General features: G+C 67.7%; 49 protein-coding genes and 8 pseudogenes (2 of these 57 only partly in view). 29 read left to right on the top strand and 28 right to left on the bottom strand.

Annotated features, from left to right (window positions below; genetic code table 11):
- The 9 genes from pabB to NRF20_RS01920 form a co-directional block, all read left to right on the top strand.
- A protein-coding gene (gene pabB / locus NRF20_RS01960) for an aminodeoxychorismate synthase component I (RefSeq protein ID WP_413751848.1) crosses the window boundary here: on the top strand, positions 1-419 show its 3' portion. The gene continues 1615 nt to the left of window position 1, outside the view; only the last 419 of its 2034 coding nucleotides appear in the window; the start codon falls outside the window, past its left edge; the stop codon is at positions 417-419.
- A 45-nt stretch (positions 420-464) separates the two neighbouring features.
- Positions 465-1784, top strand: a complete 1320-nt coding sequence (gene rfbH / locus NRF20_RS01955; RefSeq protein ID WP_413751847.1) for a lipopolysaccharide biosynthesis protein RfbH — start codon at positions 465-467, stop codon at positions 1782-1784.
- A 42-nt stretch (positions 1785-1826) separates the two neighbouring features.
- On the top strand, positions 1827-3506 hold the full coding sequence (locus tag NRF20_RS01950) for an ATP-binding cassette domain-containing protein (protein ID WP_413751846.1): 1680 nt from the start codon (positions 1827-1829) through the stop codon (positions 3504-3506).
- Between the two features lie 382 nt (positions 3507-3888).
- Positions 3889-4515, top strand: coding sequence for a TetR/AcrR family transcriptional regulator (locus NRF20_RS01945; protein ID WP_413751845.1), 627 nt, complete (start codon positions 3889-3891; stop codon positions 4513-4515).
- 50 nt (positions 4516-4565) lie between these two features.
- Positions 4566-5759, top strand: coding sequence for an MFS transporter (locus NRF20_RS01940; protein WP_413751844.1), 1194 nt, complete (start codon positions 4566-4568; stop codon positions 5757-5759).
- Between the two features lie 29 nt (positions 5760-5788).
- Positions 5789-6688 carry a hypothetical protein gene (locus tag NRF20_RS01935; protein WP_413751843.1) on the top strand — a complete coding sequence of 300 codons (900 nt, stop codon included), beginning with the start codon at positions 5789-5791 and terminating at the stop codon, positions 6686-6688.
- A gap of 138 nt (positions 6689-6826) precedes the next feature.
- Positions 6827-8209, top strand: coding sequence for a serine hydroxymethyltransferase (gene glyA, locus NRF20_RS01930; RefSeq protein WP_413751842.1), 1383 nt, complete (start codon positions 6827-6829; stop codon positions 8207-8209).
- Between the two features lie 203 nt (positions 8210-8412).
- On the top strand, positions 8413-10647 hold the full coding sequence (locus NRF20_RS01925; RefSeq protein WP_413751841.1) for a non-ribosomal peptide synthetase: 2235 nt from the start codon (positions 8413-8415) through the stop codon (positions 10645-10647).
- A 66-nt stretch (positions 10648-10713) separates the two neighbouring features.
- Complete coding sequence (locus NRF20_RS01920; RefSeq protein WP_413754509.1) at positions 10714-11892, top strand: IS701 family transposase; 1179 nt, start codon at positions 10714-10716, stop codon at positions 11890-11892.
- Positions 11893-12053: 161 nt separating this feature from the next.
- Here NRF20_RS01920 and NRF20_RS01915 read toward each other — a convergent pair whose 3' ends face one another.
- Positions 12054-13487: an IS701 family transposase gene (locus NRF20_RS01915; protein WP_413751806.1), complete on the bottom strand. Its 1434-nt coding sequence runs from the start codon at positions 13485-13487 to the stop codon at positions 12054-12056.
- Between the two features lie 141 nt (positions 13488-13628).
- On the opposite strand from NRF20_RS01915, the gene NRF20_RS01910 reads away from it, so the two are divergent.
- Positions 13629-13955 (top strand): hypothetical protein, encoded by a 327-nt coding sequence (locus tag NRF20_RS01910; RefSeq protein ID WP_398635336.1) that lies wholly within the window; start codon positions 13629-13631, stop codon positions 13953-13955.
- Positions 13956-14148: 193 nt separating this feature from the next.
- Positions 14149-14268 (top strand): annotated as a pseudogene (locus tag NRF20_RS01905) (IS701 family transposase); the annotation flags it as partial.
- Positions 14269-14511: 243 nt separating this feature from the next.
- Here the strand turns inward: NRF20_RS01905 and NRF20_RS01900 are convergent.
- A complete protein-coding gene (locus NRF20_RS01900) occupies positions 14512-15582 on the bottom strand; it encodes a protein kinase family protein (protein ID WP_413754508.1) in 1071 nt (356 codons plus the stop codon).
- Between the two features lie 525 nt (positions 15583-16107).
- The gene (locus tag NRF20_RS01895; RefSeq protein ID WP_413751840.1) at positions 16108-16650 is read right to left on the bottom strand and encodes a DUF4232 domain-containing protein; all 543 of its coding nucleotides are present in this window, start codon (positions 16648-16650) and stop codon (positions 16108-16110) included.
- A gap of 669 nt (positions 16651-17319) precedes the next feature.
- Here NRF20_RS01895 and NRF20_RS01890 point away from each other — a divergent pair.
- The 5 genes from NRF20_RS01890 (at position 17320) to NRF20_RS01870 (ending at position 22430) form a co-directional block, all read left to right on the top strand.
- A protein-coding gene (locus tag NRF20_RS01890) for an IS3 family transposase (protein ID WP_413751839.1) occupies positions 17320-18572 on the top strand; the annotation gives its coding sequence in 2 pieces (ribosomal slippage) (positions 17320-17602 and positions 17602-18572; 1254 coding nt in all).
- A gap of 397 nt (positions 18573-18969) precedes the next feature.
- A complete protein-coding gene (locus NRF20_RS01885; RefSeq protein WP_398635367.1) occupies positions 18970-19392 on the top strand; it encodes a hypothetical protein in 423 nt (140 codons plus the stop codon).
- A gap of 388 nt (positions 19393-19780) precedes the next feature.
- Positions 19781-20452, top strand: coding sequence for an IS3 family transposase (locus tag NRF20_RS01880; protein ID WP_413754507.1), 672 nt, complete (start codon positions 19781-19783; stop codon positions 20450-20452).
- Positions 20449-21465 (top strand): proline racemase family protein, encoded by a 1017-nt coding sequence (locus NRF20_RS01875; protein WP_413751838.1) that lies wholly within the window; start codon positions 20449-20451, stop codon positions 21463-21465. Before NRF20_RS01880 ends, NRF20_RS01875 begins: the two co-directional genes overlap by 4 nt.
- 494 nt (positions 21466-21959) lie before the next feature.
- On the top strand, positions 21960-22430 hold the full coding sequence (locus NRF20_RS01870; protein ID WP_398635253.1) for a hypothetical protein: 471 nt from the start codon (positions 21960-21962) through the stop codon (positions 22428-22430).
- Positions 22431-22469: 39 nt separating this feature from the next.
- On the opposite strand, the gene NRF20_RS01865 is transcribed toward NRF20_RS01870, so the two are convergent.
- Complete coding sequence (locus NRF20_RS01865; RefSeq protein ID WP_398635254.1) at positions 22470-22655, bottom strand: hypothetical protein; 186 nt, start codon at positions 22653-22655, stop codon at positions 22470-22472.
- 60 nt (positions 22656-22715) lie between these two features.
- Between NRF20_RS01865 and tpg the strand changes: the two genes are divergently transcribed.
- Both tpg and NRF20_RS01855 read left to right on the top strand, forming a co-directional pair.
- On the top strand, positions 22716-23342 hold the full coding sequence (gene tpg, locus NRF20_RS01860; protein WP_398635255.1) for a telomere-protecting terminal protein Tpg: 627 nt from the start codon (positions 22716-22718) through the stop codon (positions 23340-23342).
- A gap of 88 nt (positions 23343-23430) precedes the next feature.
- Positions 23431-26121 carry a SpoIIE family protein phosphatase gene (locus NRF20_RS01855; RefSeq protein WP_398635256.1) on the top strand — a complete coding sequence of 897 codons (2691 nt, stop codon included), beginning with the start codon at positions 23431-23433 and terminating at the stop codon, positions 26119-26121.
- Between the two features lie 176 nt (positions 26122-26297).
- Here the strand turns inward: NRF20_RS01855 and NRF20_RS01850 are convergent.
- Together NRF20_RS01850 and NRF20_RS01845 are read right to left on the bottom strand one after the other, a co-directional pair.
- Positions 26298-26561 (bottom strand): annotated as a pseudogene (locus NRF20_RS01850) (transposase); the annotation flags it as partial.
- 167 nt (positions 26562-26728) lie between these two features.
- Positions 26729-26938: pseudogene (locus NRF20_RS01845) on the bottom strand (transposase); the annotation flags it as partial.
- A 143-nt stretch (positions 26939-27081) separates the two neighbouring features.
- Between NRF20_RS01845 and NRF20_RS01840 the strand changes: the two are divergent.
- From NRF20_RS01840 to NRF20_RS01830, 3 genes are all read left to right on the top strand, one after another.
- Positions 27082-27267, top strand: a complete 186-nt coding sequence (locus tag NRF20_RS01840) for a hypothetical protein (RefSeq protein WP_398635409.1) — start codon at positions 27082-27084, stop codon at positions 27265-27267.
- Between the two features lie 92 nt (positions 27268-27359).
- Entirely contained in the window at positions 27360-27656 is a 297-nt protein-coding gene (locus NRF20_RS01835) for a DUF6247 family protein (protein WP_398635408.1), read from the top strand.
- The gene (locus tag NRF20_RS01830) at positions 27653-27826 is read left to right on the top strand and encodes a hypothetical protein (protein WP_398635407.1); all 174 of its coding nucleotides are present in this window, start codon (positions 27653-27655) and stop codon (positions 27824-27826) included. Before NRF20_RS01835 ends, NRF20_RS01830 begins: the two co-directional genes overlap by 4 nt.
- A 201-nt stretch (positions 27827-28027) precedes the next feature.
- Here the strand turns inward: NRF20_RS01830 and NRF20_RS01825 are convergent, their stop codons facing one another.
- Positions 28028-29302, bottom strand: coding sequence for an IS256 family transposase (locus NRF20_RS01825; protein ID WP_398635399.1), 1275 nt, complete (start codon positions 29300-29302; stop codon positions 28028-28030).
- Between the two features lie 294 nt (positions 29303-29596).
- Between NRF20_RS01825 and NRF20_RS01820 the strand changes: the two genes are divergently transcribed.
- On the top strand, positions 29597-30730 hold the full coding sequence (locus tag NRF20_RS01820) for an IS630 family transposase (RefSeq protein ID WP_413751837.1): 1134 nt from the start codon (positions 29597-29599) through the stop codon (positions 30728-30730).
- Positions 30731-30737: 7 nt separating this feature from the next.
- On the opposite strand, the gene NRF20_RS01815 is transcribed toward NRF20_RS01820, so the two are convergent.
- A complete protein-coding gene (locus NRF20_RS01815) occupies positions 30738-31757 on the bottom strand; it encodes an IS110 family transposase (protein WP_413751836.1) in 1020 nt (339 codons plus the stop codon).
- A gap of 1239 nt (positions 31758-32996) precedes the next feature.
- Between NRF20_RS01815 and NRF20_RS01810 the strand changes: the two genes are divergently transcribed.
- The 3 genes and pseudogenes from NRF20_RS01810 (at position 32997) to NRF20_RS01800 (ending at position 34860) form a co-directional block, all read left to right on the top strand.
- Positions 32997-33302, top strand: a complete 306-nt coding sequence (locus tag NRF20_RS01810) for a Tn3 family transposase (protein ID WP_398635358.1) — start codon at positions 32997-32999, stop codon at positions 33300-33302.
- Positions 33262-33846 carry a GNAT family N-acetyltransferase gene (locus tag NRF20_RS01805; RefSeq protein WP_413751835.1) on the top strand — a complete coding sequence of 195 codons (585 nt, stop codon included), beginning with the start codon at positions 33262-33264 and terminating at the stop codon, positions 33844-33846. The genes NRF20_RS01810 and NRF20_RS01805 overlap by 41 nt, the downstream gene beginning before the upstream one ends.
- A gap of 259 nt (positions 33847-34105) precedes the next feature.
- Positions 34106-34860, top strand: a pseudogene (locus NRF20_RS01800) (IS6 family transposase).
- Positions 34861-34986: 126 nt separating this feature from the next.
- Here the strand turns inward: NRF20_RS01800 and NRF20_RS01795 are convergent.
- Positions 34987-35583, bottom strand: a complete 597-nt coding sequence (locus tag NRF20_RS01795; protein ID WP_413751834.1) for a TetR/AcrR family transcriptional regulator — start codon at positions 35581-35583, stop codon at positions 34987-34989.
- Positions 35584-35704: 121 nt separating this feature from the next.
- Here NRF20_RS01795 and NRF20_RS01790 point away from each other — a divergent pair, with 121 nt between their 5' ends.
- Positions 35705-36967, top strand: coding sequence for an MFS transporter (locus tag NRF20_RS01790; protein WP_398635131.1), 1263 nt, complete (start codon positions 35705-35707; stop codon positions 36965-36967).
- Between the two features lie 432 nt (positions 36968-37399).
- Here NRF20_RS01790 and NRF20_RS01785 read toward each other — a convergent pair whose 3' ends face one another.
- The gene (locus tag NRF20_RS01785) at positions 37400-37939 is read right to left on the bottom strand and encodes an NAD(P)H-dependent oxidoreductase (RefSeq protein ID WP_398635130.1); all 540 of its coding nucleotides are present in this window, start codon (positions 37937-37939) and stop codon (positions 37400-37402) included.
- Between the two features lie 176 nt (positions 37940-38115).
- Positions 38116-38736, bottom strand: a complete 621-nt coding sequence (locus NRF20_RS01780) for an SRPBCC family protein (protein ID WP_413751833.1) — start codon at positions 38734-38736, stop codon at positions 38116-38118.
- Between the two features lie 256 nt (positions 38737-38992).
- On the opposite strand from NRF20_RS01780, the gene NRF20_RS01775 reads away from it, so the two are divergent.
- Entirely contained in the window at positions 38993-39646 is a 654-nt protein-coding gene (locus NRF20_RS01775; RefSeq protein ID WP_413751832.1) for a TetR/AcrR family transcriptional regulator, read from the top strand.
- Positions 39647-40089: 443 nt separating this feature from the next.
- On the opposite strand, the gene NRF20_RS01770 is transcribed toward NRF20_RS01775, so the two are convergent.
- A complete protein-coding gene (locus NRF20_RS01770) occupies positions 40090-40275 on the bottom strand; it encodes an IS3 family transposase (protein WP_398635127.1) in 186 nt (61 codons plus the stop codon).
- Between the two features lie 2 nt (positions 40276-40277).
- On the opposite strand from NRF20_RS01770, the pseudogene NRF20_RS01765 reads away from it, so the two are divergent.
- A pseudogene (locus NRF20_RS01765) lies at positions 40278-40380 on the top strand (IS5/IS1182 family transposase); the annotation flags it as partial.
- 116 nt (positions 40381-40496) lie between these two features.
- On the opposite strand, the gene NRF20_RS01760 reads toward NRF20_RS01765, so the two are convergent.
- The 3 genes from NRF20_RS01760 to NRF20_RS01750 form a co-directional block, all read right to left on the bottom strand.
- Positions 40497-41552: a carbon-nitrogen hydrolase family protein gene (locus tag NRF20_RS01760; protein WP_413751831.1), complete on the bottom strand. Its 1056-nt coding sequence runs from the start codon at positions 41550-41552 to the stop codon at positions 40497-40499.
- A 155-nt stretch (positions 41553-41707) separates the two neighbouring features.
- On the bottom strand, positions 41708-42121 hold the full coding sequence (locus NRF20_RS01755; RefSeq protein ID WP_398635125.1) for a hypothetical protein: 414 nt from the start codon (positions 42119-42121) through the stop codon (positions 41708-41710).
- 208 nt (positions 42122-42329) lie between these two features.
- On the bottom strand, positions 42330-42539 hold the full coding sequence (locus NRF20_RS01750; RefSeq protein WP_398635124.1) for a hypothetical protein: 210 nt from the start codon (positions 42537-42539) through the stop codon (positions 42330-42332).
- 366 nt (positions 42540-42905) lie between these two features.
- Between NRF20_RS01750 and NRF20_RS01745 the strand changes: the two genes are divergently transcribed.
- Complete coding sequence (locus NRF20_RS01745; RefSeq protein WP_398635123.1) at positions 42906-44135, top strand: hypothetical protein; 1230 nt, start codon at positions 42906-42908, stop codon at positions 44133-44135.
- Positions 44136-44913: 778 nt separating this feature from the next.
- Here the strand turns inward: NRF20_RS01745 and NRF20_RS01740 are convergent.
- The 13 genes and pseudogenes from NRF20_RS01740 to NRF20_RS01680 form a co-directional block, all read right to left on the bottom strand.
- Positions 44914-45924 carry a hypothetical protein gene (locus tag NRF20_RS01740; protein ID WP_413751830.1) on the bottom strand — a complete coding sequence of 337 codons (1011 nt, stop codon included), beginning with the start codon at positions 45922-45924 and terminating at the stop codon, positions 44914-44916.
- Positions 45925-46283: 359 nt separating this feature from the next.
- Positions 46284-47788 (bottom strand): annotated as a pseudogene (locus NRF20_RS01735) (IS1182 family transposase).
- Between the two features lie 49 nt (positions 47789-47837).
- Entirely contained in the window at positions 47838-48407 is a 570-nt protein-coding gene (locus tag NRF20_RS01730; RefSeq protein WP_398634188.1) for a GNAT family N-acetyltransferase, read from the bottom strand.
- Positions 48408-48898: 491 nt separating this feature from the next.
- Positions 48899-49909, bottom strand: a complete 1011-nt coding sequence (locus NRF20_RS01725) for a TauD/TfdA family dioxygenase (RefSeq protein WP_398634189.1) — start codon at positions 49907-49909, stop codon at positions 48899-48901.
- 40 nt (positions 49910-49949) lie between these two features.
- Positions 49950-50993: a hypothetical protein gene (locus NRF20_RS01720; protein ID WP_413751829.1), complete on the bottom strand. Its 1044-nt coding sequence runs from the start codon at positions 50991-50993 to the stop codon at positions 49950-49952.
- Between the two features lie 236 nt (positions 50994-51229).
- On the bottom strand, positions 51230-51544 hold the full coding sequence (locus tag NRF20_RS01715; RefSeq protein ID WP_398634191.1) for a hypothetical protein: 315 nt from the start codon (positions 51542-51544) through the stop codon (positions 51230-51232).
- 270 nt (positions 51545-51814) lie between these two features.
- Positions 51815-52426, bottom strand: a pseudogene (locus NRF20_RS01710) (NlpC/P60 family protein).
- Between the two features lie 681 nt (positions 52427-53107).
- Positions 53108-53434, bottom strand: coding sequence for a hypothetical protein (locus tag NRF20_RS01705; RefSeq protein WP_398634192.1), 327 nt, complete (start codon positions 53432-53434; stop codon positions 53108-53110).
- Between the two features lie 43 nt (positions 53435-53477).
- Complete coding sequence (locus NRF20_RS01700; protein ID WP_398634193.1) at positions 53478-54341, bottom strand: DUF3592 domain-containing protein; 864 nt, start codon at positions 54339-54341, stop codon at positions 53478-53480.
- A gap of 24 nt (positions 54342-54365) precedes the next feature.
- On the bottom strand, positions 54366-55448 hold the full coding sequence (locus tag NRF20_RS01695; RefSeq protein WP_398634194.1) for a hypothetical protein: 1083 nt from the start codon (positions 55446-55448) through the stop codon (positions 54366-54368).
- Positions 55449-55467: 19 nt separating this feature from the next.
- Entirely contained in the window at positions 55468-57114 is a 1647-nt protein-coding gene (locus NRF20_RS01690) for a glycoside hydrolase family 13 protein (protein WP_398634195.1), read from the bottom strand.
- 125 nt (positions 57115-57239) lie between these two features.
- A pseudogene (locus NRF20_RS01685) lies at positions 57240-57431 on the bottom strand (carbohydrate ABC transporter permease); the annotation flags it as partial.
- Positions 57428-57671, bottom strand: partial view of a hypothetical protein gene (locus NRF20_RS01680; RefSeq protein ID WP_398634196.1) — the 3' end only. Its footprint extends 2165 nt past the window's final position; 244 of the gene's 2409 nt are visible here — the last part of the coding sequence; its start codon lies off the right edge, out of view; it ends in the stop codon at positions 57428-57430. The pseudogene NRF20_RS01685 and the gene NRF20_RS01680, both read right to left, overlap by 4 nt.

The raw sequence follows: 57671 nt of genomic DNA, 5'->3' as shown, positions 1-57671 counted from the left end.
TCTCCGAGATCGGATCGGTACGTCCTGTGGAGTTGTTCGGCGTGCACACCTTCGCGTCGGTGCACCAGATGGTGAGCACCGTCGAGTCGAAGCTCCGGCAGGATGTCGCGGCGGTCGACTGCATCCGCATGGCCTTTCCGCCCGGCTCGATGACCGGTGCGCCGAAGTTGCGCAGCATGGAGATTCTGGCTGCTCTGGAGGAGGAACCGCGAGGCATCTACGCCGGCGTCCTCGGATGGGTGTCCCTCAACGGGCGCGCCGACTTGAGCGTGGTGATCAGGACCCTCGTCCTCGAGAAGGACTCCGCGTCGTTCGGATTCGGAGGCGCCATCACACTGCTGTCGGACCCGGAGGCGGAGTACGCCGAGACGCTGGTGAAGGCGGCCGCCCCGAAGTCCGCCTTCGGGAGCCTCGATTGACCGAGCGCGTTCGAGACAGCCGCAGGTGACAAATCAGGAGGCAGCGTGTCCGCAGACAGCGACAAAGACCAAATTCTGGAGCTCACCCGCAAGTACGGTGAAACCGGTGCCGCAGAGGAATTCGTTCCCGGCGTCACTCCCATCTGGCCTTCCGGTGCGGCGCTCGACCAGGACGACCGGGTCGCCCTGGTGGCCGCGGCGCTGGACATGCGCATCGCCGCCGGTGTGAGCGCGAGGAAGTTCGAGCGGGGCCTGACGAATCTCTTCGGGCTGCGGAAGGCCCATCTGACGAACTCGGGTTCCTCCGCCAACCTCCTGGCCGTGTCGGCGCTGTGTTCCCGGCAGCTCGGCGACCGCCGGCTACGCCCCGGGGACGAGGTCATCACGGTGGCCGCGGGCTTTCCGACCACAGTGAACCCCATCGTCCAGAACGGTTTGGTCCCTGTGTTCGTCGACGTCGAGCTCGGTACGTACAACACCACGGTCGAGCGGGTGGCGGCGGCCGTTTCCCCTCGCACCCGGGCGATTGCGATGGCCCATACTCTGGGCAACCCCTACCAGGTCGCCGAGATAGCCGCACTTGCCGAGAAGCACGACCTCTTTTTGGTCGAGGACAACTGCGATGCCGTCGGCTCGACGTACCAGGGCCGGCTCACCGGTACTTTCGGCCACTTCGCCACGCTCAGCTTCTACCCCGCCCACCACATCACCACGGGGGAAGGGGGGTGCGTGCTGACCAACGATCTGAAACTGGCGCGGCTTGTGGAGCAGCTGCGCGATTGGGGCCGGGACTGTTGGTGCGAGCCCGGTCAGGACAATACCTGCTTCAAGCGCTTCGATTACCAGCTCGGAACTCTTCCGCACGGCTACGATCACAAATATATATTTTCCGAAATCGGATACAACCTGAAGACGACCGATCTGCAGGCGGCGCTCGGGCTCAGTCAGCTGAGCAAGGTGCCGGAATTCGGCAAGATCCGGCGTCGCAACTGGAATCAGTTGCGAAAGGCGCTGGACAGATTGCCCGGTCTCATGCTGCCCGAGGCGACCCCGGGGAGCGACCCCAGCTGGTTCGGGTTCGTTCTGACCGTGCTGCCGGACGCGCCGTTCACCAGGCAGGAGTTGGTGGCCTTCCTGGAACAGCGGCACATCGGAACACGGCGGCTGTTCGGTGGAAATCTCACCCGCCATCCTGCTTACCTTGAGCGCGACTACAGAATTTCCGGTGAGCTGACCAACACCGACATCATTACCGAGCAAACCTTCTGGGTGGGAGTCTACCCCGGTCTGAGTATCGAGAAGATCGATTATGTGGCGGAGAGCATCATCGAGTTCGTGAAGGGCCGTACGCACGAGGTAGTGTGAAACCGGAGCGCCTCGTATCACGGCTGTGATAAGGTCCCGTCCGTGGGATATATCGATATGAACTCTATTTCTTACGGCCTGCCGGACGGCCGGGTGCTGCTCGATGAGATCTCGTTCCGGGTCGGTGAGGGGGCGAAGGCCGCGCTCATCGGTGCCAACGGATCCGGCAAGACCACGTTGCTGCGGATGATCGCAGGGGACCTGGCACCTCATGGCGGAGCGGTGAACCGGAGCGGAAGCCTCGGCGTCATGCGACAGTTCATCGCCCGCCAGGGTGACCAGGTCCGTGATCTGCTCTTATCGGTGGCGGACCCGCGCATCCGACGCGCCGCGGCGACCGTCGACGCGGCGGAAGCGGCCATGCAGGCGAGCGGGGACACCGCGGCGCAGATGGCGTACGCCAACGCGTTGGCCGAATGGGGCGATGCCGGTGGGTACGACGCCGAGGTGCTGTGGGACGTGTGCACCACGGAGGCCCTCGGCATGCCCTTCGACCGGTGCCAGCGGCGTGCCGTGGACACGCTCTCGGGTGGTGAGCAGAAGCGGCTCGTGCTCGAGGCGTTGCTGCGCGGCCCTGATCAGGTGCTCCTGCTCGACGAGCCGGACAACTTCCTCGACGTTCCGGGCAAGCGGTGGCTCGAGAGCCGCCTGATCGAAACTCAGCAGACCGTCCTGTACATCAGTCACGACCGCGAGCTGCTCGCCCGCACGGCGCAGAGCATCGTCACGGTCGAGCTCGGCGCGGCGGGCAACACCGCCTGGATCCACCCCGGGGGATTCGACACCTACCACCAGGCCAGGGTGGAGCGGTTCGAGCGCTTCGATGAAATGCGCAACCGCTGGGACGAGGAGCGCGCCAAGCTGAAGGCCCTCGTGCAGATGTACAAGCAGAAAGCCTCCTACAACTCGGACATGGCCTCGCGGTACCGTGCCGCCCAGACCCGGCTCGACAGGTTCGAGAAGGCGGGGCCGCCCCCCGCGCAGCCACGCGAGCAGCATCTGTCGATGCGGCTGCGCGGCGGACGTACCGGCAAGCGTGCCGTGGTCTGTGAAAGCCTCGAACTCACCGGCCTGATGAAGCCGTTCGACCTTGAGGTCTGGTTCGAAGACCGGGTTGCGGTGCTCGGGTCCAACGGTTCGGGCAAGTCGCACTTCCTGCGGCTGCTCGCCGCCGGCGGCAGCGTCCCCGAGCCCGAACACGAGCCGGTGGGTGACCTTCCGGTCGAACCGGTGCCGCACGAGGGGGTGGCGCGCCTGGGCGCGAGGGTGCGTCCGGGATGGTTCGCGCAGGTCCACGGACGGCCCGACCTCGCAGGGCGCACGCTGGTGTCCATCCTGCACCGCGGCGACGAGCGCCGGGAGGGGCTGCCGCGCGAGGAGGCTTCGCGGGCGCTGGCCCGATACGAGTTGGCGGGTGCGGCGGAGCAGACCTTCGAATCCCTTTCCGGAGGACAGCAGGCGCGTTTCCAGATCCTCCTCCTCGAACTCGGCGGCACGACACTGCTGTTGCTGGACGAGCCCACCGACAACCTCGACCTCGTTTCTGCCGAGGCGCTGCAACACGCGCTCCGCGGCTTCGAGGGGACCGTGCTCGCGGTCACCCACGACCGTTGGTTCGCCCGGGACTTCGACCGGTTCCTGGTCTTCGGCTCCGACGGCACCGTCTACGAGTCGCCGGAGCCGGTGTGGGACGAGAAGCGCGTGGTGCGGCGTCGTGGGTGACCAACTCACTTGATTTCATATGGAGGTGGACACCTGTCCATCATGTCGCTGGGTGAGGTTTCCTGAGGGTCAGTGGCGCCCGTCCGCTGTTCTGGTGGGGCGCGCGGAGCAGCGGGCGGCAACTCCCGTACAGTGTGCCCTGTAGTTCGGCCGGTAGGCGGCTGGGCGGCCCTGAGGCGACCGCGCAACCGTCCGCGGGTCCGCTCGCTTCCGAAGCGCCGGCGAACTGCCGGTCGAGGTCACGAATCGGGTTCCGGTCCCGGTCGGGCGCAAGCCTTGCGCGCGGTTCTCTTGATCCTGCAGCAGCGACCCTCCGAAGCCGGATCAAAATGGCAACGCACGCGTGGCTCACGTTTTGTCACGCCTGTGATATTGTGCTGAAATGCCAGCTCGGATTGACCTCGAACAGCGCCGCAAGGATGTCATCGAGGCAGCATTTCGCCTCCTGGTCGCCGAAGGCCTCAGCGGGTTGTCGCTGCGGAAGGTCGCCGTTGAATCAGGATTGAACATCGGTTCGGTGCGTCATTACTTTGATGACCACCGCAGCCTTCTCGTGGCGGCCGTGACCAACGTCGGCAATCGCATGGGGGAGAGGCTCACCCGGTATCCGACCGACGCGCTGGCCGGACTCGCGGGCGAATCCGCCGTCGATGCCCTGCAGTCACGTCTGGAGGAACTCCTTCCGGTCGACGAGGAACGCCGCGTCGAGGCGATTGTGCTGACGGAATTCATCATCGCCGCCCGGGTGAATCCGATTTTCCGCCCGGTGACCGAACAGATGGCCGCCGACATGCGGCAGGTCATCACGGATGCCCTGCGCGTTCTTGAGGTGCACGACCCGGCCGAGGAGGCCGAACGTCTCATCGCGGTCCTGGGCGGGCTGGTTCTGGACTCGGTGACGCCCCACGGATCGCTCAGCGTCGAACGCCTTCGGGCGACGCTGCGGGCGCACCTGTGCTCGATCTTGATGGGCGGCCCTGGCGTCGACGCCGCACCGACCGACGACTGACCTGGTATCTGCGCCATCAGGCACGGTCGAAGTACCTGAGGAGATCCGTTGTGCCCGCGTGGCTGTTTGCGCTGCTCGTTGCGGCTTTTGTCCTGTACACCGACGACTATGTGATTGCTGGGGTCCTGCCGGAGATCGCGCGAGATCTGGATGTCAGTGAGGCGCATGCCGGCCAACTGGTGACCGTCTTCTCCCTCACCGTCGCCGTGGCCGCCCCGATCGCCGGATTCGCTCTTGCGCGGGTGTCCCGGCGTCGCCTGTTCACCACCGCGTTTGTGATCTTCGTTGCGGCGAACCTGGTGGCCGCCACGACCAGCAGCTTCGGTCTCCTGATGGCGCTGCGGGTCGTTGCGGCGTTGGCGGCGGCGGCCTCGACTCCCGCGGTGTTCGCCTTCGCTGCCGAGCGCGCCCCGGAAAGCCACATCGGACGGTACGTCGCCGTCGTGGCGCTCGGTGTCACGGGCTCGATCGCGGCGGGAGTTCCGATCGGCACGTGGATCGGGGGCCATTACGGCTGGCGGGCGACCTTCGTCGCCATGGCGGTGGGCGGGGTCGCAGCACTGGCCTTCCTGCTCGTGGCCCTGCCTCGCGAGGGCGACAAGGCGAGCGAAGTGCCGGACATCCGCGAGCAGTTGCGGGCCCTCAGTAATCTGCCGGTGTCGCTCGGACTTCTGGCGAACTGCGTGCTCATGACGGGTTCGATGATGATGCTCACGTACATGGCCCCCTATCTCGCGGCGGTGAGCGAGGCCAGCGTGGATCAGCGAGCGCTCGCGTTCAGCCTGTCGGGGTTCGCCGGCATCGTCTGTATCTGGGCGGGCGGGAAGGCCACCGACCGGTGGGGTCCGGACCGCGCCCTGGTCACCGGAATCGGACTCTTCACCGGAATCATGGTGGTGCTGGGCCTGCTGTGGTTCGTCCGTCCGGTGCCCTTCACCGTCCTCGTCGTGGTGGGCACGATCTGGGGCGGCATGGCCTTCTGGAATTCCCCGGCCATTCAGGCACGACTCTATCTGCTCGCCGGACCGGCCGCCGCCCAGGCCTTGGCATTCAACACGTCGAGCACCTATCTCGGGGTCTCGCTGGGCGGAGCCATCGGCGGCCTGACGCTGGGCAGCTTGGGCGCTGGACTGCTGCCGGCCGTCGCAGCCTTCCTCGGACTGAGCTCACTGGGGCTGCTGGCACTCGCCATCGGTGCCTCGAAGAAGACGGTGAGCAGTGCGGAAGCGGTGGCGGAGAACTGAATCCTGCAAGAGCGAAGGAAGGAGTTGCCATGACGACGTTCATGTTGTTCGGGCCCGCCGATGCTGCGGTGGACTTCCGCGGCTACGAACCGATGCTGCGAAACTCGGAAGTCGCGCAGTCGATTTATCGTGAGTTTGCCGAGGCAATTGAAGTTCCGGTGGACCGCCTCATCGACGGAGAGGTGCCGCACGTCCATCCGGTGCTGGTGCGCTGGATACGGCAAATGACCGCCATGCTCAGCGTGGGGAGGATACTGGAGCACCATCACGGTGCCGTCTCCGTTTACGGCGGTGTCTCCTTGGGGGAACTCGCCGCACTGCATTCGTCCGGAGCGGCCTCGACCGAAATGGTGGTCAGCTTCCTTCGGGAGAGGCATCTGCAAGACACCAAGAGGGACGAGGCAATCGGTTTCGCGTTCGTACCTGCGCCGATCGACTGGCGCTACTACGACCAGCCGGAGCGAATGACCATCTCCTGCGACTTCGGTTCCGTCCTCAACGGAGCCGGCCGCATGATCATGGTGTCCGGTCTGCGGTCGGCGCTGGAATCGGCGCGCAGCGAGGGACCTGCGGACCTACAGGTGGTGGACCGGTCCCTTGCGCATCAGGCGTATCACTCACCGTTCAGGGAGCCCAGTCGTCAGCGGCTGGAAACTCTACTGAAAGAGAATGAGCTCGGTCACCCGAAAGCTCCTGTGGTCACCGCCGTTCCCGGTATGTACACGCTGTCCTCAAGCGCGGAGGCCGCGAAGGCACTCGTCGCGAGTGAAACCCGGTCTCTCGACGTTCCGGGCCTGGTCGAAGCTTTGCAGCAGTTCGCGCCAGACAAGGTGTACGTGATCAGTTCATTCCTGCGCCAATTGGAGATTGATTTCCAAGCGGCGACCGAATACGTTGACGATTCCTGGCTGAAGCAAAATTTCGGCTAGTTCCAGCGGAGTGAACGGATGTGCCCCGCACTGCGGTGATTGCCTAGTAGCCCGCAGTTGCCTCCGCTCGGAACCTCTCTGCGGCCGAGCTGATCCCAGTAATGGATTCCAGCCCTTATCCGGCGCGACCTGCACCGCGTGATCGCATCCAAGGAGTCTCCTGTGCTTGAAGCTGGGCAAATGGCAAATCCTACGACCAAGTCCATTGCCGAGATGGGCTGGAGTGTACTGACGAGAAACGATCCGGGCCTCGGTGCGCTCCTCGATGCCGAGGCGAAGTACCAAACCGCAAGCTTGTCGATGGTGGCCTCCGCCAGTGTGGCCCCGCCATCCGTCCTCTGTGCGAACGGCACAGTCATGTCGAACATCACCGCCGAGGGCTATCCGGGGGCGCGTTACCACCCGGGTGCCGTGCACTTCGACGGGATCGAGAGGCTCGCGGTGGAACGTGCCAAGCGCGTCTTCGGCGCCCGGTACGCGAACGTCCAGCCGCACTCCTGCTCATCGGCAAACCTGGCGGTCATGGCGGCTCTGCTGCCCCGCGGCGGAAGAGTTCTCGCGCTGGATCTCGATTCCGGTGGACATCTGACGCACGGAGCGAGCGCATCGGTCAGCGGGAAGTACTACGACGTGGCCCGCTATGGCGTCGAACCCGACGGAAGTCTCGACTACGACAAGATCCTCGACCGCGCGCTCGAACACCGCCCGAAGGTCGTCATCGCGGGAGCGAGCGCGTTTCCCCGATGGTTGGACTTCGCCCGGTTCAGGGCCATCGCGGATCGTGTCGGCGCCTACCTCCTCGCCGACATCTCCCACATAGCCGGCCTGGTCGCCGCAGGACTGCATCCGAGCCCGATCGACTACGCCCACATCACAACGACCAGTACCTACAAGCAACTTGCAGGTCCCCGAGGAGGCTTGATCCTGCTCGGCAAGGACCACCGTCGGGCCTCGCCGGACGGCCGGACCGAGCTGTGGAAGCTCATGCAGCGCGCGGTGTTCCCCGGGTTCCAGGGAACGCCGGACCCGTCCTCGATAGCGGCCAAGGCGCGCGCCCTGGCCATCGCGTCGAGCGGCGGTTTCCAGGCCACGATGAAACGCGTCGTGGATGACGCGAAGGCGCTGTCGGACGAGCTCGTGACGCTGGGGTACGACGTTCTGACCGGGGGCACCGACAACCACATGGTCCTGGTCGACGTCCGGGCCGCGGGGCTCACCGGGGTCGTGGCCGAACGGGCACTCGAAGAATGCGGAATTATGGTCAACAGAAACAAGATCCCCGGAGACCCGCTTCCGCCTACGGTCGGCGGCGGCCTGCGGTTCGGCACCAATATCCTTGCGCAGCGGGGAATGGGGCCCTTCGAGGTTCGTGAATGCGCAAGGCTCGTGCACGAGGTGCTGTCCGGTATCAAGGTCCAGGATTCCACTCATTATGAGCTGACAGGAACGCTCCGCGAATCGGTGCGTGGCCACGTGAGCACCCTCTGTGCGCGGTTTCCTTTTCAGTTCGAAGCCGAGTAGACGCCCGCCTCGTTCGGAAGGTTGCTCAAGGCATGACTTTCACCGATCACCAGGCTCAGCTGACTTCCACATCCTTTCCCGCGATGCTGGGCCGTCCGGCACAGGGTCAAGGACGAACGGGCAAGCGCCTGGAACGATCCCCCGACGTTGCGTTTCCCACGGCTGGCGGAGAGCTTTCACGCACATCGATTCTGACAGCGGCGATGGCCGCTCTCATCCACCGGTACACCGCCCTCGAGCGGGTCTCCATCGACGTACTCGACGGCCAGGACACCATTTCCTCAGCCGTCACCGACAAGTCCACCACTATCGATCTCGTCGAAGGAATGAGCAGCGCACCGCGATCGGACCTCGAACCCGCTCCCTTCGCCGTCTCGTTCACCAGTGGCTCTGGTGCGGACGCCGATGTCGCACACGAACTGGTCCTCTACGCGGACCTCGCCTCGTCGAGGGTGACGCTCAGTTTCGACGCCACCGGATTCGACGACGCGTACGCCGATCGGGTCGCGGGGCACTACAAGGTCCTGCTGGATCAGATGGTGAGCACTCCGGATGCCCCGGCTGCACGGCTGAACATCCTGACGGCACACGAAACCGACACCATGCTCCGCACCTGGAACGACACGGGCACCCGTCTCACGGAGGACATCTGCCTCCACCAGGCGTTCGAAACCCAGGCCACGAAGGCGCCCGATGCGGTGGCGGCCGTTTTCGGAGCCGAGTCATGGTCGTACGACGACGTGAACCGACGGGCCAACGAACTGGCTCACCGTCTGATCGAGCTCGGAGTCGGACCGGACGTCAGGGTGGGCATCCACCTCGAAAAGACCCCCGGCTTGCTGATGGCGATCCTGGGCGTCCTGAAGGCCGGCGGCGCGTACGTGCCCCTGGATCCGGCATACCCGCGGGACCGTCTCGAAAGGATGGTCCTCGGCACCGGCTGCGAAGTGATGATCACCAGTCGGGGACTCGACCGGATCCTTCTCTCACAGGTGCGGCACTACTTGTCGGTCGACGACCGGGGGAGCCGCCCCGACGCACCTGCGGGGAATCCGGTCACCGCGGTCCGCCCGGACAGCCTCTGCTACGTGATCCACACGTCGGGTTCCACCGGTACGCCCAAGCCGATCGCCCTGCGCCACCGTGGCGTGCTGAACAACCTCGCGGATCTCAACGCGAGATACGGTGTGGGACCCGAAGACGCGGTGCTCGCGCTGTCCTCACCGAGTTTCGACATGTCGGCGTACGAGTTCCTCGGCATCACCATCGCCGGTGGCACAGTCGTCATCCCGGATGCGGAGGCCGGATACCATCCTGCTTCGTGGTGGGAACTGGTCGACCGGCACCACGTCACGGTTTGGAACTCGGCGCCTCCACTGATCGAGCTGTTCCTGGACTTCGCCGAGGTCAGCGGCGGTCCTCGTCCGCTTCCACTAAAGCTCTGCATGACGGGCGGGGACTGGGTGCCGACGACGATGCCGGCACGCTTTCGGAAGGTCGCTCCGGACCTCAGGTTCGTGGCGCTGGGCGGTGCGACGGAAGCCTCCGTCCATTCCACCGCTTACGAGTGGGACGCGTCCGGGGAGTGGAGCGGTGGCCACCTTCCCTACGGCCGGCCGCTCGCCAACCAAAGGACGTTCATCCTCGACGAGCGGATGATGCCGGTGCCGGTCGGTGTGGTCGGAGAGCTCTATCTCGCGGGGGTCGGCCTGGCCCGCGACTACCTGGACCGCCCTCGGGAGACAAGCGAGCGGTTCGTCCAGTGGGCGTGGGGCGACCATGTCTCGGAGCGTCTGTACCGCACCGGTGACATGGCGAGGTTCTGGCCCGACGGACTGATCGAGATCCTCGGGCGGAAGGACTTCCAGGTCAAGGTGAACGGAATCAGGGTGGAACTGGGGGAAATCGAATCCGTCCTTGCCGCGCATCCCGGAGTGAAGCGCGCCGTGGTGGTATCCAGAGAGGCTCCGGACGGTCATGTGACGCTGGTCGGATACGTGACGGCCCAGCGTGGTGGAACGCTGGACTACGCGCCGCTGTTCGACGTGCTGCACGAACGGCTTCCGAAGCACATGGTCCCCTCGTCGATCGAGATCGTTCAGTCGCTGCCCCTGAACAAGAACGGCAAGGTCGACCGGCGCGCGTTGAGCTCACCTGCACAAGCGGGCGGGGGTACCCCGCGCATGCCGCAGGGGAAACCGGAGCGGGCCGGGAACTGGCAGCGTGTGGTGACCGACGCGTGGCGGGAGGTCCTGGGCGTCGACCACCTGGACGGCGACGCCAACTTCTTCGACCACGGCGGGGATTCCATGAAGGCGATCCGAAGCATGGTGCGCATCGACCGACGGTTGCGGATCTCCGACATCTACGAGCATCCGACCGTGACCGCCCTGTCGGATCACCTGGCCGAACGATACGGCGAGCAACCCGACGCCTAGTACTGGAACCGCATGTGGAGTGACGGGTCGTCGTCTTGGTCGTTGGGCTGACTGTGTGATGAATCGCTGACGGTCGCGCAGATCGAGGGCTGGTCTGATGGGATAGCCGGGCTTCATGCCCGGTTTGCGGGACGTTTTGGCCGGTCGGAGCCACGCGAGCGGGCGTTGGACTACCTGTCCACGTTGCTCGCGCCGCTGGAAAGGAAGAATGGGTGGACGCTGGCTGAGCAGGCCGGCCAGCGTCGCCCGGACGGTTTCCGGCGGTTGCTGAACTTCGCCGACTGGGACGAGCAGGCGGTCCGCGACGATGTGCGCGACTTCGTCGTCGAGACGATCGGCAACAAGGACGCGGTACTGATCGGGGATGACACCGGCTTCCTGAAGAAGGGCATCAAGTCGGCCGGGGTCCAGAGGCAGTACTCCGGAACGGCCGGGCGCACGGAGAACTGCCAGATCGGCACGTTCCTGGCCTACGTCTCCGCCGCGGGCCGGGCTTTGATCGACCGCGAGCTGTATATCCCCGTCTCCTGGACGGATGACAGGGAACGGTGCCGGGCGGCCGGGATCGGTGACGAGGTGCCCTTCGCCACGAAGATCGAGCACTTCAAGTGGATGCTGCAACGCGCGATCGACGCACGCGTCCCTTTCGCCTGGGTCACCGCGGATGAGGCATACGGCCAGGTCAAACACATGCGGGCCTGGCTGGAGGAACGACACGTCGCCTACGTCCTGGCCACCAAGGTCAACGACACCGTGTCCACCACCGGCGGCACGGACGCCGAGGTCCGCGACCTGGTCACCGCCGTGCCCCGGCAGGCATGGAAGCGGATCTCTGCTGGTGCGGGCGCGCACGGCCAGCGGTTCTACAACTGGGCCCGGATCGCAATCCGCCCGGTATGGGAGGACGGCTTCGGGCACTGGGTCCTGGCCCGCCGCAGCATCAGCGACCCCACCGAGATCGCCTACTACGTCTGCTACGGCCCCGTCACCTCCCGGCTGAAGGACCTGGTCAGGACCGCTGGCGCACGTTGGCAGGTGGAGGAATGCTTTCAGATCGCCAAGGGCGAATGCGGCCTGGACCACTACCAGGTCCGTCTCTACCGGGCCTGGTACCGGCACATCACCCTGGCAATGGCCGCCCTCGCCTACCTGACCGCCATCCGCGCCGCAGAAGCCGCAAAAGGGGCAGCGGAAACGACGAGCAAGACCTCATACCCCTCAGCGTCCCGGAGATCCGCCGACTGATCGGGCACGTCGTCATCACGCCTCACTGCCAGTCCAACGAGCACCGTCTGCGCTGGTCACACCTCCGACGCCGCAGCCAAGCCCGAGCCCGCCGCTGCCACTACCAACGCCGAGGCCATGACCCCCACATGCGGTTGCAGTACTAGCCCTTCAGTTGTAGTTCAGGGCGAGTTCGAGGTTGCGGCGTCTGCGGTGGTGTTCGTTGGCGATGGCCTGGTGCTGCCGTCTCCAGTGTGACCAGTGCAGGCCGTGCGCAACTCTGCCGTTGCGCGGTGGGGCTGGTGGGTGGACGAGGGTGAGGAGCTTGCGGATCTCGGCCGCGGTGTAGGGGCTGAGTCGCGCGGGACGGGTGGTGTCCTGACGTTCCCCTTTTTCGTTCCGGGTGCTGTTTCGTCTTCGTTGGCGGCGGTCTGCCGCGGGGGTACGGGGGTGTGGGAGTCGTCTGAGGCGTGGGCGGCCTGGACTGCCAGGAAGGCGGCGGCCAGCATGGAGAGTGTGATGTGGCGGTACCAGCCGTGCCAGTGGCGTACTTCGTAGTCGGCCAGTCCGCACTCGTGCTTGGCGAGTTTGATCGCGTCCTCCACCCTCCAGCGCGCGCCGGCGACCTGGGCCAGGTGCTGTGGCGGGGTACCGGCGGGCCCCCAGGCCAGGTAGTAGTCGCGTTTGTCGGGATGCTCCGGACGGCGACGGGCGATCATCCAGCGGCTGGACCAGGGCTGCCCTGGTGCCGCGGCGCCTATGGGTTCCTCCGGGTCGATGACCGGGCGGATCCACCACTGCCACCAGCGGGAGCCGGTCCGGCTGGGGCCTGCCTCGATCAGCTGCCACTCGCTCTCGTCCGCCGCGGCGGCCAGCTTGTCGATCCGCCGCCAGCCGGGTCGGGGCAGCACTGTCTGGGCGCTGGAGACGTTGACCACGTAGGGCAGGTGACGGCGCTCGGCGAAGGAGCGGAATCCACCGTCACGGCCGTAGACCTCGTCAGCGGCCAGCCAGGTGCCCTCAGGGAGCAGGGGACGGATCCGGTCGATCATCTTCTCGGCGAGGCGGGGCTTGGTGGCGAACCCGACGGTCTCGGGCACCTGCGCGGTCACACGCCGCTCACGGTCGTCGGCCCACGTGCGGGGCAGGTAGATCTCCCGGTCGACCAGCGCCGCCCCACGGCTGGTGGCCCAGGCCGCGAACACACCGATCTGGCAGGGGAAGACACCGCCGAGGCTGCCGGAGAACTGCCGGGCGACACCGACGGACGTCTCACCCTTCTTCGCGAACCCGGTCTCATCGATGACCAGCACCCCGCCCGCCCCGTCGGCCAGCCCCTCCAGCGTGTAACGGCAGACCCGCTCGCTCAGCTCGTCAACGTTCCACCTCGCCCGGTCGAGCAGGTGCTGCTGTCCGTCGGGACGCCGCCAGCCGGCGTACTCCGCCAACTGCCAGCCGTTCTTCCGGGAGACCGGACCCAACAACCCACGCACGCACGCCGTAGGCCGCCGTCGCAGATCCGCCCGCGGGAAGACATCAGCAATCTGCAGCAATAGCTCCTGCAACTGGGCATCCCACGCAGTGACTTGGGCCACCTCAGCCGACCAATTCTCCATGACCGGCAATTACCCGACGCATCTGATCACCGAACTACAACTGAAGGGACTAATACTCCAGCTGTAGATCGTGATCTTGCTGGCTATGGCTGAGTACTCCCGTCGTCGCGCTCAGCCAGCCGTCCCAGCTACCCTCCGCCCATGGAGCAAGACCACCCCCTCGTTCGCGACGTCTTCCCAGATCTCATCGCCGAGCTGACTGCCCTCCTGGAGGATGAAGGAGAACGTGAGCTGGCGCTCTGCGCGTGGGATCTGCGTCTGGTTGACGAGTGCGGCTGCGGCGATGACTTTTGCCAGAGCATCCGGACGGCAGATCATCCGCAGGGGCAGCCGTATGGCCCGGGCCATCGGTGCGTGCCTCTCTTGCCCTCGAAAGGCATGCTGATCCTGGACGTCGTGGACGGCCGGATCATGTACATCGAGATACTCGATCGGCCACCCATGCACCGTCAGGGTGCGCAGCCGTGACGTTCGCCCGAGCGGAACACGAAGTGCGGGCTCGGGCTTGCTAATTCGGGTGCTCGGTCCTACTGATGGGGCCTGGTTCGGGTGCGGGTACGGCCACCGTTGATCACCGTGACTTGTGTGGAGTAATGATGAGACGGTGGCCGCAGGTCACAGCATAGATCCCACTCGTTGGCGGGAGGCGTTCGAGGTGGCCATGGGCCGTATCGCGGGACGGTTCGCCTGAGTTGAACCACGGTGCCGGGCCCGGCGGTTGGTGCTGGGCCTGCTGTCGGACCTGCCGCGCAAGAACTGCTGGACGATCGCGGAGTGGGCAATACGCGCGTTGGACCTGCTCTGAGCCGCCAGGAGCACGATCCGCGCCCGCACCCGGTCCCGGTACTCGGTCCTGTGACCGTATGCGGCCTTCTTCAGTCGGTGCCGCTCGGCGGCGGTCAGGACTATTGGGCGCGCGGTGGCAACAGGCAAGGCCGGCAGGCCGATCGGCAGAAGCAGATCAGGGCGGCCATAGCCTGCCGCATCCGGTCCGACGCTGACGTCTGATGGCCGCCCAGGTCCGTCAGACGATGGCAGAGCTGCCCAACCCGCCGATCCGGCCGATCTCCTCCATCGGATACGGGGTCTGCCTGCTCTCCAGTTGGAACTTGCGGTAGAAGTCCGTCATCACCGCGGCGAGCGGGGCGTGGTGAGTGAGGATCGCCGCGACCTGCGGCGGAATTCCCTTCGGGTGCTCCGCTTGGGCGCATGCGCGCACGAACGCATTGCGCTCTTCCCCCTTGTACCCGTACAGGGCGGTGATGAGCCAGATCACCAGATGTGTGACGGAGTAGCAACGGTCATAGGTCTGGTGTTCGGCGAAAAAGTCGGCCTCTTCCTTGGATAGGTCGAACCGGGAGGAGATCGCGAGGCCGTAGTCCGCAAAGAACAGACGCTCACCGTCGGTCAGGATGTTCTGGAAGTGGGCATCGAAGTGCAGGAGACCGCGGGCGTTCATGAACGAGGTCCCAGCCTGCAGTTGCCTCACGACCATGGCGCAGGCCCTCTCGGCCGCCTCGTCACCGGCTTTGACCTGAGCGCCCAGCCAGTCGTGCAGGTTCTGCGGGATGTACTCCAGGAACAGTGCGATGCTCGCCGAGGAATCTCGCAGAGCCTCGATCCGGCGGCGCACCTCCGATCCGCCTCCCCAGTAGGTGACAGCCTTCTCCACGTCGGCCAGTTCCTCGGGAAGCGACTGCCCGGGGTGCGGCAGGACCCGCGAGTGGTACATCAATGGGAAGCCCTCATAGTCCTGTGCGAGCACCCAGTTCGTCGTCATGGTGTGCACGGCCAGCTCCCTCCAGGCCCCAAAGCCCGGCCCCCCGATGACCCCGACACCGAAATGGGAGAAGGCAGGTAGCTCGAAGAGGTTCGCCGTGGACCGGACGTTCTCCGGCTGCCTTTCCAGATCGCTCAGCGGCACCCGCTTGACGAAGACCGGGGTCCCGCCGATGTCCAGCAGCGCCGATGTCCCGCCGATACCGGATCCCATTGGCTCAGCCGCATCCACGAGGGCGCGCAGTTCAAGATCACTGCACAGGGCCAGTGCTGTGGAGACGGCACTGTGAGCCGCCAGGCGCGCATCGCGCGACATGTCAACGCTCTCGACGACTTCCTCCACGTGGGCATCAACCTCTCTGAAACACCTGGGCGTCTCCGACAAGCACGAGCGCGCGACGCACAGCCCTGCGGTTCTACTCTTGGCACGTGCAGCGGGCATCCAGGATCCGTTTTGCGAACACAGATCCGAACCCCCTTTCGGCTGCACTGTACGTGAAGATGACAACGAGATCGGGCGAAGCGATGCCTCGGCAAACCACCACTGCTCAGCGGCTCGGAACTGGGCTGTCTCGCAGTGGTCGAGCTTCATCGCACTGTCCTTCGACGCTGACCGGTGAACACACCCGCCAGGCCCGGGGGCCAACCCCCGAAGAACTTCCGGAGCCGACCACTTAGGAGATCTGGTGCCGGAAACACAACCTCCAGGCCCCGGCGAGAAGGCCGGGCGTGCCGCGTGTCAGACGTGGCCACCGCACCACACGGAGGCTTCAACTCGTTCCGGGAGTCCTGCGGTGGCCACCAGTGACGCTGAAGGGAAGCTCAGAGGCTGTGCAGTTGGTTACAGCCCGATCGGGTTGAGGTAGGTGGCCGGGCGGGTGGCGCCGTCCTGCTTGAGGATCTGGCCGCCAAACGGCCACTTCAGGGTGAAGTACTCCGTCTCGTTCGGCGGGGTGACCAGGAACTTCGCCGGAACGAACTTCTCCTTCTGCGGCGTGGACTTGGCCACCGGGAGCAGGTTGATGCTGAAGTCCACCGTGTCCCCCTGCTTCAGGATCATCTTTTCGGGCTTCTTGGAGGAGCGCGCCAGCGACCAGGTGCCGTCGGTCTTCTGAGCGCCGATCATGTCGACACCGGCGAAGCCGGACAGGGTGCAGGTGCGCTTGCTCTGGTTGGTGAACCAGATGTATGCCTGGGTCTGCTTCTTGGTCTGCTCCATCTCCGGCTTCGCGTCATCCCCCATGGCGAAGCCGGCTTTCAGGTCGGCGGTGTGGCAGCGGGTCGGCTCGGCCTTGGCGGGGGCGGCCGAGGCCGGGATGGCGGTAGCGGCAGTGCCGGCGGCGACGACGGCCGCAAGGGCCACGGCGGTCAGCTTACTTTTCATGAAGTTTCGGGTTCCCCTCGAATACGAATCGGCGCGCGAAGTCAGTGCGCGCCTACGCACCTGAAGATGTGCAATGCCCGGGGGAGGTTCGGTGTGCCGGAGAACCTCTTTCCGATAGCCAGGCTCCCAACTGTGGCCGCGTACAAGAACTCATGCGGTGTGGCGCCGCCGCCGAGTGCCGTGACCACGCGTTTTCGTTCCCGGCGCGCGTGGGCACAGGTGCCAGTGACGCCCATGACGGCCGAGGCGTACACGCGGTGCACGCGGCAGGCCCGCGACCGGGGGCGGTCGCGTGTCTCCCCGGAGTTGACAGCTGGTTTTGCGTCTACAGCTACTCCACGTAGCTCAAGCAAACTTCCGGCCGCCTGAAGGTCGATGACGGGCGCCGGCGGGTCCGGCCGCGGCGGTCGGACCCGCCCGGAAGGGGAACGCCGTCGATCAGCGGCTCGTGGTGGGCGGCGCGGTTGCGCGGGGAGCGGACATGGCTGGCGGTGGTGAACACCGTGATCAGCTTGCCGCCGCTATTCGGGAACGTCTTGTGCAGGGCCTTGCGCCACAGGTGGAGTCGTAGTCGACGTTCTTGCGGTAGGGGCCGTTCGTTCCGCAGCTCACGCTCAATTGAACCGCCCCGGCTCGAATGGAGACTCGATTTCATGAAAGGATCGAGTCATGGCAAGGCCTTCCCGTTACCCCCTTGAGCTGCGGCGCCGTGCGGTGCGCATGGTCGCCGAGGTGCGCGACGACCATGCGAACGAGACTGCCGCTTTGCAGGCAGTGACCGAGAAGCTCGGCATCGGGTCCCGCGAGACGCTGCGGAACTGGGTGAAGCAGCACGAGATCGACGCGGGAACGCGACCCGGGACGACGACGGAGGAGTCCGCCCAGCTCAAAGCGTTGAGGAAGGAGAACGCCGAACTGAAGCGGGCCAACGAGATCCTGAAGGCCGCGGCGAGTTTCTTCGCGGCCGAGCTCGACCGGCCACACACGCGCTCGTAGCGTTCATCGACGAGCACCGGGACCGCTTCGGCGGCGTCGAGCCGATCTGCAGGACGCTCACCGAGCACGGCTGCAAGATCGCCCCTTCCACGTACTACGCCCACAAGAAACGCCTCGAAACTCCCTCCGCCCGTTTCGTGCGCGATGAGGAACTCAAGGAGCGGATCCAGGAGGTCTACTCGTCCAACTACCGCGTCTACGGAGCCCGGAAGATCTGGTGCGAGCTGAACCGGCAGGAACACGCCGTGGCCCGCTGCACCGTCGAGCGCCTCATGCGCGAGCTCGGCATCACCGGCGCCGTCCGCGGCAGGAAGGTGATCACGACGATCACCGATCCGGCTGCCGAGCGGGCTCCGGACCTCCTCGACCGCAACTTCGTCGCCAGTGCCCCCAATCGCTGCTGGGTCGCGGACTTCACGCACGTCGCCACCTGGAACGGGGTCGTCTACGTCGCCTTCGTCATGGACACCTTCTCCCGTCGCGTCGTCGGCTGGTCCGCCTCCACCACCAAGGAGACCAGGCTCGTCCTGGACGCCCTGGAGATGGCCCTGTGGCAACGCGATCGGGATGGATTCCCGTATGAACAGGGCGAGTTGATACATCACTCGGACGCGGGGTCGCAGTACACATCGTTCGCGCTGACCGAGCATCTGGACCGAGCAGGGATCGCGGCATCGATCGGCTCGGTCGGCGACGCCTACGACAACGCCCTGATGGAATCTACGATCGGCCTGTTCAAAACCGAGCTGATCAAACCCGGCCGGCCCTGGAAGACGCTCTCCCACGTCGAGCTCGCCACCGCCGAGTGGATCGACTGGTACTGCCACCGCCGACTCCACGGTGAGATAGGCCACGTCCCACCCGTCGAGTACGAAGCCAACCACTACATGAAATCCACGAAACCCCAGGTCACAACCACAATCTGAGATCTCTACCGAACCCGGGGCGGTTCAATCGAGCCCAGGGCCCAGCCTGGATCCGCGCTGTCCAACGACCGCGCACCCCCGGTGTCACGCGGTGGCCGGCTCCGGCACTTCGAGGCATGCGGCGACCCGGCGGGCCATCGCGCCTATCGCTGGACGACCCCTTCTGTTTGCGATATCGGAGCACTCAGGTTAGCGGGCTACCGGTCACAAGAAGCGATTTGGTGGCTGTTGGTGGGATCAGGCCCTGGTTAACGGGTTATGTCGTTAATTCGTAACGGCGCTGGGCGAGGGGCAACGTGCGGGGCGGCCGGCTCATCTGGATGGTCAGCGAGGCGCACCGGGCGCCTTCGCGAAGGGGTGGGTCTCACCAGGTGGGGGATCCGCGGGAGGGAAGTCCATGACCAGGACGAAGAAGACCGGGGTAAAGACGCGGTGCGGCCGTGTGGCTGTGATCGGTGCGCTGGGTCTGGCCTCAGTGACTCTGGCCGCCGGGCCGGCGTTCGCCAAGGGCGGCGTGGACATCATGGCGCCGCGCACGGCGCATGTCGGCAAGACCATCACGATCAAGGCGCACGGCGGCGATGACAGCGCCGGCTACCTGCATCAGTTGTGCCTGGAGGAGAAGGGCTTCGGCGAAGGGTGGCACCAGGAGAATTGCAGCGCCGCAGTTGAGGGCGACGCGCGGGTCACTGCACACGGCACGTCCGCACGCCGCGGCAACCTGGAATTCCGTGCGGTGCTGTACGGCCTGACCAGCCCGCATGACCAGAATCCCGTGCGCTTGCAAGCCTCTGACGTGGTGACCGTGCACGTCCGCTGAGCCAGCGGCGCGGCCGTGGACAGCCGGCACGAACACTGCCCACGGCCGTGCACCGAATCACTTCTCGGGAGAGCGCCCCGGCATCCCCTCCCAGCCACGTGCGACCGCTGCGATTGCTGCACCACAAGGCGCTCCCGAGTTCCTCCGCCGCCCCGCCCTTCATTAACGAGAGGAATTCATTCCCCGTGCTGTGCGACGCGATCGGCGAGACCCTTGAGAACGGCCTGGCGGCCCGCCGCTACGCCCTCTCCGGAGACCGCCGCGCCCTGCACGGCACCGTGCTCTGACGAGGCGGCGAAGCTCTCCCATCCTCTACAGCCGTCCGAAGCTGCTCACTGAGGGGAAAGCCCGCGTGACCCAGCCGGGTTCCGCTCCGACCGCTCGGCAGATGTCGGCCTGTCTGGTCAGGTTGCGACCCTCGGGAGTGGTGTGGATGCGGAGGACGAGCTCGCGGCCGAGATCGGCGATCCACCGTGCCTCCAGGGGCGCCTACGGGGCGCCGCGTGTGCATGCCGCCCTCCGGCGCAAGGGTCATGCGATCAACCGGAAGAGGGTCGAGCGGATCATGCGCGAGCGCGACATCCGAGGCGTGACCCGCCGTCGGCGCCGCCACCTGACGCAGCAGGACTCCAAGGCCGCCCCGGCTCCGGACCTGGTCGGCCGCGACTTCACCGAGCGGCCTGGCACGAAGCTCGTCGGCGACATCACGTATCTTCCGACGATCGAGGGCTGGTGGTACCTGGCGACGGTCATCGACCTGGCGACCCGCGAGGTGATCGGGTACGCGATGGCCGACCACCACCGCGCCGAGTTGGTCACCGACGCCCTGTGCATGGCCGCCGGACGCGGCGGCCTACAGCCCGGCTGCATCATGCACACCGACCATTGCACTGTGCCATGTCACATGGTTCACTCGCGGGCAATGAGGCTGGCTCGGGAGGTGCCGGGTGTCCACACGGTCGATCAAGGGGACCTTTGCCGCGTCGGCCGACTACCCCTCTGTGCCCATGGCCTGACGGCCCGTCCCGCTGTCCCGTATCAGGATCGGACCCCATCGTGACCATCACCGACATTCGCACCGTCGATTATCATGCCGGCGGTGAGCCGTTCCGGATCGTCACCGACGTGCGGGGGATCGCAGGCGACACCGTGGCTGACAAGCGTGTGAGCGCGATCTCCGATCCCGGGATCGACGGGCTGCGTGCTCTGCTGTGCTCCGAGCCCCGCGGTCACGCTGATATGTATGGCGGGTTCATTGTTCCGCCCAACGACGCGGGGGCCCATTTCGGTGTGCTCTTCTGGCACAAGGACGGTTTTTCGACCGCCTGCGGTCACGGCACCATCGCTCTTGGCGCGTGGGCGGTGCGTAGCGGCCGGGTTCCGATCGATCCCAGCGGGGTCACGGAGGTAGTGATCGACGTGCCCTCGGGGCGGGTCCGCGCCCATGTGGCCACTGACGGCGATAGGGTCGTCAGCGTCGATTTCGTCAGTGTTGCCAGCTACGTCCTGTACGACGAGGTGGCGGTTCCGACCTCGCGCGGGGAGGTCCGGTGTGGGATCAGCTTCGGCGGCGCGATTTATGCTCACGTCCCGGTCGCAGCGGTCGGCCTCGACGTGAGTGTGGCCTCGCTTACGGCGCTGATCGAGCTGAGCCGCGAGATCAAGGGCTTCCTCAACCCCACCGCCTTCGCCGAGCACCCGCTCGACTCCAGGCTGAGCGGCATCTACGGCGTCATCTATATCGACGACCAGGGGATCGGTCCGGACGGCAGCCTGCGGCAGCGCAATGTCACCGTGTTCGCCGACGGTGAGGTCGACCGTTCGCCCTGCGGGTCGGGCACCTGCTCGCGGGTTGCCGCGCTGCATTCCACCGGCCAGCTCAAGCCCGGCCAAGTTCTCGCGCACAGCTCGATCACCGAGGCGACCTGGCTTGCGCGGGTGCGAAGGACCACGCACGAGGCAGGCCGGGAGGCGGTGGTGCCGGTGGTCACCGGCCGGGCCTACCAGACCGGCGAGCACCGGTTCATCGTCGACCCCGACGACGACATGGTGCCGGGTTTCGTGCTTCGCTGAGGGGGAGTCATCATCTCCACTGCGGACCTGGAGCTGGCTCGGGCCGCCTGGCCGAAGCCCTCTGCGTCAACTTTCTCGTCGTGGAGCTGGGTGAAGTCGACGTCCAGCTTCGGGTCGTACGCCTAGTGGTTGCAGCCCGCCCAACGACAGGCGTTGCACGGTCAACCACCCGTACGGGTGGCCGGTTTCACCTGCAGAAACGTCCTTGGCCTGTTGCCACTGACGGCTGGGCCCGACACCACCATGCATGGAAGCCCGCGCGTCATTTGCCGCCTGTGTCGGGTACACGGGACCAGTTGTGGGGCTGTCAGCTGAGTTCGAGGTTGGAGCTGTGGCTTTCCAGACGTTGCGAGTGGTGTGGGGTGCGGGCGGTCGTGCTCCGCAGCTTGCCCGCATGCAGGCAGTCGCGATCCTGCGTGAGGCAGAGCCAGCAGCGTGGCCGTCGCCACCGCATAGAGTTCCTGCGACGGTAGCGGGAGATACGGGAGTTCTCGGTGGCCGAGTTGGTGGCGCGCGAGGAAGTTCGGGTGTCCGTGGAGTTCCATGCGTTCGCTCTTCAGGAAGAGGACGACATGGAGGTCCCCGCTCCCTTCCCCGAGGAGCGGGCAGAGGATCCAGGGGCAGATTTCCTGACCGCCTACGACATGCGTCTCGACTTCGAGAGCGCCGGGCACACCCACGAGGCAGCTCTGACAGCCGAGGTGTGGAGCAGCGAGCCGTCCGTGACCGACGACGAACCTTGGGAAGCCCAGGGCGAAGCAGAGATTTTTTCGACTACCGGGAACCTGTCGGTTGAGACGATGTCCGGGGTCGGCGAAGGCCGGGTGGAGCTCGGGCGACCCGACACGCTGTGGAAGGTCCGCGCCTACTGTTCGGGCCGGGCCGAGGCCGCCCGGCTTGCGTCGGTGGACGTGCCCGTCGGGGTGGAGCGGTACCTGGTGCAGTTCTGGCCTGCCAGCAGCTGAGAACGTGTGGGCAGAGCGGGGCTCTGCCCACAGGGCGCGTCAGGAGATCGAGACGATGTAGGCGTCGACGTCGTCCCCGCTGCTGAACCCGTCCAGAATGCGGTTCCGGGCCATGAATATCTTCAGGATGCTCCCGCCGGCTCCGTTGTCAGCCTTGAGCAGGGGCCTGGCGGAGAAGTTGTCCTTCGGCTTCGTCCGGTCGTACTTGCTTTGAGTGCGCCGCACCGATACGGCCGTGCGGCGCGACGGGCCCTCCTCACGCGCACGAAGGACTCAGCGAAGGACTTGGCGGCGCGCCTGGGCACCTTACGCCGTACGGTGGAGCGTTACCGCGCCGGGAAGCTGACCAAGCCCCAGAAGCGGCTCCAGGCCGCCCTGGTGGAGGCAACCGAATCTGAGTGGCAACCGCAGGTCAGGGCACAGGCGCGCGAGCAGGCAGCCACCTCCAGCGGCATGATGGTAGAGGTGACGGCGTACTTCGGATTCGCTTGCAAGGGCAGCTCGGACGACGGCCGCGAGCGCACCATCGCCAAGCCGATCTTACCCACCTACGCCGCGCAGATTCTCCAGCTTCGGGAGGATGGTGCGACGGAGGAGGAACTGCATCCGATCGTCGCGGGGGTCATCACCGAGTCGTATTTCACGGAATGGGGCACCAGCGCCGCTGGCCTGCCTGCGTGCGGATTTTACGCACGTCCAGTCAGTAGATTTCCGGTTCTGGCATGGTCGAATTCCGGGCCTGCCATAAACCATATTCGGCGGGCCGCCGCACAGCGCTCTGGCGGCGGCCCGCTCCCGAATCCGCACCACGAATACGAGGCCGAAGATGACCACGCCCTGGCCGCCCCGGCGCACCGCGCGCCGACAGCTCGCCCGTCGGTTCGCTGGTTGGCGTGCGCGGAGACGGCGTGAGGTTCCACGTCCGGGAACGGAGCAGCCGACTCGTCCCGCGGACGAACGGGAGATCCAGCACCGGTCGCCCGGACGGCGCCTGCGCTCCCTGGTGAGCGCGCGGAGCGTCGCCGGTCAGGTGTTCCTCCTGCAGCTGGCGGTCGTGGTGCTGCTTGTGGCCGCGACGGTGGTGACGCTGGTGGTCCAGGCCCGGCACCAAGGAACGGAGAAAGCCCGCGACGAGGTGCTTGCCGTCGCCGAGGCGTTCGCGAACTCCCCGGGGATCGTGCAGGCGCTGGACAGCCGCGATCCGAGCGCGGTGCTGCAACCGCTCACCGAGAGGGCCCGAAAGCGGTCCGGCGTCGACGGCATCGTGGTCATCAGCACGGACGGGATCCGGTACACCCACCCTGACCCGCATCAGATCGGGAAACACGTAGTCAAGGGCGACCCCTACCGGAAGGCGGTGAGGGGCACGGCCCTCACGGACACCGAGGTGACTCCGCTGGGCGTTTCGGTCTTCGCGGAGGTCCCCGTCTTCCGGCCTGACGGCTCGGTCGCCGGCATCGTGTCTCCCGAGATCAAGGTCAAGAAGGTGAACGAAGCGGTGGCCGGGCAGCTTCCGGTGCTCTTTGGCGCCGCGGGCGGCGCGCTCGCCCTGGTCGCGGGCGGGTCGGCGCTGATTGGCCGGCGGCTGCTGCGCCAGACCCGCGGACTGGGCCCCGCCGAGATGACTCGCATGTACGAGCATCATGACGCGGTGCTGCATGCGGTGCGCGAGGGCGTGCTCATCGTCGGCGGTGACGGGCGGCTACTGCTGGCCAACGACGAGGCGCGGCGGCTGCTGGAGCTGCCGGCGGACGCGGAGCAGCGCCAGATCACCGACCTCGGCCTGACCCCGGGCGCCGCCGAGCTGCTTTCCTCGGGGCGGACGGCCACCGACGAGGTCCATCTGGCTGGCGACCGGCTGCTGGCCGTCAACGTCCGGCCCGTCGAGCGCAACGGCGGCCCGGCGGGCAGCGTGGCCACGCTGCGCGACACCACCGAACTGCGCACACTCGCAGGCCGGGCCGAGGTGGCCCGCGAGCGCCTGCAGTTGCTCTACGACGCGGGCGTGCGGATCGGCACCACGCTGGATGTGGTGCGTACCGCCGAGGAGCTGGCGGAGATGGTCGTCCCGCGGTTCACCGATTTCGTCACTGTGGAGCTGCTGGATCCGGTGCTGCGTGGCGAGGAGCCGGCCGAGGCAAGCACCGAAATGCGCCGCACCGCCGTCAGCGGCGTCCGTGGCGACCCGCCTCTCTACCCCGTGGGGGAGCTGATCCGCTTCGCCTCCACCAACCCCATCGCCGCCGGGGCGGCCGGCAGCCACGCTGTGCTGGAGTCGGACCTCGCCGACTCCGACGGCTGGCGGGACCAGGACCCGGAGCGGGCGCGACGGGTGCTGGAGTACGGAATCCATTCCCTGATCTCGGTGCCGCTGCAGGCCCGCGGGGTGGTGCTAGGAATGGCCAACTTCTGGCGGGCGGACGCCTCCCCTCCCTTCGGGGAGGAGGACCTTTCCCTCTCCGAGGAGCTGGCCAGACGTGCTGCGTTGTGCATCGACAACGCCCGCCGCTACACCCGCGAGCACACCCTGGCGGCCACTCTGCAGCGCAGCCTGCTACCCCGCACCCTGCCCGAGCAGACCGCCGTCGAGGTCGCCCACCGCTACCTGCCCGCCCAGGCCGGGGCGGGCGGCGACTGGTTCGACGTCATCCCCCTGCCCGGCACCCGGGTGGCCCTGGTGGTCGGCGACGTCGTTGGCCACGGCCTGCACGCCGCCGCCACCATGGGTCGGCTGCGCACCGCCGTGCACAACTTCTCCGCCCTGGACCTGGCCCCGGACGAACTCCTGAGCCACCTGGACGAGCTGGTCGCCCACATCGACCACGACGAGGCCGATGGCCAGGGCGTCACGGGGGCCACCTGCCTGTACGCCATCTACGATCCCGTCTCCGGCCGATGCACTGTGGCCCGGTCTGGCCACCCCGGCCCCGCCCTGGTTTACCCCGACGGCACCGTCACCTTCCCGGACGTACCCGTCAGTCCCCCGCTGGGCCTGGGCGGCAGCCTGCCCTTCGAGACAGCCGAACTCACTGTGCCCGAGGGCAGTCAGCTGGTCCTCTACACCGACGGGCTGATCGAGGACCGGGACCGCGACCTCGACACCGGAGTCGAGCAGCTGCGCACGGCCCTGGCCGATGCTGTGGACCGCACCCCGGAGGCCACCTGCCAGACCGTCTTCGCCACCATGCTCCCCGAGCGCCCCCGCGACGACATCGCCTTGCTGGTGGCCCGGACCCACCTGCTGGACCCGGCCCGGGTCGCGGACTGGGAGGTGCCCTCCGACCCGGCGGCCGTCCCCCGCGTCCGTACCGACGTCACCCGCCAGCTGGAGACCTGGGGCCTGGACCAGGTCGCCTTCACCACCGAGCTGATCGTCAGCGAACTGGTCACCAACGCCATCCGATACGGCACCCAGCCCATCCGGCTGCGCCTGCTACACGACCGCAACCACCTGATCTGCGAGGTCACCGACGGCTCCAGCACCTCCCCCCACCTGCGGCGGGCGGCCACCACGGACGAGGGCGGCCGCGGGCTGTTCCTCGTCGCTCGGTTCGCCCAACGCTGGGGCACCCGGTACGGCGCCCGCGGCAAGGTCATCTGGACCGAACAATCCCTCCACGGCGCCGCAGCCGAACCCGGTGCAGGCCTCGGCGACAACCTGTTGGATCTATGGACTGACACAGAGCTGTGACGGCGGCGTATTCGGTTGCAGCGCAACTGCTGGTGCGGGTCGCGGATCTGGATCCGGGTCTGATGAGGTCGCCGCGCCGCTCGCGGACGTACGCCTCCGTCTCGGCCTGCCAGATTTCTGCGTCGGCACGGACCCTCGTGCCGGCGGTGCGGACGTCGGCGTCCAGAAGCGCGGCGTCGCTCGATCGCCCATCTCTTGGGCTGGACCTGGAATCCGCGCTGGTCCGGGGCCTTGCGCGCGATCTCCAGCTCGCGGCCGAGGACCGTGCGTGACCACTCCACGAGGCGGCCGGCGAAGCCCTGGTCCGCCCAGATCTTCTGCACGCCCGGATGGTCCAGGCGGGTCCACAGCAACGAACGCTTCGCGCCGTCGCGGTCCTGGATGTTCGCCGCGACCACGTGAACCGCCAGCAGCAGGCCCAGGGTGTCCGTGACGATGAACGCTTGCGGCCCTTCACCTTGTTGCCTGCGTCGAAGCCCCGGGTGCCGGCGGGGACCGTATCGGCCGTGCGCACGGACTGTGAGTCGATCAGCCCAGCGCTCGGCTCCGCGTTACGGCCGTCAGCCTCACGGACCCGGCCGCGCAACGTGTCGGGGACCTGCTCGACGGTGCCGTCGTCGTGCCACCAGGTGAAGTACCAGTACACAGTGGGCCAGGGCGGGAGGTCCTTCGGCAGCTGGCGCCAGGCGCACCCGGTCCGTACCACATAGAAGATCGCGGCCACGATCCGCCGACGTGGGTGCTTCTCCCGCCGCCCGCCCCTTCGGCCCGACCCTCGCCGCCGGCAGTAACGGCTCGACCAGAGCCCACTGCTCATCTGTCAGATCCGACGGATACCCGCCCCCAGAGCCACTCACGCAAGGCTCAACGACCCCCTCCAGCCCCGGGACACGGCAGATCTCAAACGCGGTCTCAGGAGGAGGAAGGCGCCGACTTCCTCGACTGGGAGGAGGAGCTGGGATGGCGCTGACCGAGCGCGCCGAAGCGGCACCGGCCGACGAGGACCCGGGCTTTCGCCACATCGGCTGCCAGATCGTGTGCAGCCCCGAGGTTGCCGACGAGATCGCCCAATGGCTGCGCGAGGCCGTCGGCGAGATCCTCGACGACTACACCGACGACGACGTCTTCGACTACGGCGTCGACTGACACCCACCAGCACGGGAAGGGATCACCGCATGTCCGTCCCCACCGCCCCACACCGCGCGTACGGTGGCGATACGACCCGCCAGGAGGTGCCCATGAGCGCGCAGCCCGAGGAAGCTCCCGCCCCGCCGGCCCCGGCCGCCGCCGCCCAGCTGCTCGCCCAGCTGCGCGACGACCGCTGCGCCGATACCTGGGTGCCGGCCTTCGAGCGGGACTGGGCCAAGGCCCTGGAGGACTCCCGCCACACCTACAGCCTCACGCCCCTGCACGACGTCGTGCGTACCTGGCAGCTGCGCGTCGCCGCGGCCCCGGCCGTCGACGCGTACATGGACTCTGACCGCGACGAGTCTGGCTTCGTGGACCTGGACGACGTCCTCGGTGCCCGCCGGTGACCGATCAGCCGTGGGCGGTGCGCCTGTCGGCTCAGGCCGCGAAGACACTCACTGAGCTCCCCGAGCCCGCCAAGGAGATAGTCCGCGACGTCCTGGACATCGCGGTGCGCTCCCCATGGGGCTGGCCCCAGTGGAACGCCACCGTCTTCCCTGTTGGATTGGCGTGTTGAAGCGGATCGAGCAGGGGTGGAAGCGTGCCGGGTTGGCGTTTCGCCCGGCGGGCATGCCACCGGTTGTGGTCAAGATTCGCCGGGTTACGGGTCTGTCCCAGCGGGCGGCGGTCGCGAGCAGGTGCGGAACGGTGGCGGGAACCGCCGTCCCGGCCCGTCGGTGGGTCTGTACAGCGAACGGTGGGACTCGGTTGATTGTTTCTACCGGCGTCCGGCAGTGAGCCGGCCGTCGAAGGTGATGTCGAAGGCTTGGAGTGCGGCTTTCCAGCGCATGGTCCAGCGCTTGCTTCCGGTGCCCTTGGGGTCCAGGCTCATCACCGCGAGGTAGACGCACTTGAGCGCGGCCTGTTCAGTGGGGAAGTGCCCGCGGGCCCTCACGGCCTTGCGGATACGGGCGTTGACGGACTCGATCGCGTTGGTGGTGCACACGATTTTCCGGATCTCAATATCGAACTGGAGGAAGGGGACGAACTCGGCCCAGGCGCTTTCCCACAGCCGCACGATCGCCGGGTATTTCCTTCCCCAGGCCTCACTGAACTCCATGAAGCGTTCCAGGGCGGCGTCCTCGGTCGGCGCGGTGTAGATGGGCTTGAGCGCCTTCGCGATCTTCTCCCAGTCCTGCCTGGCCGCGTAACGGAAGCTGTTCCGCAGGAGGTGAACCACGCACGTTTGCACGATCGTCGCAGGCCAGACCGTGTTGACCGCGTCCGGAAGACCGGTCAGGCCGTCGCAGACCAGCATCAGCACATCACGGGCGCCCCGGTTCTTGATCTCGGTGAGGACCTGCAGCCAGTACTTGGCGCCCTCGCCGCCGTCGCCGACCCACAGGCCCAGGATGTCCCGATGCCCCTCCGCCGTCACGGCCAAGGCCATGTAGACGGGCCGGTTGGCGACCTGCCCATCCCTGACCTTCACGTTCACGCAGTCGATGAAGACGACCGGATAAACGCTGTCCAGGGGACGGTTCTGCCATTCGGTCATGCCGGCCATCACGCTGTCGGTGATCGTGGAGACGGTGGTCTTGGAGACCTCCGTGCCGTAGACCTCGGCCAGGTGGGCGGAGATCTCGCCGTGGGTAAGGCCCTTCGCGGACAGGGACAGGACCATCTCGTCCACGCCGCCCAGGCGCCGCTGGCGCTTCTTGACCAGCTGCGGTTCGAACGTGCCCGCCCGGTCCCGCGGCACCGTGATCTCCACCGGGCCGACCTCGGTGGTCACGGTCTTGGACCGGTGGCCGTTGCGGTAATTCTCCCGGCCGCCCTCGACCCGTTCACCGGGCTCGTGTCCGAGGTGGTCGGTCAGCTCACCCTCCAGCGCGGACTCCAGCACCTTGCGCGTCAGCTCCGCCAGAAGGCCGCCCTCGCCGGTCAGCTTCACTCCGCCGGCCTGGGCCCGGGCCACCAGTTCGGCAACCAGACTGTCATCCACAGCATCCAGCGCACCCACGGCGGCCTCCCCGGCCTTGATGTCACTCATCACGTCAGTCATCAACTGTCGCTTCCAGCTCGGGAGTTACACCGGATACCGTACAGACCCCTTCATACTCGAATAGAACCGATTGAGTTTCGGATCAATAGGCATGTTGGGCACGTAAGCAAAGCCGACCGACCTCGGTTCGACCGAACCGAGGTCTTACGTCTGCGGCACCTTCGGGAGTACCGGGCCGAGTGTGGAGAGGCTAGTGCCGGATCAGGCAACGTTTGCCCTGTTGTGATGTGACGCGCCGTCCGGGTGCTGTGGTGGACGGAGCGTGGGCGTCATTCTGTCCGGGTGGCAGAACGAGTGCGTGTCCGAGAGATCGATGACGATGAGGGGCGGCGGCTGCTGCGGATTATCCGCAGAGGCACCGGGTCGGTGGTGACCTGGCGGCGGGCCCAGATGGTGCTGCTGTCCGCGCAGGGCATGCCGGTCGCGAAGATTGCCGAGGTGTCGTTCACCAGCAATGACCGGGCCCGGGACGTGATCCACAACTTCAATGCCGACGGCTTCGACTCTCTGTATCCGAAGTACTCCGGTGGTCGGCCGAAGACGTTCACGCTGCCCGAGCGGCGCGAGATCAAGAAGATCGCGAAGTCGAAGCCGACCGAGCACGACCTGCCGTTCTCGACCTGGAGCCTGTCCAAGCTGGCGGACTTCCTGGTCGCCGAGGGGGTGGTCGACGACATCAGCCACGAGGGCCTGCGCATCCTGCTCCGCGAGGAGGGAGTCTCCTTTCAACGCCTGAAGACCTGGAAGACCTCCCGCGATCCGGACTACGCGGCCAAGAAGGCCCGCGTCGAGCACCTGTACGCGATCGCCGACGGAGAGGTCATACCCGAGGACGGCGAGCCTGAAGTCATTTTCTGCATGGACGAGTTCGGGCCGCTCAACCTGATGCCTCACCCGGGCCGGCAGTGGGCCGAGCGCGGCGGCAGGCACAAGGACCCCGACCGTGAACCACGCCGCCGACGGCGGGCGACCTACAACCGCTACGGCGGGGTGCGGCACCTGTTCGCCGCCCTGGACCTGTCCAAGGACAAGCTCTACGGCCGCATCAAACCAGTCAAGAAGCGTACGCAGTTCCTGGAGTTCTGCCGCTACCTGCGCAGCCTCCATCCGGACAACGTCCGCATCGCGATCGTCTGCGACAACTTTTCCCCGCATCTGACCACGAAGAGGTGCCAGCGGGTCGGCACCTGGGCGGCGGCGAACAACGTCGAGATCGCCTACACCCCGACGAACTCCTCCTGGCTCAACCGCATCGAGGCCCAGTTCACGGCCCTGCGCTACTTCGCCCTCAACGGCACCGACCATGCCGACCACAAGGAACAGGGCAGCATGATCCGCCGCTACATCATCTGGCGCAACCGCCATGCCAACGACCGGCGCCTACGCGCCGTCGTGGACAGGGCAAACGTTGCCTGATCCGGCACTAGGGCTTGTGGTCCGGCACTGACTCGGGCAGTGCTGCGTACCAGCCCTGGGCGGCCAGCCAGAATCCGGCCAGCACTATGGCGACGAGCGCGGCGCGGCCTGCGTACCCGGCAACGGACGGCCCGATCATCCATCGCCGGGGCAGGAACCACGCTGACAAAGCGGCTACCACTCCGACGAGAACGGTCAGCGGAAGCTCCGCGTACAACACGCTCCAGTCCGGCCCTGCTTCGAATCCGGCGCGCGCCCGGAGTTCGGCATCCGCAGCCCATCCCAGCAGCCCTACGAATCCACCGGCCAAGGCCACCCCGGTACCACTCAGTGCTTCAACGCGTTCCCTCATGATCACTGAGACGCTGGCTACTCCGTGGGAGTTCCCGGAGAACCGCACGATTCTCCGTCGCGAGGCAGGAAGGTACCCGGTCTGGTCAACCCCGAACATCTCCACTGCGCTGCCGCTGCTGCTTTCTCTGTCTTCCCCTTCCTGCGCCCGGTTGCGTCGCCGCCTTCGCCTGACTGCGGTGAGGGCGGTCATTGCCAGGGACGACGAACGCCTACGTGCCGTGGTCGACAGGGCGAACGTTGCCTGATGCGGCACTAGGTCGGTGCGGTGGGTGGTGAGGATGCGCAGGTCGACGGCTATCTCATCGCCGGGCCGCAGCAGGTCCAGGTCGCGGCGCATGCGGGCCTGATCGGCAATGACGAAGGCTTCCTTGGCGTCAGTCTTGCCCTCGCCGCGGTAGGTGCCGGATGTTCGGTGGACGGCCAGTCCGGTGAGGTAGGCCATGGGCTGGCCGTGGTTGAGCATCAGGTCAATCAGCAGAGCAGCACCGCCGTGGTTGATGTCCACGGCCCACAGCACGTCCTGGTCGATGTCCAGGACGTCGCGTATCAAGTCCAGCAGGGCCGCCTCGTCGTTCAGGACTCGGCGAGAGAGCAGCCGCTCGCCCCGATCGTTGATCACCACGCAGTGGTGATGTTCCTTGCCGATGTCCATCCCGGCCCAGATCTGGGGCACGGCCACCTCCGTCAGCTCGTCGTCAACCAATCCCGCAGACGACCTCGCCGACGTAGTCCTACAGAGCGATCAAGTCGCGCATCCCAATTGGCGGTGGAGTCGTCGCGGGGCTCCGGGCGGCCATGTTCTCTGAGCCATCCCATCGGCTCCTCCATGACAGCCATACCCGGAGCCCCCGGGCCCACCGATCTTACGAATGACCAGCGGAAACCCACTCCTGAAAGGTAGGGCAACCGTCCAGTACCTCGCCCCACACGGGGACTGGGGCGGGCATGGCACCGTCACCGACGATCTCGGCGACGTCGAGACAAGCCGCCCGGACGCACCCAAGCTCCGCTCCTCTGCCACCTGCCGCACCTGGACCGGACGTAGGGGCCTGGAAGAACACAGGCCGTGCCCGGCTTCGATCACTGCCTGATCTGCGCTGAGATGCATGGAAGCACCCGCGGTGGATGTGGCTGAACTGCCGGATCGAACCGGCCCCTACCGCTTGCTGCGCCGGGTCATTTGCGGTGGGTCACTGCGGGCCGTGCCCCGGTCACCACACCGGCGTGCCCGTGAACGAGGCCAGGGCCGTCACCCACAGACACTCCTTGCCGGTTGGGCTGGCGGATCGAATTGGCTGAGGTGCGTGCGTCAAGGCTCGCAGCTTGCTCCTGCTCCGCCGATGGCGGCATGAGGCGGACGCCGGTGATGGGCCACCGACGTGCACCACGGAATCTGCCACCCGTTCCGGTGCAGAGAGGAACTGGAGCGGCGGAGTTCACCAGATCAGGTGAACGAATCCCCAAAAAGGCTGTGCACAGGGCGGGTTGAGGTAAATGTGTCTCGGCTACGGTCTGGGCTCGCCGACCTGCCCAGTTCGATTGCTGCAGCCTTCCTGCCCTGCGCTACGGTCCCGACGGTATGAACGACGCGGCCAAGGCGCCCTTCATCGACCCGGACTCGGACTACCCATGTTGCTGGTTCTGCCCAGCCCTGCGGCTTCCGCGTACGGGGTTCCTCGTTGCGGACCGGCCTAGCAGAGACTGGCCGTTCGACGCGGCGGATGGATTCCGTTACACCGCCGATGACCGGATCCCGGTCTGCGTGCACCCGGGCCGGGTCGGACTGGAACCAGAGCGGAGAGCCCCGCCCCCGCCGCCGCACCAACCACCGAATCCGGAGCCGACCAGGCGACACCGCCGATGGCGGCGACGCTGAGCCGGACCACCACACGCCGAGAACGATTTATCGGCCTTGGTCCACGTCAACACGCTGCTGATGCAGCAGGTCCTCGCCGACCCGAAGTGGGCCGACACCCTCACCGACGCAGACCGGCGGGCGCTGTCCCCGCTGTTCTGGACACACGTGAACCCCTACGGCCGGTTCGAGCTCGACATGAACAGCCGTCTCGACCTAGACCTGACCGCCCGGGTACCAGCAGTACCCCCCAACCACGCATCTCCGAGGGTGAGCCAGCCGCCGCATCGGGACTGGTGGCTCGATCCAATGAGCCGGGACAATGGATCTCATGAACGCATTACCGACGCTGTCTGCCACTGAGATCACCACTGATCGTCTCCGGCTGCGAAAAGCGCACGACGCCGACATCGACGGCCTCATCGAGCTCCAGACCGATCCACAGGTCCGTGCCCACCTCGGCGGCCCGCGGCCCCGTAGCGTCGTTGAGCAGTACTTCGACGGGAACGGCATCAGCGCTATTGCAGGCAAGCCTGGTACCTACGTCATCGCCGATAAGGAAACCGACCGGTTCATCGGGACACTCGTACTCGACCGCCGCTCCGCCGACCTTCCCGGACACGTCACCAAGGAAGGGCGGGAGTTGGAGCTGACCTACCTGCTCCGGCGCGGAAGTTGGGGTACGGGGCTGGCATTCGAGGCCGCCACCGGTATGTTGCGTGCCGCCGCCAGCGAGCTGCCCGACCAGCCGGTCCTGGTGGTGACCCGGACGGCCAACGAGCGCTCCCTCAAGCTCGCCACCCGTCTTGGCTTCCAGCGCATGGGCACCTTCGAGGCGCATGACGCGGAGCAAACCCTCGCTGTAGCCGACCTGCACTCGTTCAAGGCCCGGTCTCCTATCTCTTGACCCACGCTGAAGTAGGGCAGCCGTCACGCCCTACGACGTGCGGCAGGGTCACGTTCGGCAACGTGCCGGGCGACCGCATCGACGCCGGGGCGGGCGTACCGCTCCAGGGAGCGGACTGAGGCGTGGCGGGAGCGGGCCAGCAGCATCGGAGTGGCGGTGCCGCTCTCGGCGTCGTGGGTGAGGGCGCTGTGGCGGAGCTGGTGCTAAGTCCAGCCGTCCAGGCCCTCGATGGGCGCTGTCACGTTGGCTGGCCCGTGGGATGATCTTCGGGTTGATCACGTTGGGGGAGCCGTCCGTGGTGGGTGCACCGCCGTCGTACAAGGGGCACCGACACCGGTCGAGGTCATCTCGCACTGCGTGTGGCTGTACTTCCGGTTCCCGCTCAGTTTCCGTGAGGTGGAGGAGCTGATGCTCGAGCGCGGCGTGACCGTCTCCCACGAGACCGTCCGCCGGTGGTGTGTGAAGTTCGGGCAGGCCTACGCCGACGGACTGCGCCGCCGGCGGCCCCGGCCCGGGGACAAATGGCATCTGGACGAGGTCTTCATCGAGATCAACGGCGAGCGGAAGTACCTGTGGCGGGCCGTCGACCAGGACGGCAACGTGCTCGACATCCTCGTCCAGGGGAAGCGGGACAAGGCCGCGGCCAGGCGCTTCTTCCGCAGGCTGACGAAGAAGACCGGTGCGGTTCCGCGGGTGGTCGTCACGGACAGGCTTCGCTCCTACGGTGCCGCTCACCGCGAGGTCATGCCCTCCGTCGAGCACCGCTCCCACAAGGGCCTGAACAACCGGGCCGAGAACAGTCACCAGCCCACCAGACAGCGTGAACACGCGATGAAAGGCTTCCGCTCCGCCGGCGGAGCACAACGCTTCCTGTCCGCGTTCAGCGGTATCTCACCCCACTTCCGACCCCGCCGCCACCTCATGGCCGCACCCGACTACCGCGCCGAAATGACCGTCCGCTTCACCATCTGGGAGCAGATCACCGGCGCCACCGGCCTGCCCACCACACCCTGAGCACACAGCCGGAACCCGACCGCACCACACCCTGTCACGCCGTCAGACACCCACCCAACAGCGTGACAGTGCCCTCGGCAATCGTGCCGCCCCGGTGTAGTCGCGTCCTTCGACACGGCATGGCGCTCAGTCGCCGTTCCGCAGGCCGGTCAGGACGAGGTCGACGGTGCGTTCGACCAGGGCGGCGTCCAGTGGGGCGTGCCGGAAAAGGGCCCGGTAGTAGACCGGCGCCGCGAGCGCGTCGAGGGTGAATTCCATCTCGGCTCGGTCGAGTTCGCGGATGTCGCCGCGTGCGGAGGCGGTGCGCAGGACGGTTTCGGTGCTGCGTCGGCGAGCGTGGAAGACGTCGTCGAGGAAGCTCTCGCGCAGCTCGGGTTCGCGGGCGAGGTCGGCGACGAGCGCGGGCAGGACGGGGCCCAGGACGGTGGTCTCGAACGCGGTGACCAGGCTACCGATGCCGACGAGCAGGTCCGCGCGCAGGTTGCCGCTGTCCACTGTCGGTGTGGTGCCCAGGACTGTCGCCAGCGCGTCGGTGACCAGGTGCTGTTTTGAGGGCCAGCGGCGGTAGATGGCCGGCCGGTAGACGTCGGCGTTCTTCGCCACCTGCCCGATGGTGAGGTCGGCGTAGCCGACTTCGGCGAGCAGGTCGAGCGTCGCGGCGCGCACGGCGGCGTCGATCTGCGGATCCTTCTGGCGGCCGGCGGTGCGCGGGGGCGGGGGCACGAGTGAGTCCTTTCGGTCGACTTGCGGACTGTAGCCGGATTTTGAATTGATACAGGTCGTACTGTATCAATTTGAGGGTGACCCCGGCCCAACCCGGCCTCCCTCCATCGAAGGACCTCCTATGTCCACTCCGCCCCCGCGCCCCCCGACGCTCCGCGATACCGCCCCCACCTCGCCCCTACCGATACCGGCGAGGACCGGTCCGGCGATTGGCGCCCTGATCGCGCTCGCCCTGGTCGCGCTCGATCTACGGGCACCGGTCACCGCGATCGCCCCCCTGCTCGGCCGCCTTCGCGACGACCTGGGCCTGTCGGCCGCGGCGGTGAGCATGCTGACCGCGCTGCCGGTGCTGTGCCTGGGCGTATTCGCGTTCGCAGGCCCCGTGCTCGGACGGCGGTACGGCGAGGCGCGCGTGGTGCTCGCGAGCCTGACCCTGCTCGCCGTCGGTGCGACGCTGCGACTGCTCCCGGGGGCCGCGGCGTTGTTCGTGGGCACGGTGCTGGTCGGCGCGGCGATCGGGCTCGCCAACGTGCTGCTGCCCGGCCTGATCCGGCGGCGCTTCGCAGGCGCGGTGGCCGGGGTGACCGCGTTCTACTCGGCCTTCCTGACCCTGGGCGGCGCGGGCGGTTCGGCGGTCGCGCCACCGTTGGCCGACGCGACCGGATGGGCCTGGCGCGGTGCTCTGGCGCTGGTGGCCGTGCCTCTGTCGATCGCGGCGATCCTGGCCTGGTGGCCGGGGGTTCGCGCGAAAGCGCGGGCCGTCGACGCGCCGACGCCGGAGCGCGTGCGGCTGTGGCGGGACGCGACGGCGTGGCGGGTCACGGTGTTCTTCGCGGCACAGGCGCTGTTGGCGTACGTCGTGTTCGGATGGCTGCCCACGATGGCCCAGGATCGGGGCATCGGCGAGGCGCAGAGCGGCCTCCTGCTGTCGCTGACCAGCCTGGTGGGTGTCGCGGGGGCGGCGCTGTTGCCCATGGTGTACCGCCGGCTGTCCGACCAGCGTGGGCCTGCCGTGCTCGTGGCGGTGCTCAGCGGGGCGGGTCTCGCCGGCATCGTCCTGGCCCCCGCGCCGACGGGCGTGTGGGCCGCGTCCGTGGTCCTGGGGCTCGGGCAGGGGGCCGGATTCGCGGTCGCGCTGAGCCTGATCGGGCTGCGTACCGGCAACGGCGACGAGACGTCGGCGCTGTCCTCGATGGCCCAGGGCACCGGCTTCCTGATCGCCACGATCGGCCCGTTGGGCGCGGGGCTGCTGCACGAGGCGAGCGGCGGGTGGGGCGTGCCCTTGGCGACGCTCCTCGCCGTGTGCGCGATCCAGGCAGCCGCAGGTCTGGGCGCGGGGCGCGCCGGGCAGGTCCGGGGCGGGTCCGGCCCGAAAGCGGCCTGACACTTGACACCTGACAGGGCGTGGGCGGGGCGAGAGCCTGGGCACGGTCTTCCGCCGCTGTCCCGGAGTGCGGGTCGGGGACGGCCTGTCACCGGTCCCTGTCGTAGCACCGGTTCCGCCTTCGGCGGCAGAACCGCCGACCGGCTTCCGGTGCGGGTGTCCTCGGTCTCGCCGCGAAGGCCGCGTTCGTTTGACAGATCCTCGTGAGGGGTGTCCTGGTGCACTGTTGGGCTGAGTGTGTCGGCGCCTACGCTGATCTTTTCGCGCAGTGATCGAAGGGTCTGGTGGTGTTTCCCGGCTGTCAAGGCTGATGGGTTTCTCGGCGGCGGGGTGGGTGAACAGTGCGGGGGCTCGTCATCGAACGGTACCGGCTTCGTCGGGATGGGCGCCGTACCCGTCAGTGAGTGGCTTCTCGGTGCGGCGCTCGTCGTGTCAGGGCAGGGGCGCGGCGTGCTCCCGGGCGGACTCGGCGGCCTGCTCCAGCGATTGCCGCGCCGATTCCTTGGCCAGCGGCACTAGTTCGGACATGGCGGGGTTGACGGGGGGCATCGTCAGTTGGTGCGTGATGATCTCGACCTGCAGGCCGGGCCCGCCGTCCAGTGCCTTCTCCGGGTAGTTGGTGTCGAATTCGAAGCCGGCCCGCGGCGTGCCGGGGTGGTGGGAGCCGCCGCGTGAGGCCGCGGCCGCGACGTGCTTGCCGGACGGTGCCATATCCTCGCCGAAGGTCCGCCCTGCCAGGATGATCTGGTCCAGCCAGGCCTTCGGGGCGGACGGGATCGTGAGGTTGTGCATGGGGGCGCCGATGAGGACGAGGTCGGCCTTCTCGAATTCGGCAATGAGCTCCTCGCGCAGGGCGGGGACGGTCTCGGTGGTGGCGTCGACGGTGGCCCTCCCCGGGTCCTGCCCGGGTTCAGGATGACGGCGGCCTTTGCCGATCTGTATGACCCGGAACTCCCTTCGTGCCGTCTCCACTCCGGGATCCCGGTCCGAGACGGCCGTGCCCCGGACGAAGCCGCACGCGGCTCAACGGCGGGACACACCTCTGGGGTACCGAGCTGTCGTGGAGGTCGGGGGTTTCCTCGCGGCGAAGTGGAACCCGGCAGGCCTCCGGGGGCGTGTACCCGGGAGGCCTGCATGTGTTCACCCGTTCAGTTCCGCGGGTCGTTGGCGCGGGCCTCGGCGGCGGTCTTCAGGTCGTGCAGCCATGCTTCGAGGCCCTGGCGGAGGATCTCCGTCGCGGTGGGCACATCCGCGTCGACCTGGGCACCGGTGTGGGTTTCCTCGGTGCTCACGCGGACGCCGCCCTCGACCTCGGTGAAGTTCCATACATGGACGCCGTCGATGCGCAGCCCTTCACCGATCGCGGGGCCGGTCCAGCGGATGCAGGAGCTGGGCCTGAGCTGCTCGACGGTCGAGGTGATCTCCAGCTCGGTCGCCGGAGTCGCGGGGTTGGGGGGTATCGGGGTCGTCCACCGGAACGCCGAGTCCTTCCGGAGGGGGCCGTGGTCGAGGCGTTCCGCGGTCTTGACGGCGGCCTGCCAGGACGGCCAGCGTGCCACGTCCGTCTGCAGTTTCCAGACGGTGCGCAACGGCGCGTGGATCAAGGTCTCGGTCCTGTGGCGAACGCGCGCGTCGGGGTCGACGCCTTCCCCGCGGCAGGTGAGGGACGTGCCGGGGCGGTGGTGAGCGGCTCCGGCGGGTGCGGCAGCGGTGGCAAGGACGGCGAAGGCGAGCGGGACGGTGTACAGGGTGGTGCGGATACCGGGCATGGTGTTCCCCTTGTCAGTTGTCAGTTGTCAGTTGCCGGGCGGGAGCTGCCTGTTGAGTGCGCCCTGCCTGCCGGGCGGATGTCTGTCGTCGGACGGGGCGGTGAGCGGGACGGCCGCATGGCGCACCCCGAATGAGCTAGAAGCTTGCATGTTCGTTAGAGGTTATAACTGGCAGGCGATGAGGGCAAGGTGTTGCGTGATAGCTTCTAACGAAACCTTGAAGGTGCAGCAGAGTGAGCAGGGAAGGCGGTGGGACGTGGGGAAGCCGGATCCGAAGACCCCGCGGGAGCGCTACCGCGCCCAGGTCCGCGCGGAGATCAAGGAACACGCCTGGGAACAGATCGCCGCGGCAGGAGTGCCCGCGCTTTCCCTCAACGCGGTCGCCAAACAGATGGGCGTGAGCGGCCCCGCGCTCTACCGTTACTTCGCCGGCCGCGACGAACTGATCACCGAGCTCATCCGGGACGCGTACCAAAGCCTCGCCGACACCTTCCGCACGGCCTTCGCCGCCGGCGCCGACGTGACCGGGCTGGCGCACGCCCTGCGCGACTGGGCCCTGGAGGACCCCCAGCGCTACTTCCTCATCTACGGCACCCCCGTGCCCGGCTACCAGGCTCCCGAGGACACCACCAGGATCTCCGCTCAGATCATGGCCACCCTGCTCGACGCTTGTGCGGCCCTCACCCCGGATAGTCCCACGACACCGTTCGGCGCCCACCTGGAAGAACACCGGGACTGGGCCGACGGCCACCCTGCCCCGCCCGCGGCGCTTCACCAGGCCCTGACCTTCTGGACCCGACTGCACGGCGTCCTGTCCCTGGAACTCGCGGGCCACTTCACCGGAATGGGCCTCGACCCCGCCCTGCTCTTCGCAGCCGAACTCGATGACCTGCTCACGCAGCAGGCTTGACGTCACCCGCTTCCGGCGTCGAGTCGACGGCTCACGTCGACATCGTCGCGGAGATACCCGAACGCGCAGGCGCCTTCCTGCGGTACGCGGCGGACCCGGAGCCGCTGATGCGCCGCCCGGTGATCGGGCCGTTGGGAAAAGGGGCGTCCGGGGGCTCGGCCGGGAACCGGCCGCTACTCGCGGCTCCCGGGCCGACTGCATCCTGGCAGGCACTCACCCGCCCGCCTACACCTTCCCCGGTCGAGCCGCTCGCCGGCCTGGACGACCATGTCTTTCGTGCCAACGCGGTCACCGAGCACGCGAACGCTGGACAACATCCGCAGCGTGGCCGGGACGTCCTCCCAACGTGCCCGCCTGCTGGCGGTGTACATCACAGCGTGGTTCTCGCTGCTCGATGCTTGGCGAGATTCTCCTTGTCAATCCCCTCGAACCGTGGAGATCTTCTAAGCGGCCAGCTCCAAGGCGGGGTTGGCCCGGTGGTCGTGCTCGTAGTCGATCGGACTCCGATACCCACACACGCTGTGTAGTCGGTGTGTGTTGTAGAAGCCGGTGATCCAGGTCGCGATCCGCAGCCGGGCCTCGGTGCGGGTGGCGAACGTGTGCCGGTGGACGTACTCGACCTTGAGCACGCTCCCCGCTGCTTGCCCCGACCCTGGACCGCCTGGACGACCTGGGACCGCTGCCCGACGACATGACCGTGCAACTGGACGCTGGCTACGACTCGGACAAGACGATCGGCCAGGTAGCCGGAACGGGCGGGATCAGAACGTCCCACACCCGGCCGCAGACGGCAGCGAACTCCTCGGGGCGCGCGCTCGGATCGCGTACGTATCGACCAAGGCCGGGACGGTCAGCAACCTTGGCCAAGGGTTTTCGGAGAATCCTGGCAGTTTATTTCCGTCGCTGGGACGGTGGTGCTGTCGCTCGGGGCGGCAGGCCACTCGCGGTGTCCCTCGTCGTGCCAGAGCGGGCGTCGGTCGACCCGTAGGCCGAGGATCTCCGGTCGCGCGTAGTGGCCGCGGGAGTCGACCCAGACCTTGACGGCGTTGATGTCGGCGAGGTCGATCCCGGCGGTGACGAGCTTTTCCTCGGGGCCGGTGTGCGGGCCGGCGAGGTACTGGTTGAAGGGGTGGATCACGGCAGACCAGCCGCCGCCCGCGGTGATGTGCTTCTGCGGTCCGATGGTGGACTCCATCCACCGCAGGCACGTCTCATCCACCGGGTTTCCTGCGGAGATGACGAACGTCTGGGCCGTGAGCGCGTGGGTCTTCATCATGGCGTCGATCTGGATGTCGGCGACGGCCTCGAAGCCGGTCATGGTGGACAGACCGGGCCATGCGGCGGCGTGGATCTGCTGGCCCTGGGTGATCAGGGACTGCCGGGCCAGGTTCATGGTGTGTTCCCAGCAGGCCAGGCCGCCGATCCGGCCCAGCGTGCTGTCGAAGACCCTGAGGGTGGCGCCGCCGCCCTGAGCCCACACGATCCGTTCGGCATAGGTGGGCTGGAGCTTGCGGTGTACGCCGAGGAGAGTCCCGTCGGGTTCGATGAAGACCTGGCTGTTGAAACACGTGCGGGTGCCCGCGAGCCGTTCGCTGACACCGAGGACCGTGCCGACCCCGGTGCGGGCACAGGCGGCCCGGACCCGGGCGATCTGCGGGCCGGGCACCTCGACGGACGCCTCGGCGTAGGCGGCGTTGGCGTCCTGCTGGTCCAGCGGGGCGTACGCCTCGATCCAGTAGGGGTAACCGGGCACGAAGGTCTCGGGGAACACCAGCAGATCGATGCCCTCCCGGCCGGCCTGTTCGATGAACGAGATGACCTTGCCGACGGTCGCCTCGGTATCCATGAACACCGGGGCGGCGTGCACCGCCGCGACAGTTCGTTTCGTGGAAGCGGGAGATGACATCGGAGCCCTCCTCGGAGGCGGGGTGCACCGGCGGGGGTCAGCCGCCGAGAGGTGTCCGGGGTGCATGGTCCGGATGCGGATGAACAAGATCCGAGCATGTACGACATCTCTGCGCAAGGGCCCATGGCCGCCGTGCCGGATCGATGCCGCCGTGATCACGGCCCCGTGCCGGTGGACAGGCCGGGGTTGGCGTTGAGGTTGGTCCCGAGCTCCTTCCACAGCGGCCATCGCTGGAAGGGCTGGAAGGGGATCGCTACTTCGGCGAGGATCGCCGTGGCCAGGCGGAGGAACTGCTCCCCGACCCCCAGCGCCTGGGCGATGTTCCCCAGACGTACCACGGCGTACCCGCCCTTCTCCCCGTTGAGCGCCGCGAGAAGGGATCCCCGGATCTCGTTGAACAGCGGAGCCGAATCCAGTGCGGTCCGGTACTGCTCGATCGTGGGACCCGCCAGGAAGGCGCCCTCCACGTCCCAGGCGGGAAGCGTGCTTCCGACCTTGACCAGGTCGTCTTCCAGCTCTTTCGGTGGGTCGATGAAGCGGTCTGAGTCAGCGTTCACGGTCTCGGGCATGTGCTGTCCTTTTCTGCGGATTCACGCCGGGTGGGCCTTGGAGCCGGCCTTTCGTCCGTGCTCATCGGCAGCGGTGGAGAGGCGGGAGTCTGTTGAGGACAGGAGCGGCACGCGTCACCGCTTCATTGCGGCGTAATTGATCAGGGTGATGGCGACTACAAGGGTGGACACCTGCCACGCGCGACGGGAGATGGGGCCTCCAGGACGTTCAGGCATACGAGTCGAGCGCCGTGAGGTCGTCCAGGTCGACGACCGTGAAGTCCTGCAAGCAGCGGACCAGCTGTGAGGCCAGGAACCACCGCAGCTCTGACGCTCGGTACGGAATGGGCGTGTCATTCCCGGCCAGTGCCACGATCCCGTCACGGGTCCACTGGTAGGGCGTGCCGATGACCCCGTAGAGGGGGGCGCTGCGCACCATCAGGGTGGTGTAGCCCTTCTGAAGGTGCGGACACTGCTCAACTGCGACGCGCAGGTGCGCCAGGCAGACCGGGGGCTGCGAGGTGCGGAGGATGTCCCCAGGCCGCGGAACGCCCTTGGTGGCGTGTGCCAGAAACGGATATCCCTCCGGTGTTCTGGTAGGGCCTGCGCAGATCTGACAGTGAAGCCGTGTCATCGTTTCGCGCTGCCTGGCGGGGTGGATCAGCCGCCACCGCGGGCGCCCAGACGGCAACCCGTCCCGACCGATCAACTGCGAGCACCGGCCCCACAGCACACCCCGCGGATCGCGGTCCTCCCGGCTCTCGTCCATGCCGTCCAGACCCGTGACTTCACGACGGTCTTCGCCATGGCCCGCGAACACGGGATCAGCTACTACCGGATCGGTGAAACGTCCGGCATGAAAGCCGATCGGGTCTCCAAGGTCGCGCGCGGCGAGGCGACGGTGACTACGCTGGACGCAATCGAGCGGGTCGCGGACGCGCTTCGGATTCCCGGTGCCCTTCCGGGCCTTGCTGCGCGACCCTGGGAGCACAGCTCCCCGAGACCGCACCCGGAGTCCGACGATGGAGACGACCCAATGAACCGCCGCCAGGTGCTGCGCGGCGCACTCGCAGCCGGCCTCACCACAACGGCGCTCACCGCCCTCACCGAATCCCGCCAGCCGGTGGACCTCGCCCTCACCGCCGACACCTCCCCGGCCGATCTGTCCGACCTGGAGACGGCCGCCGAGGCGCACGGCTACGGCTATCACGGCCAGCCCCCGACTCGGGTTCTGGCTGATCTCGCGAGCGACTTCGTCAACCTCCGACCCCTCCTCGACAGCCCGCAGCCGGTCGCCACACGCATCCGGGTGTGCCGCACTGCCGGGCAGATGTCAGGGATGATCGCGATCGTGCTGCACGACCTCGGCGCCCGGAAGGAGGCCCGGAAGTGGTTCGCCACCGCCTCCAAGGCCGCCCGGGAGTCCGGCGACCGACAGCTGCACGCGTGGGTCCTGGCCCGCGAAGCGATGGTGCCGATCAACTACGGCGCCCCGCAGGCAGCCGCGCTCCTTGCCGAGCAGGCCCGGCAGACCGCCGGGAATCGGCCGACAGCCGCCGCGACCCTGGCCGCCGCTGTCGCCGCCCGCGCCTACGCCCTGTCTCACCAGCCAGATCGAGCCCGCGAGGCGCTCACGGCCGCCGACATGCTCATGGAACGGCTCGACGCCAGCGCACGTGCCGACACGTGGCTGACTCACGGCGAGCAGAAACACCACGTGCACCTGTCCCACGCGCTCACCGCACTCGGCGACACCCCACGAGCCCGCGAGAGCCAGCAGCGGGCGCTGGAACTGTCCGCGCCGACCAGCACCATGACCCGCTCCCTGCTCGCCATCGACGCGGCCGCCTGCTTCCACCACGACGGCGATATCGAGCAGGCGTGCCAGCGTGCGGTAGGCATCCTGGCCGCCCTCCCGGATGCTTACCGCACCGGACTCGTGCACCACCGCGCGCTGGACCTGTACTACTCGATCCCCGCCCAGCACCGCGAGGAGAACGCGGTTCGCGAGCTGCACGACGTCCTTGCCGCCTAGAAGCACCCCGAGCCCGACCACACCGACGATCCGATCGCCGCCGATCAGGGCAAGCGGCGTTTCCACGCGACAACAGGCCGCCAGCAGCGGGTTCCCAACCCGTACGCCCCGCTGTCCCGCCCACACCGGCCGTCCCTCCGCCTCCCGTGCACATGCTGTACACGCCGCCCGCCGTGGTGTCGAAACGCCAGGTGCAGCGGGGCGGGTTGCGTGGTCTTCTGCGACGCCTTCTGGGCGGCCGGTAGCCAGACACGAAGGCGCGGGCTGCTTGGGTAACCACAGGATGCAAGAAGCCGCAGCCCGCCGACAGAATGCTCGGACAGTGACAACTCGAATCGGAACCTACAGCCGTGTAGGTTCCGATCTGACTTGTCGTCCGGCGAGCCGCTGACCTGGGTTCCCGCGTGGCTGTCCAGACGGTTTGTCGGCGGATTCGTCCAGTCGGTCTGTCGGAATCCTGAGCCGGGCCGCTGGCGGACGGCATCGGCCGTGGGGACCAGCGGTACAGCCGTTGGCGCTAAGCACTTGATCACGGTCGTCTAGCACAGGCGCTCGGCCGTGTGCGGGGGTTCACCCGAAGATCCTTGATCACTGGCGGGGGTGACTACCGTCCGCCGCTTGCCCGTGGAATTCCCGACTGAAAGGCCGAGGTGTGTGGGAAGTTCGCTGAGGATCCGACGAGACCCGAGCTGGAGCGGTTCTTCCTCCTGGACGACGAGGACCAGAAGCCGCGAACCGGGGGATCTACGGGGCGCGCTGGACGGTCTGTGACCTTGTTTCAGCAGTAGCCGCTGTTCAGGAAGCGACGCTGGGAGGGCTTGCCCAGTTCCAGTTCGATGTCGACATGGCTCGGGAGCCTGTCGAACGCCGTGTTGGGAAGGATGAACTCCCTGCCAGTGTACTTCTGGAGCACCGACTGCTCGCGGGCCGGCTTGCAGACGAAGGGATTCGCGTACGTGTTGTAGCCGAGTCCGACACCGGTATTGAGGAACCCCACGTCCTGACACTGGTACAGCACGCCGCGCAGTGCGGCGGCGGTCTTCGGACCCTTGTACCGCGCCGCGAAGTTCCGGAAGCACGACTTCGACTCGCCCGTGGCGTAGGGAGAGGGGCCGGCGGCCGCCAGTGCCCCGAGAAACGCCGCGTTGCAGCCGATCTTCGCCGACACGTCCTTTCCGTTGAGCAAGGCGGTCCTGCGGCAGCCGGTCACCGCCTGGAACGCGTCGACGACGTCCTGGCGCGGGCCGAGCCGGGAGTACACGTAGGCAAGCCGGGTCTGGGCCGCGAGCGGATACGCCCCCGTGTTGCCGAACTCCTCGTCGAGCAGCCGGAACCATGTCTCGAAGGCTGGCACCTGAGCCCGTACGCCGGGCGAGAGGGTGTAGACGGCGAGGTCCGTGGGCGTGTCCCAGGTGTTGAGGCCCGGATAGCCGACGTACGACAGGATGCCGATGCCGACCTTCGGCGGGGTGTCGCCGTACGTCCTGCGCAACTCCAGGAAGCGCTCAAGATTGGTGTTGGAGCCCGCCCGCGCGTACCAGAAGCCACGGGGGTACGGCGAAGCGCTGCCGCGGGCGTGCGTGGTCCCGAACAGCGACGGCGAGACGCACCTGACCTGCCGCGCGTCCCATGCGGCTCGGTACGCACGCGGCGTGGAGATGCAGCGGGGCTTTCCGTCCGCCGCCGCGCTGGAGGATTCCGGGATTGCGCCCCCGAATGCGAGGGCGCAGGCCGCGAGGACGACGAGTGACATCCGGCCCCGGCCGGCTCCCAGACGCTTGAGGCTCATGGCTGCTCCTGAAGCTTGGTCGGTCGATCTCCGGGGAAGTATCGGTCCCGCCGCGGTTATTTCTCCGCAGACAGTCCGCATGCCGAGTCCCGTTGGGCCGGCCGGGCGCTTCCGCGCCCGGCCGCACGGTCCTCGGCTGCCTGACCCGCGTACGACAACAGCCCCTCGAATTCGCCACCTCGTTGGGGGCCTACGAGCCTGAACGCCTCGGAAACCCGCAGCTAGGAGCGTGGGTCGGTAATGGCCCAGCCGACGAGCGGTTTTGGATCGGCTGATGGCCGGTCGCGGCCGTTTGTTCGGGCCTGGTGCCGCAGTGGTGGGCTCGGTGGGCCGTTGTTCAGGGGGCTCCGGCCGAGCCGTCAGGCTCGGGCGGCGGCCAGCCCGGCGGTTCCGGCGTGCCGGAAGATCTTGCGGAGGTTGTGGCAGGCCGCCAGCAGTCGCCATTCGCCACGGCCCCGTTCTCACCGCGCAGCAGCAGTTCACGGCCATCCTGGCAGGTCATAATCTGGCCGAATACGGGTTCGACGATGGCCTTGCGGCGGCTGTAGGCGGCGCGGCCGGGTTTGGTCCGCAGCTTGCGGGCCATGCGCTCACGGGCCGTGGCGTCCTGTGGGATGCGTCCGCGCGGTGCGGCGCTGACCTGCTCGTCGTGGGTCAGACGACCGGTGGCCATGAACGTGTCGGTGCCGTGCTCTTCCTTGCGGTCGGCCGCGGCCGCGAGGTTCGCCTCGGAGCAGTACCCTGCGTCGACCAGCGCCTGCTTGGGATGGATACCGGTGTTCGCGGCGGACTGGTCGAGCATCATGGTGTAGTTCAGCACGTCCGAGGGGTTCGTCGTCACATCGGCGGCGGTGATGATCTGGTGCGCGCCGTCCACGACGGCCTGGGCGTTGTAGGCCTGGATGTAGGCCCCGTCGCTGTTCTTCATGATCCGGGAGTCCGGGTCGGTGAAGTTGGCCTGCGCCTTGTCCATCGGCCGCGCAACCTCGGCGGCCTTGTCTCCGGCGGCCTGCACAGCGTCGGGATTGTCGCCGGCACCGGACCGCCCCTGGCGTCGGCGTTCCTTGTCCTCGGCGTGGCGCCGAGCCCGCTCGGCGGCCTCGGCCTCGATCTGCGCGCGAGCGGCCTGCATCTTCGCCAGGCGCTTCTCCCGCCGGTCCAGCTCGCCGGGCAGATCGGTGTCCTTGCCACCGCGGCCGAACTTCTCATCCTCGGCGGCGTCGACGGCGGCCGCGTCGGCCAGCAGCGCTGCCGCAGCGGCTTCGAGTTCTGCAATCTCCGCCTCGACGTGCTGCTCCTTGTCGACCAAGCGGGCGTAGCTCATCGCCTTGTGCTTTGAGGCATTGGCCTCAAGCTTCGTGCCGTCCAACGCCACCCTGTCCATCTTCACCATGCCCAGCCTCTGCGCCAGGTGCAGCGACTGGGTGAAGATCCCGGCCAGGGCGTCCAGGTGCCGGGCCCGGAACCTGGATATCGACCGGTAATCCGGGCCGGCCCCGGCGGCCAGGTAGCGGAACGCCACATCGTCCACGCACCTGCGCTCGATCGCCCGCGACGAGCGCACCCCGGTTGTGTAGCCGTAGATCAGCAGCCGGACCATCAGACGCGGGTCATACGGCGGGAACCCGCGCTTCTCGGTGTAGGCCGCCAGGATCGGGGCCAGGTCCAGGACCTCGTCGACCAACTCGGCGACGAACCGCGCCAGATGGTCCTGCGGCAACCACTCATCCAGCGACGGCGGCAGCAACATCATCTGATCGGGGACGAACACCCGGAACGTCTTCTTCACCGGCACCGTCGGCGCGGTCTGCGGCTCCACCACCGCCGCCGTATCCACCTCGAACAGGCCATCCCCACCAGACATACCAGGATTCTTCCATATGGAAGACCACGAACACGAGGCGGCGTCGGGCTCAACTGCCTGATTGACCGCCCATGTCCGCGGCCAGCGCCGCGTAGATGTACTCGCTGCCCCAGCGATCCCCGTCGAGGTCGTTCTCGACCAGGCGCGCCTCCCGACGCATCCCGAGGCGCTCACAGACCCGCACAGACCCGGTGTTCTCCACATCCAGCCGTGCGTAGAGCCGGTGCACGCCCAGCCTGTCGAAGGCAAACCCGGCCAGCGCCACGGCCGCCTCGGTCGCATAGCCGTGCCCCTCGTGACGTGGGTCGAGAGTCCAGCCGATCTCGGCCTGGGCGGCGCGGGCATTGGCCAGGGTGAGCGTCACCTCGCCAACGACGCCGGGCTCATCGCGTCGGCACACAGCAAGCGCCAGCTTGTCCCCGTCGGCGCACCAAACCGAGTGCGCCGCGCGCTCGGCCGCAACCTGCTCGCTGCGCTCCCGCGTGTGCGCCGGCCGGTACAAGTAGCGCGCCACGCTCGGCAGGCTCTGGTAGGCGTACAGGTCGTCGACGTCGCCGGGAGTGAACAGACGCAGCGACAACCGGGGCGTGGTCATCGGCAGCAGCGAGGCGATGTCCATGCGGACCTCCGGAACGCGGATTTGGATCAAGATGCGGACTGATTGTCGCATCACGACTGACGGGCAGCCACGCCTTTTCAACAGCAGCGCCCGACAGCCCCACTCCACCACGAGGCGCGGCATTCCAGGAGTTGTTTACTGACCCACGCTCCTAGCGGCCGACAGGGCCTTGATGCCACTCACCCAAGGGGCTGACCTGCGGGTTCTCTGGAAGCTCGCAGAGGATGCGGTTTTCTCGCATCTGATGCGAGTAACAGAGAGTGGTGGATCAGTGGGGTTCAACGGTTCGATACCAGGGGCGGCGAGACTGCTTCTGGTGGATGGGGTCACTTTGCTGCGGCCGGAGGAACAGGTCTTCACGGCGATGCTGACCGGGTTCGCCAATCAGCAGCTGGCGCGGGAACCTGGCCGCACGACCGTGGAAGGCCGGGAGAACGCGGTGAAGACATTCACCGCGCTCGTGAACACCTACCCGTGGAACTGGACGCTGGTCAGCGGGCGAGTATGTGGCCGTCGTGGGGGCGGTGGTCGCGGAAGCGGCGCAGGTCGGTGGTGACGTAGGTGCGTTGCAGCCAGCGGTCTGCTCCGTCGTAACGGGGGTGGAAGGCGGTGCGGCCGTGGACGGTGACGCGGTTGTCGATGATGACCAGGTCTCCGGGTGTCAGGCGCAAGGTGCGGGCGGTCGCCTCGCAGGCGCGGCCGAATTCGGTCAGCGCCGCTGCGGCCCGAGGGGTGAGCGGGGTGGTGACGAGTTGGGCCATGCGTATGTCGGGATCCTCGGCTGCTCCCGACAGTACCGGTCGGGGCTTGACATCGGGTTCAGTCGAGGCAGTGGCGGGGCCGAAGGAGGGTGGTGGTGTGGTGATGAACTCCGGTGCGAACAGGGCCTGGCGGCTGGCTGGGGTGAGGAGCGGCAGTGCTTGGCGGATGCCGGCGATGCGCATGCCGGCGATCTGGTCGTGGTCGGCGCGCAGGCACAGGAAGATCACATAGTCGGGTGGGTGGGGGTGGAAGCCGTTCTCGGTGTGGAAGGACAGTGGCACCGATCCGGCGTTGCCGTGGAAGGTCTCCTGCCCGGGCACGGGCACGACGTCCTGCACGAGGGCACCGGATTTCTCCGCCAGGTAGGCGAGAGGCTCGCCGAGCCCGCAGGCCACCATGGTGAGCACCGCGGCTGAGACGCTGGCCTGGCGCTGGACCGAGCCGGGTACGGTCGGTGTCGCGGGCAGGGCCGCCTGGTCGACGGGCAGGCCGCCGATCACCAATGTGCCGTGCGGGCCGGAGTGCCTTCGGAACCGGCGCACCTCACGGCGCAGCAGTAGCGGAAGGTCTTCCCAGGCGTCCCGGGCCCGTGCCACCCACTCGGGGTTGTCGACCTGGTCGTGCCCGCGGGTGCACAGGGTGCGGGCCAGCCGCTCGCACGCGCCGGCATCGGCCGGGTCAAGTGCCCAGTCGGCGGCGACGGCAGGGCTTTGAATGGTGCCGGGCGTCGTCTCGGGCATCAGGGTCTCCTGCCGGGGGGTGGGCGGCGGACGCACGGACTCACGAGTGGCGCAGGCCGGCCACGGCGTCGGCGATGTAGTGGTCCCCGAACCGGATCAGGGAGGCGTACTGGGCCGCGCGGCGATGGCGCATGAGCCGTAGTTCGGCGACGGCGTTGTCGGGGCCTTCGGGTTTCTGAGCGATGGAACGACGCAGATGCACCATCGAGTACGCGAGGGTGACATGCCGTTCACCGTCCACGATGTCGGCTTCCAGGAGAGCACCCCGTGCCTCGGCCAGCTCCGGGGCGCGGGCTGCCAAGTGCTCGTAGGAGTCGGGAACCACGGACAGCAGGTCCTTCATCGCCGCCCGGAACAGCTTGTATCCGCGATGTTGGCGCCCGCTCAAAGGGATGTCCACCGACGGAGGCGCCATGGTGTGGCGTATCGCCGCCATGTAGTAGTCGGCCGGGATCGTACTGGCGTGGGTCATGGCCGCCGGGAAGCCCCGCACGTACACCGTCGCATCTGCCAGCCGCAGCAGCGCGGCATCGACGTCGCCGAGCCGCAGATAGCGGGTGGCGTCGGCCACGGCGACCGCGGCGCAAACGTTGAACAGGACATGGACCTGGTGCCCGATGAGCCACCGAGCACTCCACACACTCTCCAACGACGCCCCCGCAGCAGGCTCGGGGACGGCCAACGGCGAGGCGGAGTCAGGGTCTGCGCCCGGCGCTGCGCCGGTGAGGTCGAGCACCGACTGCCGCATCCCGGTCACCTCCAGCGCCAGGTCGGAACCCGACAGCGGAGCATCACACAGATCTTCCAGACCGCGGTGGATGACCAGGACACCGTGCAGGGCGGCCTGCTGATCCGACAGCTCCCCCTCACGGACCCGGAAGAAGGACTGACTGATCGACTCCGCCGGCAGTCCCTCACCGGCCACGGCCGGAGCCAGATCCGACAGCGCGGTCGCCAACTCACCGGCAGCCGAAGCGGCCTGCCGCAGCGCGACGGTCCGCTCGACAGGTCTGGCATGGGTCGCCAACCCGGCCAGCACGCGCGCGGCGCGCTTCGCCTCAGCATCGACCCGTGGGCCCAGCACCGGGACGGGCCGCCCGCCTCGGGGCTCACGGAAGACAGCGACAGCAGGATGACCGGCAACCGGCGATAAGCCCATGGTTGAAGTACTTCGCCAAGAACACTCCACACGAAACCTGATCTGCAAGACCATTCCTGTGCGGTGCGCTGGAGTTGGCCGGAGAGGTCCGCGGCGGCGGGCCCGGCATGCCCTGCGGACTCCGGTCCGAGCTCACCAGTACCAAGGCCCGGCATGGGCGCTCACGGCTCATTCTCGTCCTTCCTTCCGTCACCTCGGAGATCGTTGAGGGTGAGCACGGCCATGTCCCATTGGTCAGCGACCTGGTCCAGACCGTCAGCGGCGGACAGCTCGGGGTGCTCGCGGAAAAGCGCGGCGATACCACGCAGGGCGCGGGTCACGTCGTGCGCTGGGAACATGACGCGTCCCGTGGTGTCTACCAAGATCGGAATATTGACGGCGGGGACGCGGTGGCGGGTCAGGCTGCTCGACTGAAGGCGTCGCGTGCGGACCCGCTGAATGAGCTTCCGCAGGCGCCACCCGGTGGAGGTCACCATGGTGTACTCCTCTTCTTGCACGTTGACCCCTGACGGGGAGAGCGGATCTTTGGACCGTCCGGCCACTTGTCGGCGTCGGCACAGAAGGCGGGCGTCGGGCTGAGTGCCGGTGCGGCCCTCTGACCAGGGGCAGCCTGCCGATGCGGCAGGACGTCCAGGCGACGGCGGAGCTGGTATGCGGAGGTAATGCCTCCAACGGCGACTCCAAACCGACAAGTCGCGGACAGATTGCTCGGACAACGACATCTGGAATCGGAACCTACAGCGGCTTCACAGCACTCGGCGTACGTCCCAGTCGTACCGGGTCCAGTAGCCGGCCGTGGGCGTGGTTTCCACGGTCTTTCCCGGCCGGGGTGCGTGGATCATGGAGCCGTTGCCGGCGTAGAGACCGACGTGGCCCCAATTGCCGTCGTTGTTGATGACGATGAGGTCGCCGGGCTGGATATCGGAGCGGGGGACTCAGGTTCCGGAGTGCCGCATCTGCTGGGAGGTGCGGGGGAGCATGATCCCTGCGCCTTGGTAGAAGGCGTAGAACATGAGGCCGGAGCAGTCGTACCCGCCCTTGGAGGGGCCCGTGGTGCTGCCGCCGCCCCAGACGTAGGGGGTACCCCGCTGCGCCAGGGCGGCGTTGACGACGGCGCTGGCCCGCCCGGTCGCCGTCCCCGTGCTGTCTCCCGCGGCGGGGAGGCGGTCGTATTCGGTGATGTAGCCGGTGACGTCGTCCACATACGCCTCGGAGTGGTTGTAGCGGTAGACCGCCTTGCGGAGCTGGTCGGTCCGGGACAGGTCGGTGCTGCCCGTGCCGCACAGGTAGACGGCGGTCCCGAGCGCGGCGTCGAACACGTTGTGCGGGTCCTGGAAGACGTCCTGAAGCCGTAGCATCAGATTAATGGGAACTGCGGGCGGGCGTCCCCGCGTCCAGTGCCCTCGTCACCATCCGGGCAGGCAACTGGGGCTTGGTCGCGAAAGCCAAGCCGCTCGGGATGCCGCGGGCCGGCACCGGTCGGTGTCGTCGGTCCACGAGCGCGGCACACAAGACGATCTGCTGCACCGATGCCAACGGCGTCGCGATCGTGGCGATTCAGGCACTTCACCGCCAACTCACCGACCTTCAGGCTGAGGTCAGGGAACTCCGGGCGCAGAAGGTTGAATCGGCAGCTCACGCACCTGGTGCAGAGACCCCGCGGGTCTGATCATCTCAACCGCTGGGCCTGGCTGTGGCTGGGTGCAGTGGTTGCGGATGGCAGACGCTGCTCGGCACAGGCGGGGCGGCTGCACGAGATGCTCACCGCCGCGCTGCCCCGGCCGGCGCGTCCATCCGCCGTGCCGGATCGTGCGCGGCAGATGGGCCCACCGTACGCGGTACGGGAAGCGAAGGCCGGTGAGCTCGCCCGGCGGACCTGCAGCCGGGTCACACCGCCCCTGCGGGTCTCCGCGCGGACCTCGACCCAGTGCGGAGGGGGCCGGTACGATCCGATGACGCGGTTGCGCCGGAACACCTCGAAGATTGCGTGGCCGACCCGCATGTGCACGGTGTCGTGCTCGAAGACCACCGGTTCCACATCAGACCACCGACCGGTCGGCGAGCCGCGCCACCTCGGTCAAGTAGGCGCGGAACAACGGTTCGTCGCCGGGCGGTACTTGGAACGCGGGCGAGGTCGAGTACCGGAAGGCGAGGCGGTCGGTGTTGTAAAGGGCGGCCTGCGGATCACGGACCACGCCGAAGTACAGTGTGCCGGGCCGGTCTGGCTTCTTGTAGTGCAGCGACACCCCGAGCCAGCGCAGCGGGACACGGAACGTGTGCGCCGAACTGTCCAGGTTGAACAGCTCCAACACCCCCCGGTCCACACGCGCATGCAGGTTCTCGTAGTCGAACGTGAACGGTTCCATTGGGGAGAAGGTAACCCACCTGGTCCATGGCCCCTCCTGGGCCTCAGAGCATCGTCACTCCGACCACGGCCGTCGCCACGAGCACGACGATCGCCAGGACGTGGAACATCACGTCCCGCTCCTTCGAGCGGTGATCGGCCGCGCGGTCCAGCGTGAAATCGGCCGGGTCGGCGGACGTGTAGTGAACCGTGACGTCACGGCCGTACGCGCCGGCGGGGTCCGGGAGGTTCGACGTGCAGTAGGCCGTGACGGCCGTGCCCTCACGGGTGGTGAACGACACGACCGGGGTGATGGTGGTCGAGGTGTGGCCGTCGTCGTCGACGCTGACGTCCTTCAGGACCGCGACGACCCGTCCCTGGACGGTGTCCATCGCAGCCAGTTGCTCGATGCGGCGGTTCTTGGCGCGTACCGCCCCGGGCAGATGAACGGCGCCGGAGACCGCCCACGGCCCGCCGAAGCCGATCAGCGCCCACGGCCACCCCCAGCCGACCGCGGCGAGAACCACCAGCCCGACGTAGACCAGGAAGACCGCGAAACTTGGCCAGCCCAGCCCACGACTGGGTTCCTGCGGTGTGTTGGAGAACCGGTAGGCGTGCGGTCTGCCTCGCGGGTGGCTGACCCCGATCTCCCGGCCCTCCCACGCACAGGTGATGATCGTATCGCCCCGCTCACCGTCGTTCGTCACGATGACCTCCTGACCCGAGGCCGGGTCGCGGTAGGAGACGACCACCGATATCCCGCCCTTCCGGGACCCGCCGTGCCGGGGCTCCCGCACCCGCTCGATCCGCCCAGTGAGCCGGACCGTCCGCTGCGCCTTGGTCACCCCGGCCAGCGACCGGACGAACCCGACCAACGCCACCACACCCCACACCCCACACCACAGCACCAGAAACTCGTCCCACCCCATGCGCCCCTCCTCCTGCCGATCCGGTCAACTGCCGCTGCGCCGCAGTACTTTGCCCTGCCCGTCCGCCTCCAGCGTTCCCGTGCCCACGCCGCCGGTCACCATGACACGGAGCGTGAGCGAGCCGGTGACTCTGTCGGCGGTCAGCTGCCAGCTCTGCGGGGCGTTGATGCCGAGGGCGGTCCTGGCCTCCTCGACGAGCGCGGGGACGCGGTCGTAGGGCAAGGATCTCGGGTCGAACCCGGCGGTCTTCACGCCGGTGGGGGAGAAGACGACCGTCAGCAGGCGGTCCTGCACGACCACAGTGAGCGCCTGACGCTTGTCCGCGCCCTGCGTCAACGACTCGACGGCCTTGCGTAGTTCGCCCTCGTTGAGCATCGACTGGCCCGGACCAAGGGTAACCGTGCCCGTCGCCGACGTCACGGTGGTCGTGGACGACGAGGAGGAGACGGACGGCTCGGGGGCGCCGCTGTCGCCCTCGTGGGAGTCGAACAGGTCGGCACGGAACAGCAGGAGCACGGCGACCGCGCCGAGCAGCAGCCCGAGGAGAGTGAGGAGCCCACCGAAACAGCCCACCGTGGGATCGCTCTTCATGGCCGGACCGGGCACCGAGTCCACCTGGGCCACGGCGGCCCGCTGCTCCCACTGCGGCGTCGGCCGCTTCACGATCCGCGTCTTCCACGGTCGGTCCGGCGGATATTCCACCACCAGGACCCCGCGCGGCCGGTATTCGGGCAGCTCGACGAGGTTGACGTCCTGCCGTATCTCGACACGGAACGCGGGCGCGTCGTCCGGCGCGACGGACAGATCGAACCGCACCGGCACGTCGCTGGTCTCACCCCCGACGGCCTCCAGACTCTCGATCACCGCGAGCGCCGTACGCGGTACGACGGCCGCCTCACGGGCGCGGCGCGGCAGGGTGCAGAGGAAGAAGAGCAGACCGTAGGCCGCGGGCAGAACGAGCCCCGGGACAATCAGGGACGCCTTCTCGACGATGCAACCGCTGATGAAGGCGGTCAGCGACGCCCCGATCACACCACCCGTCAGGAATCCCAGGGCGAGGTCGGCAGGCGTGCTGTGCGTGGGCGGCGCGCCCGCTGTGATCTTCATGTGGCTGATTGTGCACATCCTAGACTTCGAGCCAGACCGCGTGATCCGTTGCCAGCACACTGTCCTCGACAGAGGCGCTGCCGAGGAGGACGGCGGAGTGGTCGGGGAGTGGGTACGGGGTGGCGGAGAGGTTGACCACGCAGACGAAGCCGGGGTCGCGGCGGAAGGCGAGGACGCCGGGTGGCGCGTCCAGCCAGGTCATGGTGCCGTCGCCGAGGGCGGGGTGTTCGCGGCGCAGGCGCAGGGCGGTGCGGTACAGCTCCAGAATGGAGGTCTGGTCGCCCGTCTGTGCCTCGACAGTGAGCTCGTTCCAGTTGGCGGGCTGGGGCAGCCAGGGTGTGGCGTTGGCGTTGTCGGGGCTGAAGCCGAACGGCATGTGCTGCCCGGACCAGGGGATGGGCACCCGGCAGCCGTCGCGGCCGGTGTCGGTGTGTCCGGAGCGTTCCCAGATGGGGTCCTGCAGGATGTCCTTGGGCAGGTCTTCGACTTCGGGGAGGCCGAGTTCCTCGCCCTGGTAGATGTAGGCGCCGCCGGGGAGGGCGAGGGCGAGGAGGGCGGCGGCGCGGGCGCGGCGTGTGCCCAGGTCCAGGTCGAGAGGGCCGTCGGGTTCGTAGCGCTCGCCGGCGACCCAGCGTTTGGCGGCGTTTCGGCCGTAGCGGCTGGGGTGGCGCATGACGTCGTGGTTGGAGAGCACCCAGGTGGCGGGTGCGCCGACGGCGCCGAGCATGGCGAGGGAGTCGTCGATGACCGTGCGCAGCTCCTTCGCGTCCCAGCCGGCCATGAGGAAGTCGAAGTTGAAGGCGGTGTGCAGGGCGTCCTTGCGGACGTAGGCGGCGAGGCGTTCCGGGGTGTCCGCCCAGGCTTCGGCGACGAAGCACCGGTCACCCTCGAACTCGTCGGCGACCTTGCGCCAGGTGCGGAAGATGTCGTGGACGTCGTCGCGGTCCCAGTGCGGGTGGTCGGTGTGCTGCCGGGGCTGCTGGCGGTCCGGGTCGGGGCGGGGTGGCAGATCGGGCAGTTCGGGGTCTTTGACGAGGCCGTGGGCGACATCGATGCGGAAGCCGTCCACGCCCCGGCTGAACCAGAACCGCAGGACGGCTTCGAACTCGGCGTGGACGTCGGGGTGGTTCCAGTTGAGGTCGGGCTGCTCGGGTGCGAACAGATGCAGGTACCAGTCGCCGTCGGGCAGCCGGGTCCAGGCCGGGCCGCCGAATTCGGAGACCCAGTTGTTGGGCGGCTGGGTGCTGTCGGGGCCGCGGCCGGGCCGGAAGATGTATCGCTCCCGCTCCGGGCTGCCGGGGCCCGAGGCCAGGGCTGCCTGGAACCAGGCGTGCTGGTCGGAGGTGTGGTTCGGGACGATGTCGGGGATGACGCGGATCCCGTGCCGGTGTGCCTCCGCGATGAGCTGCTCGGCCTCGGCCACGGTGCCGAACAGTTCATCGATCGCGCGGTAGTCGGCTACGTCGTAACCGTGGTCGGCCATCGGCGACTTGTACCAGGGGTTGATCCAGATGGCGTCCACGCCGAGCGATTTGAGATATGGCAGGCGGGAGCGGATGCCGACGATGTCGCCGACGCCGTCGCCGTTGTGGTCGGCGAAACTGCGGATGTAGACCTGGTAGATGACGGCGCTGCGCCACCACGGTGGGGTACCGGGAACGGACATGCGGCTGATTGCTCCTTGGACGCGGGGGTGTTGGGCGGCTGCTTCGCCGCGCCGGCGGTCAATCCGGCGACGACGCGACGCTGGAAGAGCAGCACCGTGATCACCAGGGGGATGGTGACCAGGACCCCTGCCGTCATCTGGCTGCCGGAGGGGGTCTCGAACCGGGTGGCGCCGGCGAACGTGGAGATGGCGGCCGACGCTTTCTGCATGCCGGGCTGGTTCGTCATCGACAGAGTGATGAGAAACCCGTTCCAGGCCGCGGTGAAGGTGGTGATCGCGGTGGTGAAGATGCCCGGTGCGGCGAGCGGGATGATCACCTTGCGGAACGCCTCTCGGATGGTCCGGGCGGCTGCAACAACCGGTCGCCGGGTTGTTCGCCGGGCCTCCGCCAGCCGCAGCCCGCCAGCGTATTGACGCCGGGCTTGGCCAGTGGTGTCAGGCCGTAGAAGATGCGTGGTGAGCCGTCGAGCGTGAGTGTCACCTGGCCCCGGGCCGATGACAGCTGCCGGTTGCGGCCGATGGCGTCCAGCTGGCGTACGGCGTTGCCGGCAGTGACC

Source organism: Streptomyces sp. R-74717 (assembly GCF_047305335.1).
Taxonomy (GTDB): Bacteria; Actinomycetota; Actinomycetes; order Streptomycetales; family Streptomycetaceae; genus Streptomyces; species Streptomyces atratus.
The sequence above is the reverse complement of the archived record's forward strand: the minus strand, read 5'-3'. Positions and strand labels throughout refer to the sequence as shown.

Bases quoted from the DNA above. Each gene is read 5' to 3' on its own strand.
- NRF20_RS01745 (WP_398635123.1), top strand. From the start codon at position 42,906: ATGGCCCGCGAACACGGGATCAGCTACTACCGGATCGGTGAAACGTCC.
- NRF20_RS01925 (WP_413751841.1), top strand. From the start codon at position 8,413: ATGGCCGCTCTCATCCACCGGTACACCGCCCTCGAGCGGGTCTCCATC.
- NRF20_RS01700 (WP_398634193.1), bottom strand. From the start codon at position 54,341: ATGGGGTGGGACGAGTTTCTGGTGCTGTGGTGTGGGGTGTGGGGTGTG.
- NRF20_RS01705 (WP_398634192.1), bottom strand. From the start codon at position 53,434: ATGGAACCGTTCACGTTCGACTACGAGAACCTGCATGCGCGTGTGGAC.
- NRF20_RS01945 (WP_413751845.1), top strand. From the start codon at position 3,889: ATGCCAGCTCGGATTGACCTCGAACAGCGCCGCAAGGATGTCATCGAG.
- NRF20_RS01690 (WP_398634195.1), bottom strand. From the start codon at position 57,114: ATGTCCGTTCCCGGTACCCCACCGTGGTGGCGCAGCGCCGTCATCTAC.
- NRF20_RS01910 (WP_398635336.1), top strand. From the start codon at position 13,629: ATGGAGCAAGACCACCCCCTCGTTCGCGACGTCTTCCCAGATCTCATC.
- NRF20_RS01805 (WP_413751835.1), top strand. From the start codon at position 33,262: ATGGATCTCATGAACGCATTACCGACGCTGTCTGCCACTGAGATCACC.
- NRF20_RS01915 (WP_413751806.1), bottom strand. From the start codon at position 13,487: ATGGAGAATTGGTCGGCTGAGGTGGCCCAAGTCACTGCGTGGGATGCC.
- NRF20_RS01790 (WP_398635131.1), top strand. From the start codon at position 35,705: ATGTCCACTCCGCCCCCGCGCCCCCCGACGCTCCGCGATACCGCCCCC.
- NRF20_RS01715 (WP_398634191.1), bottom strand. From the start codon at position 51,544: ATGGTGACCTCCACCGGGTGGCGCCTGCGGAAGCTCATTCAGCGGGTC.
- NRF20_RS01880 (WP_413754507.1), top strand. From the start codon at position 19,781: ATGTCGGCCTGTCTGGTCAGGTTGCGACCCTCGGGAGTGGTGTGGATG.
- NRF20_RS01725 (WP_398634189.1), bottom strand. From the start codon at position 49,909: ATGCCCGAGACGACGCCCGGCACCATTCAAAGCCCTGCCGTCGCCGCC.
- NRF20_RS01900 (WP_413754508.1), bottom strand. From the start codon at position 15,582: ATGTCGCGCGATGCGCGCCTGGCGGCTCACAGTGCCGTCTCCACAGCA.
- NRF20_RS01695 (WP_398634194.1), bottom strand. From the start codon at position 55,448: ATGAAGATCACAGCGGGCGCGCCGCCCACGCACAGCACGCCTGCCGAC.
- NRF20_RS01750 (WP_398635124.1), bottom strand. From the start codon at position 42,539: ATGGTGCGCAGCGCCCCCCTCTACGGGGTCATCGGCACGCCCTACCAG.
- NRF20_RS01755 (WP_398635125.1), bottom strand. From the start codon at position 42,121: ATGCCCGAGACCGTGAACGCTGACTCAGACCGCTTCATCGACCCACCG.
- NRF20_RS01760 (WP_413751831.1), bottom strand. From the start codon at position 41,552: ATGTCATCTCCCGCTTCCACGAAACGAACTGTCGCGGCGGTGCACGCC.
- NRF20_RS01840 (WP_398635409.1), top strand. From the start codon at position 27,082: ATGGCGCTGACCGAGCGCGCCGAAGCGGCACCGGCCGACGAGGACCCG.
- NRF20_RS01730 (WP_398634188.1), bottom strand. From the start codon at position 48,407: ATGGACATCGCCTCGCTGCTGCCGATGACCACGCCCCGGTTGTCGCTG.
- NRF20_RS01935 (WP_413751843.1), top strand. From the start codon at position 5,789: ATGACGACGTTCATGTTGTTCGGGCCCGCCGATGCTGCGGTGGACTTC.
- NRF20_RS01825 (WP_398635399.1), bottom strand. From the start codon at position 29,302: ATGAGTGACATCAAGGCCGGGGAGGCCGCCGTGGGTGCGCTGGATGCT.
- NRF20_RS01740 (WP_413751830.1), bottom strand. From the start codon at position 45,924: ATGAGCCTCAAGCGTCTGGGAGCCGGCCGGGGCCGGATGTCACTCGTC.
- NRF20_RS01780 (WP_413751833.1), bottom strand. From the start codon at position 38,736: ATGCCCGGTATCCGCACCACCCTGTACACCGTCCCGCTCGCCTTCGCC.
- NRF20_RS01835 (WP_398635408.1), top strand. From the start codon at position 27,360: ATGAGCGCGCAGCCCGAGGAAGCTCCCGCCCCGCCGGCCCCGGCCGCC.
- NRF20_RS01885 (WP_398635367.1), top strand. From the start codon at position 18,970: ATGACCAGGACGAAGAAGACCGGGGTAAAGACGCGGTGCGGCCGTGTG.
- NRF20_RS01895 (WP_413751840.1), bottom strand. From the start codon at position 16,650: ATGAAAAGTAAGCTGACCGCCGTGGCCCTTGCGGCCGTCGTCGCCGCC.